Origin of the sequence: Dyadobacter sp. CY312 (assembly GCF_021390535.1) — a bacterium.
GTDB lineage: Bacteria > Bacteroidota > Bacteroidia > Cytophagales > Spirosomataceae > Dyadobacter.
In genome coordinates, this window is record NZ_JAJUXG010000017.1 from 173014 (window position 1) to 230684 (window position 57671).

29 protein-coding genes and 1 pseudogene (2 of these 30 only partly in view) are annotated in these 57671 nt (G+C 43.8%); 18 read left to right on the top strand and 12 right to left on the bottom strand.

The features are described 5' to 3' along the window. The 4 genes from LZG71_RS23030 to LZG71_RS23045 all read left to right on the top strand — a co-directional run. Positions 1–6536: the 3' portion of a hypothetical protein gene (locus tag LZG71_RS23030; protein ID WP_233824378.1), read on the top strand. Its footprint begins 1441 nt before the window's first position; only the last 6536 of its 7977 coding nucleotides appear in the window; its start codon lies beyond the left edge, outside the window; the stop codon is at positions 6534–6536. 74 nt (positions 6537–6610) lie between these two features. Continuing rightward, positions 6611–8608 carry a hypothetical protein gene (locus tag LZG71_RS23035; protein WP_233824380.1) on the top strand — a complete coding sequence of 666 codons (1998 nt, stop codon included), beginning with the start codon at positions 6611–6613 and terminating at the stop codon, positions 8606–8608. A 27-nt stretch (positions 8609–8635) separates the two neighbouring features. After that, on the top strand, positions 8636–12355 hold the full coding sequence (locus LZG71_RS23040; RefSeq protein ID WP_233824382.1) for a fibronectin type III domain-containing protein: 3720 nt from the start codon (positions 8636–8638) through the stop codon (positions 12353–12355). 13 nt (positions 12356–12368) lie between these two features. Further along, a complete protein-coding gene (locus LZG71_RS23045) occupies positions 12369–12806 on the top strand; it encodes a hypothetical protein (RefSeq protein ID WP_233824384.1) in 438 nt (145 codons plus the stop codon). A gap of 27 nt (positions 12807–12833) precedes the next feature. Here the strand turns inward: LZG71_RS23045 and LZG71_RS23050 are convergent, their stop codons facing one another. Both LZG71_RS23050 and gdhA read right to left on the bottom strand, forming a co-directional pair. Further along, positions 12834–15350, bottom strand: coding sequence for a phosphocholine-specific phospholipase C (locus LZG71_RS23050; protein ID WP_233824386.1), 2517 nt, complete (start codon positions 15348–15350; stop codon positions 12834–12836). Between the two features lie 264 nt (positions 15351–15614). Next, a complete protein-coding gene (gdhA, locus tag LZG71_RS23055) occupies positions 15615–16952 on the bottom strand; it encodes an NADP-specific glutamate dehydrogenase (protein WP_409013656.1) in 1338 nt (445 codons plus the stop codon). Positions 16953–17408: 456 nt separating this feature from the next. On the opposite strand from gdhA, the gene LZG71_RS23060 reads away from it, so the two are divergent. Beyond that, positions 17409–22943: a S8 family serine peptidase gene (locus tag LZG71_RS23060; RefSeq protein ID WP_233824388.1), complete on the top strand. Its 5535-nt coding sequence runs from the start codon at positions 17409–17411 to the stop codon at positions 22941–22943. A gap of 474 nt (positions 22944–23417) precedes the next feature. Here LZG71_RS23060 and LZG71_RS23065 read toward each other — a convergent pair whose 3' ends face one another. Further along, on the bottom strand, positions 23418–24524 hold the full coding sequence (locus LZG71_RS23065) for a serine hydrolase (protein WP_233824390.1): 1107 nt from the start codon (positions 24522–24524) through the stop codon (positions 23418–23420). Positions 24525–24830: 306 nt separating this feature from the next. On the opposite strand from LZG71_RS23065, the gene LZG71_RS23070 reads away from it, so the two are divergent. The 9 genes from LZG71_RS23070 to LZG71_RS23110 all read left to right on the top strand — a co-directional run bounded on the left by LZG71_RS23070 (position 24831) and on the right by LZG71_RS23110 (position 38603). Further along, positions 24831–25700, top strand: coding sequence for a M48 family metallopeptidase (locus LZG71_RS23070; RefSeq protein WP_233824392.1), 870 nt, complete (start codon positions 24831–24833; stop codon positions 25698–25700). 453 nt (positions 25701–26153) lie between these two features. Further along, a complete protein-coding gene (locus tag LZG71_RS23075) occupies positions 26154–26342 on the top strand; it encodes a hypothetical protein (RefSeq protein WP_233824394.1) in 189 nt (62 codons plus the stop codon). Then, positions 26323–27417 (top strand): DUF2264 domain-containing protein, encoded by a 1095-nt coding sequence (locus LZG71_RS23080; protein WP_233824396.1) that lies wholly within the window; start codon positions 26323–26325, stop codon positions 27415–27417. Before LZG71_RS23075 ends, LZG71_RS23080 begins: the two co-directional genes overlap by 20 nt. Before the next feature lie 94 nt (positions 27418–27511). Then, entirely contained in the window at positions 27512–28870 is a 1359-nt protein-coding gene (locus LZG71_RS23085) for a hypothetical protein (RefSeq protein ID WP_233824398.1), read from the top strand. Between the two features lie 380 nt (positions 28871–29250). Continuing rightward, entirely contained in the window at positions 29251–31134 is a 1884-nt protein-coding gene (locus tag LZG71_RS23090) for a helix-turn-helix domain-containing protein (protein ID WP_233824400.1), read from the top strand. A 266-nt stretch (positions 31135–31400) separates the two neighbouring features. Beyond that, positions 31401–34370, top strand: a complete 2970-nt coding sequence (locus LZG71_RS23095; RefSeq protein WP_233824402.1) for a TonB-dependent receptor — start codon at positions 31401–31403, stop codon at positions 34368–34370. A gap of 26 nt (positions 34371–34396) precedes the next feature. Further along, positions 34397–35971, top strand: a complete 1575-nt coding sequence (locus LZG71_RS23100; RefSeq protein ID WP_233824404.1) for a RagB/SusD family nutrient uptake outer membrane protein — start codon at positions 34397–34399, stop codon at positions 35969–35971. After that, positions 35971–37014, top strand: a complete 1044-nt coding sequence (locus LZG71_RS23105; protein ID WP_233824406.1) for a SusE domain-containing protein — start codon at positions 35971–35973, stop codon at positions 37012–37014. The genes LZG71_RS23100 and LZG71_RS23105 overlap by 1 nt, the downstream gene beginning before the upstream one ends. 29 nt (positions 37015–37043) lie before the next feature. Then, on the top strand, positions 37044–38603 hold the full coding sequence (locus LZG71_RS23110) for an alpha-amylase family glycosyl hydrolase (RefSeq protein WP_233824408.1): 1560 nt from the start codon (positions 37044–37046) through the stop codon (positions 38601–38603). A gap of 74 nt (positions 38604–38677) precedes the next feature. Here LZG71_RS23110 and LZG71_RS23115 read toward each other — a convergent pair whose 3' ends face one another. The 4 genes from LZG71_RS23115 to LZG71_RS23130 form a co-directional block, all read right to left on the bottom strand. Next, positions 38678–41125, bottom strand: coding sequence for an outer membrane beta-barrel family protein (locus tag LZG71_RS23115; RefSeq protein WP_233824410.1), 2448 nt, complete (start codon positions 41123–41125; stop codon positions 38678–38680). 83 nt (positions 41126–41208) lie between these two features. After that, a complete protein-coding gene (locus LZG71_RS23120; protein WP_233824412.1) occupies positions 41209–42360 on the bottom strand; it encodes a PepSY domain-containing protein in 1152 nt (383 codons plus the stop codon). Between the two features lie 67 nt (positions 42361–42427). Then, positions 42428–43648, bottom strand: a complete 1221-nt coding sequence (locus LZG71_RS23125) for a DUF4374 domain-containing protein (RefSeq protein ID WP_233824414.1) — start codon at positions 43646–43648, stop codon at positions 42428–42430. Positions 43649–43662: 14 nt separating this feature from the next. Then, the gene (locus LZG71_RS23130) at positions 43663–46089 is read right to left on the bottom strand and encodes a TonB-dependent receptor (RefSeq protein ID WP_233824416.1); all 2427 of its coding nucleotides are present in this window, start codon (positions 46087–46089) and stop codon (positions 43663–43665) included. Between the two features lie 224 nt (positions 46090–46313). On the opposite strand from LZG71_RS23130, the pseudogene LZG71_RS30725 reads away from it, so the two are divergent. Beyond that, positions 46314–46418, top strand: a pseudogene (locus LZG71_RS30725) (hypothetical protein); the annotation flags it as partial. A gap of 118 nt (positions 46419–46536) precedes the next feature. On the opposite strand, the gene LZG71_RS23140 reads toward LZG71_RS30725, so the two are convergent. From LZG71_RS23140 to LZG71_RS23150, 3 genes are all read right to left on the bottom strand, one after another. Next, on the bottom strand, positions 46537–47751 hold the full coding sequence (locus tag LZG71_RS23140; RefSeq protein WP_233824418.1) for a DUF4374 domain-containing protein: 1215 nt from the start codon (positions 47749–47751) through the stop codon (positions 46537–46539). A 17-nt stretch (positions 47752–47768) separates the two neighbouring features. Continuing rightward, entirely contained in the window at positions 47769–48434 is a 666-nt protein-coding gene (locus LZG71_RS23145) for a hypothetical protein (RefSeq protein ID WP_233824420.1), read from the bottom strand. A gap of 84 nt (positions 48435–48518) precedes the next feature. Further along, positions 48519–49058, bottom strand: coding sequence for an RNA polymerase sigma-70 factor (locus tag LZG71_RS23150; protein WP_233824422.1), 540 nt, complete (start codon positions 49056–49058; stop codon positions 48519–48521). Between the two features lie 269 nt (positions 49059–49327). On the opposite strand from LZG71_RS23150, the gene LZG71_RS23155 reads away from it, so the two are divergent. After that, positions 49328–49843, top strand: a complete 516-nt coding sequence (locus LZG71_RS23155) for a YcxB family protein (protein ID WP_233824424.1) — start codon at positions 49328–49330, stop codon at positions 49841–49843. 74 nt (positions 49844–49917) lie between these two features. Here the strand turns inward: LZG71_RS23155 and LZG71_RS23160 are convergent, their stop codons facing one another. Together LZG71_RS23160 and LZG71_RS23165 are read right to left on the bottom strand one after the other, a co-directional pair. Then, positions 49918–51381, bottom strand: a complete 1464-nt coding sequence (locus tag LZG71_RS23160) for a Gfo/Idh/MocA family protein (protein ID WP_233824426.1) — start codon at positions 51379–51381, stop codon at positions 49918–49920. Between the two features lie 160 nt (positions 51382–51541). Continuing rightward, entirely contained in the window at positions 51542–53410 is a 1869-nt protein-coding gene (locus LZG71_RS23165) for a gamma-glutamyltransferase family protein (protein WP_233824428.1), read from the bottom strand. Positions 53411–53965: 555 nt separating this feature from the next. On the opposite strand from LZG71_RS23165, the gene LZG71_RS23170 reads away from it, so the two are divergent. Continuing rightward, positions 53966–56335, top strand: coding sequence for a TonB-dependent receptor (locus LZG71_RS23170; RefSeq protein WP_233824430.1), 2370 nt, complete (start codon positions 53966–53968; stop codon positions 56333–56335). A 117-nt stretch (positions 56336–56452) separates the two neighbouring features. Then, positions 56453–57671, top strand: partial view of a DUF4374 domain-containing protein gene (locus tag LZG71_RS23175; RefSeq protein ID WP_233824432.1) — the 5' portion only. Its footprint extends 5 nt past the window's final position; the window shows 1219 of its 1224 coding nt (coding positions 1–1219); the start codon lies at positions 56453–56455; its stop codon lies beyond the right edge, outside the window.

The window sequence follows — 57671 nt, forward strand, 5'->3', positions numbered from 1 at the left end:
CCAAAGTTGTGCTGATGAAGGTTTTTCCTAATAAGTTCCGTGCAACAGTGGCATATGGGCAGTCGGATGCTTCTGGAAATTACAAGATCAAAGTTTCCAAGATGTCCCTTCACGGAATGGATTCATCGGGGATTGTAACCCGCTGTATTGTTGACCCGATCAATCCGTTTATTCAGCCTATTGCAGAGCCAGGTTATTATCAGAACAGCCATGAGAATACATTCCAGATTTCAAGTGCAGAACAGGGCGATTATGATGTTAAGGATATTACGTGGTTGGCATCTGGCTATAATCTGGATGTTACAGCCAGAAAATCCTTCAAAAACTGGCCTGGTGTTCCGGATGTGAATCTGGAAGGGAAACACCTTGTAATTTATCGGAAAAACGGTGTTTCAAAAGAAAACGATAAGTACAGGCTTCCGTTCGAGGGGATGGGAGCCAAGGCTGAAAAATCGGCTCCGAAACCATTCATTGCTTCTGTAAATCAGGGTGTGCAAAATATGGCAGTTTCGGGCATTGCTGCGAACAGCGGACAGCAAAAGAGCGAAAAAACCGCGGTGGACGGCTATGCTGTGTCAAAGAACATTGGGGCAGATTTAAAACCAACAAATCTAAGCAAAGCGGATATCGGAAGTACAGTGGCTAATACCGCAGTGATTGACAACAATAAAACGGGAAAGACAACTTTTTTGGGCTCAACCCTTAGTTCTGGGTTGGAAATCAACACAGGTAAAGGACTTTCCACAGACATGCTTAATGGGGCGGGATTGGGAAATACGAAACCACCAAAGTTGGCATTGGAGGCCGAAATGAGAATGGAAGTGGAATCCAAGGGACACCAATTTATAAGCATGGCTACTCTGGAAGGCAAAGGCGATGGTTACGGCGCTATGTTTGAGAATTTGGTTTATGCCATTGGCTCATCGGATGTTTATCAGATATACTGCCCTGATTGTGGATTGAAGCCTGAGGATGCAGATCCTGTCGTCTTTGTTCAACCCAAAGAAAAGCTGACATCCACGCCGGCACGGGTTGAGAAATATACCTACAATCTTCAAACGACAGAAGCGCCTACAATGACCTTCACCGGCAAGCTGACCTACAAATTTGCTGATGACGGAATAGATGGAGCACAGGTTAAGGCCCTTGGAAAAACGCAGGTTCATTTGCAGGTGGTGTATAAAAATCTGGATCAGAAAGCAAGTAGTTTCACTACTGATAACTACACACAATACGATGAGCTCGCTTCATTTCATGACGGGTACAGCACAACGCTTGATACCAAAGTTACTGATGCGGACGGAAGTTTTTCGTTTACTGTAAAAATGACTAAGGCCATGCTGATGGGGGCACTTCCTACCACCAAACCGAAAGGAAGCGGGGAGTTTTCGGTACCAGCTACAAATCTTTTCCGAGGAATAAGGGTAATTGTAGATAATCCATATTATACCAGTCCCATCGAAACATTTGGAATGTCGCCGGATCAGCAAATGAAAGCGCAGGGAAGTTACGATTTCGGGCCTGTGACAGCCGAGGTGAAAAGTTATACTTTGGTAACCCAGATCAAATCGGATACTACTGGTATTTCTTTGGTAAATGTTCAAAAGGCTGGAATTAGGTCTGATTTGTCGAATATAAATGTATCGGTACTGAGGGCTACAAGTGCTAAAATAGGTGTAGGTCCTAATCGAAGACCACCATCTGACGAGGGCTCAGGAGTAAAGGAAATTATAAAAATCAAGGATCAAAGCTATACAGTAATTTCAACGGTGGAAACGAAGGAGGATGGTATAGCACGTTTCCCTAGGATGGTGATGGCTAATGGACAAGCTGACGCTTATTTTATCGCTACGAAGTCATCTGTGGATGGGTTAAACAATTATAATCTGGTAGCAGTAAAAAGGATTACTGTAAGTGAGGGCTGGGGCGCTGTATTTTCACCTGAGGCGACGCAGGAGGAAAAGGATCGCTCAAACGGAGCGAAAAAGACGGTTAAAAATGGAGCCAAAATCAACTGCCGGAATGTGTATACCCTACTTTATGGAGATCCTAAGAATACTGTGAAATCGGTTCTGAAAACTTATGAAGAGGCGGAATACATGGAGAAGCAAAAAGAAACCTATGGCAATCCCTGGTATAGCTGGAAGCCTGAATTGGCCGGTTGCCAGCCAGCTGATAACTATTGGTTGGGAGAGAAGTTAAGGGATGTGAAAGTGAACGATATGCTGCTTTTGAATACGCCAAATAACGCACGTGCTGCTGCTCAGTTTACGGATCAATATGAAACTTTTAATTCGGATATCGTGCAACGGTATCTGGCGCCAGGTAACCCAACAGTGAATGCCCGGGTAGTGGATCAGTCCAATCCGACACAGGGCATAAAGGGAGCCAGGGTAGAGCTTTCATATGTAAAAGATGGCGCACCGTTGGGCATTCCGACGGTCTTAACACGGTACACTGGTGAAGATGGCTGGATAGCCGCTCCATTTAAACTTTCGCCGGGCAATAAGGCGAAAATGCGAATTCAGGCAGAGGGTTATGTATACTATGATACGCTTGCCCAAAAGGCGTCCGGAAAAAGTGAGGTGTACATTGGCGATGTATTATTAGGACAAAATAGCTACTACGACCGTATCCTGATGATGCCAAACACGGTGATTACCGGCAGAGCTGTTAACGTGGATGAACTTGCCGGAGGTTCTTCCTTTGGTAATATTAATACAACTTTTCCTGAGTCTGTATCTGTGACTGGCGGAGTAAGCAATACCGCTTCTCCAACAACAGTTTCGACTGTTAAAATCAAAGAAAACACCTCATCTAAAACCACAACCGGGAAAGTTGCTGGCAAAACGGCAACAACCAAAATAGCGACAAGCAAAGCAACCACTGCAACTTTGGGAAGCCAGAAACAGACGGGTCAAGTTGCAGCGGTTGATAAAAATGTAGGTAGTGAGCAATTGAAAAATATCGCTGGTCAAAGTCAGACTATCAAAAATATGCTTGATTCTGATCCTTCACTGGAAGCCTATGTGCAGGTAGATGACGGAAATATGGTTAAAACCAACGCAGACGACGGAACCTGGAAATTTACCTTGGATGCGCCTTCGACAGGTAAAAATCTTAAAGTATTCCCTGTTAACATCCGCTATTTTGAAGAAGCAAGAAAAATTAATACGCAACTGCCGAAGCCGGTGCTGGGAAAAGACGGCAGGTATTCGATTGTTGCAGGAGATATCCCAATCTTCGAACGGGATCACCGCATTACGTTCAAGATATTGGATGAGATTTCGGGAAAAGAAATCAGCGGAGCTTATGTAAGACTCTTTGCCAAAAAAGGCACCGACTTTGAATTTGGACCAAGCAAAGTTGATGGACTGGTTGAAACAAGGTTTAAAAATGTTTCCGTCGACAACCTGTATGTGGAAGTTGTTTCTCCCGGCTATGTTACCAGAACTGTATCAATCAAAAACGAAGAAAGCAAGAAACCTGTGCTGGAAACCATTCGCCTCGAACCGGCCAGAACGGTAAAAGGAATTGTGGTGATGAAATCGCTGGCGGGTATTGAAACACCATTGGAAGGTGCTGAGGTATTTGTTGCAGCAGGTGAAAATGCGGGAGTTAAATACAGCACGGTTTCCGGCAAAGACGGGTTGTTTGCGTTGGATGTGTCAAGAACACTGGATGGCAATTCAGTGGTGATAGAAACGATTTTTGATAAAACGACTTCTGCCAATCAATCGGTGAATGCCAATGCGACCTATGTTGGCTCCAATGCCGGGCAGCCTATTCCACAAGGCAAGGGACAGATCTTGAAAATGACGGTTACCACCTTTGATAAATTCAGGATCGCATCCATTTGGGGTTTTCCTGTAACCATTGAAAAGTTGGACCCAAAAACTATGAAGGTGACCGGCGAGGTAGATTTAACTGATGGCGGACTAGGTCCTTTCGCAATGATGAATAAGAAGGTGAAAGTGCGTTTCGAAGACGTTGTTTTTAAAGCGGATCCGCAGAATGCCTCAGAGGGGATACCAGCAAATGAAACCGTGGAACTGAATACCGGTATTCTGGACAATTTGCTTTACCACACATCCCCTAATGTTGATATTAACAAGGTCAAATACAATGTGAAAGTAAGCTCGCCTGATGGCCAGTACGGGAAGTTGAAAATTGTAAGAACTGCCGGTACAGCGATGGGTAAAATTATGGCGCAAGCCCAGGTGATTGATAACTCGTTCAATTTTTCTGAAAGTCTTTTGTCATACGAAAAAGGTCAGTTCTTTCTCTATGATCCGGAAGTTAAAGCGCTGCTTTCCAGTAATCCTGTTGTAACCGCCTTCGATGCTGCCAAGACCAATATCAAGTGGACAAACTTTGGTATATCGCAATCCAACGGTACGCCCATGAAGCTGAAATTGCTCGGCTTTAACGCAGTAAGTAAGCTGGAAGGTTCGCGGTTGACAGGCGATGAAATTCACCTCAATCCTGTAATGTCCTGTACAATAAAAGATGCTAACCCATCAGAATTGAAAGTGAGTATTGGTGATTTGGTATTGAAAAATAATACCGTGGATGCGAAAACCGGGGATACACCACTTACCTTTCCACTAGCAGGGAAATGGAGTGTGGAGATCCGTAACTGGAAGCTGGACTATAAAAAAGGAGGTTTCTATTCAAAATCAGGTGTGATTAAAACGGGCAAAGCTGATATTCCGGTGAAGGAATTCAATCTCCGCAGCGACTTTTACAATTTGCAGGTAGAGCCGACGTCCACACTGGAACTGGCAGGCGTTGCTAAATTAAAAGTGGGAGGCAAAGCGTATTTTGGATATGACAAACAAACGGGTTCCGATATGAAAGGGCACTGGGCTGTGGTTGTTGTGCCGGACGGTGATGCTCCCGCAGCTGTGCTTCCGGCCAAATCGGTACCCGGCCTTACGCAGGATCTGGAATTTGCCACCTTATCGCTTCTTGATAATGGAGAAGATGTGGTTTCGTTTGGTACAGGAAGCAAGTCTTTCAGGTATTTCAATATCATAGATGTGCGCCCTACCACCATCGAAACCGGCTCAGACTATTTTGCTTTTGATGCCGGCATGTCTAATGCCATTCCGAATGCGCCACAGGACGTATCCATGCGTTTTATTTATTCTAAACCTGATGGTGGTTCAGTTAAACTAAAAACCATTATTCCCGGAGGTTATAAACTGCAAACCAAAGGATACCTCAATTTTGAAGCAGGGCAGCACGTTGCCGCCGACAAAAGCCAGAGCACAGCTATTTTCTTTGGAGATGGTGTGATGGCGATTCGCGGGAGTGTGGAAGAGCCTGGTAAATTGCTTCTGGATAATGTTCTTCTTGTTCATAATAATACGGAAACGCATATCAGCCACGGACGTAACCTGGATTTGACTAATCCTGCAAATTTGTCTAATTGGAAAACCAGCCTTTCTGGCATTTCTGATCCTGCAAAAGATGCCGTTAACTATGACGAAAGCGGCGACTTCAAAAGACTGAATGTATCGCTGGGTGGAAATTCCAGTCTGGGCAACGTGTACTGCCATCAAACAGTGACCAACAAGAAGTGGGATTTGTTGAAGTTCTCTGGTCGTCCTCAGGGTTTTTCCGAAATGCTGGGCGATGAGGAGAAAAACCGACTGTCTTTCACAGCTTACGGAGAAATAAAAGCGGAGGGGCAAAAAATTGAACTGGACGGAATTGATACTGGTATGGGCGGGTTGAGCCTGGTTTACGATCATGGAAAAAAACGATTAACAGGGTCTATTCAACTTTCCAATATTCCTATTCCACCAACCATGACCTTCATGAAAGGAATGGCGCAGGTGAGGCTGGACGGAAATGGCTTTTACCTGGTGGCAACCGGTGAGTTGCAAAATGTACCGCTTATTGTACCTGTTACTATGCGGGCCGGACTCATGCTCGGCGTATACACGAGTAACGACCTGGGTGATGCGAAGCAGGTGTTGTTTACCAATAGTCATCGCAAGGAGCTGCCCTGTACGTTTACTTCTGGTTTCAAAGGCGTGTATGCAGTAGGTGAGGTTCCGGTACCTATCATTGGTAGTTTTAAGCATGAACTCTCAGTGCCCGGTGTCGGAGGTTATAAGGTAGGTGTGGATGCCTATGTGGATGGTTATGTGTTCGGTAATTACGACAAAGGCACGTTTGGTGTTGGCGGTGGCATGGGTGTGGGTGTGCATGCGTATGCATACGGAAGCATTTTATCGCTGAGTGCGGGGGGAGAGGTACATGTAAACGGAGGAGTTGAAACAGCCCTGACCGTAAATCCAGGGGTAAAAAAAGTTTCGGTTTCTGTTGCTGCCAAGCTCAGTTCTGGATTTTCAGTTAGCCTGTCGGAAGGGATTACCGGTGTAACAACCGGCGCAAATGCTGGCTTTTGTCTTGGTTTTGATGGTACTGCATCTTATACATTTGGTCAAAGTCCCGATGTTTCCATAACACCTACATGTAGTTTTGAAGAGTGTACGGGCGGATGTAAGGTTGACGGACAGTAAGTGTTTTAAGCCAAATAATAACCGAAATATAGACTTAGAAAAGATACAGATTTTAATTCTTGAATTTTATACCGATGAGACCATTACTGTTTCAAATATTTGCTCTAATCCTCTTTTTATCAGTTTCTGTAAGGGCACAAAAGCCACAGGCTGCCGGAGGACCATACGGTGTTTTTATTCAACTGGACAAGCTGCTGCACGGACCACAATATGTAGTGGAGCGACTGGAAGTGGGTCGGGTTAGCAACAGACCGGACTGGCAGCCTGTGTGCACCACGGATAAAGGGCCAATGAGTGCGAGTGATCTTATCTCCCGCCTTACTTTGCTGAAAAGAAAAAATCCGCTTTACGAGATCCCGAATGACTCACTCGCAACACTGGTATATGCGCAGTACCGCAATGCGGCGCACACCGATTCCTTAGGTACTTACGGTACACACCCACAATATCTGGAAGCTTTTGGTTTGGGATTTCTGGACACAGAAGTATTGCAGGGACGCCGGTACGATTACAGAGTCCGCGCTCTTGGAGCGAAAGAAGGAGTATATCACAATCCAGGTACGGTTTCTGTTCCCGGGTCGGCCCTGGGTACAACCGCAACCCTGCTTCACCACAGTGCTGATGGGAGTGTGATCAATATCAAATATTTACTCAAAAAACCCAATCCTTACATTGCTGGTGCACGTGTACTCAGGTCTACATTTGGACAAACAGAATTTGCCGAATGTGGTGCTGAGTGGGGTTTCCGTAAAGGTGTAAAAGATTCACTTTTTCTGGTAGTGATGGATGTTAACGTTCGCAGAAAAATGCTGTACTCTTATGTGGTTGTGCTGAAAGATTTTCTCGGAAATGAAAGTGCCTCTTCCGATACATTGAGTATTGCAAATCTCCGACCTCAGGAAAACATTCCGGTAATTGAAAGTATACAAACCGTTTCCCAGGAAGAAGAAGGCGCAATTGCGGTATCCTGGAAATTATCGGATGTTAAAGATCTTAGAGCCGTTGAAATATGGAGAAGTGGGGACTACGATTTTGGATACAGAAAAATAGGACTTGCAGTAGCCACTGACACCGTTTATTACGACAATTCGGTTGAGCCAGTTCAGGGATATTATTATCAGATCAGGCTGAACGGGACCTACTATACCTCCATCGAATCTGTAAAAGTTGCGGGTATGCTAAAAGCCAACAGACCTGCGGTGGTAGCTCCTTCCCATTTTCAACTTACTGAAACCAAAGATTCCCTGTATTTCAGATGGCAGCCGGCGGATTTTGATACGCATGGCTATTACATCTATTTTGCTCAGGGACAAACTGATTCACTCAAAAGGTACTCGGATATTATCCCAGCCAAATCCGAATTGAAATACCAGATCCCGGTAAAGAGACTGGCAACGGGCGTAGGATATCGCTGGGCGGTTGTGGCTGTTAATACAAGCTACAACATGGGACCAATGAGTGAGGAATTGTATTCGGAAGTCCGTTACCCTGACCGGCTCGCTACACCACTCAATCCGGAGATGATTTACAAGGATGGTCATGCGCTGCTGGTTTGGGAAAACATGAAACCTATTGATCCATACATTACCGGTTACATCATTGAAAGAAAGGCAGAAGGAGCAAAGGTTTTCTCTGAAATTTATAAGCAAACATTCGAAGATCATGCACGCAACAACTACGAAGATTCAACTGTAAAAAGAGGGGTACGTTACAGTTACCGGTTACGGTCTTTTGATTTGAAAGAAAAACTGAGCGGTTACAGCACGGAGTTTGAATATTACGCTGCATTAAATGCAGTATTACCAGTAAGAGGATTAAATGTTGCGAGTACAGGCAAAGGAGTAATGGTAAGCTGGGATGCGCCGCTTCAAAAACCTGATAAGTTTTTGGTATATCGCTACACAGAGAAAACGGAAAAACCGCGCCTTATTCGGTCGTTGCTGGGAAGTCAGAATAACTTTATTGACATCGAAGCGGCACGGGGTGTGGGCTATTATTATAGTGTAGTGGTAGTTGAAACTGACAAACGTGAGAGTACGCCTACCGATCCGGTAAAAGTGGATTGGAAATAAAATTGTAGACCATCTATTCGTAGAAAAATGAAAAAGCGACTCCTTCTTAATATTTTACTGCCACTGGTAATTGGTCTGGCGCACGTTCTTATGAACACCCACGTTGCTAGCGCCCAAACACTCTCTGCCACTGTTATTTCCTATCGGCAAGTTAATCTGTCGTGGCAGAAGTTTGTCCACGAAGGAAATTCGGTTCAGGTGGAATATAAATGGGTGGGAATACACAGCAATTTCAATGCGCTCGCTACAGTTACAGAGACAGCCTCCGGAACACAGTCTTATCAGGACAAGGCAGCCGGAAGCGGAATCCAGATTGCATATCGGTTGCGGTACACCTATTATGAACCGGGAATGATCGCTGTAATTACCCGCTATTCTCCTGAGGCAGTAGTTACAACACCTGCTGCACCACCTCACGATCCATTGAACCTTGTTTTTGTCGACAGCACCGCTACACAAATGTCGCTAAGGTGGAATGCGAATCAGGGAAAGGATGGAGGAGCAGCATATGTAATCGAGCGCTCCACGGATGGACGTAATTTTTCGCAGGTTCATGAAACGGCTTTTCTGGAGACGTCTCTTCCATCTTACACAGATACTGGGCTAAATCCTGGGACAAAATACTGTTACCGTGTTAAGGCAAGAGGGCGTGGAGGTGATTCTGGCTACTCCAATACGGTTTGTGGTAGCACCAAACAGGGAGCTCCTAATTCACCCTCCGCCCTCATAGCCAAAGCTAACCTGGTTTTTCAAATACAACTGAATTGGATTGACCGCTCTAATAATGAAACCGGTTTTGAAATTGAACGAAGTGCGGACAACAATACTTTTACAAAAATAGCAACTACGGGAGCGAACGTAACGCAGTATATTGATGGTCCGCTCACACCAGGAACGCGCTACTATTACCGCATCAGGGCAATAAACAGTGTAGGTGCTTCCGGTTATACCGAGGTCGCAAACGATGTTACAGCGCAAAGTCCACCTGCTACACCAGCAGGTTTGAGTGCAAGCACGGCGAGTTCCAGTCAGATCAATCTTACATGGAGAGACGTTTCCGACAATGAATCTGGTTTTGAACTGGAACGATCTACCGATGGAACCAACTTCTCAAAAGTGGCTGATATTGGAGCAAATACTACAAGTCATGAAAATGGAGGGCTTAATCCGCTTACCAAATACTGGTATCGGATTCGGGCAAAAAATTCGGGCGGATATTCCGGCTATTCCAATGTAACGGAAGCAACCACACATGATAATACACCAAATACACCTCAAAACCTGAATGCCACGCCAATTTCCAATACGCAGATCAACCTAAGCTGGGGTGACAATTCCGGAAATGAAACGGGCTTTGAACTGGAGCGCTCCACGGATGGAAGCAACTTTGCAAAGCTGACTGATTTGCCAGCCAATGCCACCACCTATCAAAATACAGGTCTATCAACGTTGACCAAATACTGGTACCGTATCCGCGCCAAAAATGCCGTAGGAAACTCTGGTTATTCGAATGTTGCCGAAGCCACCACTTTTGATGTACCACCAGTTGCACCTACTTCCTTAACGGCTACCACCATTTCGGCAAGCCAGATTGATTTGGCTTGGAAAGACAATTCCGGAAATGAATCCGGCTTCGATATTGAACGATCAACCGACGGAACCAACTTCGCGAAAGTGGGGGAGACAGGAGCTAATGCGACGAGTTTTAGTAGCAACGATCTAGCACCTGCTACAAAATACTGGTATCGGGTTCGTTCAAAAAACTCTCAGGGTGGATCAACCTACACCAATGTGGCTGATGCTACCACGCGCGATGTAGCACCAAATACACCTCAAAACCTTTCCGCAACACCCGTTTCAAACACCCAGATTCGTGTGAGCTGGAATGACAATTCTGGAAATGAGTCTGGTTTTGAATTGGAACGTTCCGGCGATGGTACTGCTTTTGCAAAAATCGCTGATTTGCCTGCAAACACCACTTCTTATGAAAATACAGGATTAACTACGTTGACCAAATACTGGTATCGTATTCGTGCCAAAAATGCGATTGGTAACTCAGGCTATTCCAATGTTGCCGAAACCACCACATTTGATGTGCCGCCGGTTGCACCTACTTCATTAACTGCTACCACCATTTCGGCCAGCCAGATTGATTTGGCTTGGAAAGATAATTCCGGGAATGAATCCGGCTTCGATATTGAACGCTCAACCGACGGCACCAACTTTGCAAAAGTGGGGGAGACAGGAGCTAATGCGACGAGTTTTAGCAGCAACGATCTAGCACCTGCTACGAAATACTGGTATCGGGTTCGTTCTAAAAACTCTCAGGGTGGATCAACCTACACCAATGTGGCTGATGCTACCACGCGCGATGTAGCACCAAATACACCTCAGAATCTTTCCGCAGCACCCGTTTCAAACACCCAGATTCGTGTGAGCTGGAACGACAATTCCGGAAATGAGTCGGGTTTTGAACTGGAACGTTCGGGCGATGGCATCACCTTTATGAAGATTACTGATCTTCCCGCAAACACAACTTCTTATGAAAATACAGGATTAACTACGCTTACCAAATACTGGTACCGAATTCGTGCCAAAAACGCGATTGGTAACTCTGGTTATTCCAATGTTGCTGAAACCACCACTTACGATGTGCCCCCCACGGCTCCGGAAGGGCTCACAGCAACGACTGTTTCCAGTAGTCAGATTAACCTGGCTTGGAAGGATATGTCTGCGAATGAAACAGGCTTCCAGCTGGAACGGTCAACCGACGGAACCAACTTTACCAAAATTGCTGATCTGGCATCAAATACAATCTCTTATCAAAACACCGGGCTATCTCCGGCAACCAAATACTGGTATCGGGTGCGGGCTGTTAATACGGCGAATCCGTCGGTGTTTTCTAACGTAGCCAATGCAACTACCATTGATGTCCTTCCTTTGGCTCCGGAAAATCTTGCAGCAACGGTGATTAATTATGGTCAGATTGATCTGGCGTGGGCAGATAAGTCACGCAATGAAGCAGGATTTCAGCTTGAACGGTCTGCTGACGGAACCAACTTTGCGAAAATCGCTGATGTGGCTGCTAATGCAGTTTCTTACCAAGACAAAACAGCCGCTTCCCTTACCAAGTATTATTACAGAGTCAGGGCGATTAATCCGATTGGCCCATCTGCTTACAGCAATATTGCCAGCGCCACCACACCGCAGGCACCTATTCCGGATAAACCACAAAACCTGACGGCAACACCTGTTGACTTTGATCTGATTCAACTGAAATGGTCGGTGTTATCCAGAAACGCGACCAGTGTTGTTATTGAACGTTCCGATAAAGCCGATCAGGGTTTTGTGCAGATTGGAAACCAGGCTGCCGCAATCATCGAGTTTGGCGATCGTGAAATATTGCCGATCAACGATTATTACTACCGGATTAAAGCGGTAAATGTGGCGGGAAGTTCGGTATACAGCGATGTAGTGAAAGTAGATGCATCGGCAATTATCACAGGCGTCGAACCATCAGCTTCTAGTGGCGATTTGATTTATGTATACAACAGGGTTCTGTATGTAAAACGTTATTCACCTGTAAAAGCAACACTGCGCATGTTCAGTTCCAATGGAACCCGGTTGATGCAATATCAGGTCAGTCAGGATTTTAAAACAGAATTGCAAAATCTGTCATCAGGAGTCTATATCGTTGTTGTAGAGTCGGATAGGGAAATTGTAACACAAAAAGTTCTAGTCAATTAACATACACCTGATCATGAAAAATATCATTCTTATTCTCCTTGTCCTGACATATGCATTATCAGGTTGTCAGCCAAAAGCACCGGAACCGGCTCCGATCGGACGGATTTGGAAAGCGATTTCAGTAAAACAAAATGGCGGACTTGTTTATACAGAAGGAGGAACGTCCAATGTAAAACCAAGTTACGCCCAATTCAGGTTAGACCTCACTTCCAAAGATCAGGTAACCTTCGTAGATATTGACGGAAGGAAAATCGTTGGAACCTGGTCATTGTCTCCAGATAACAATCGCCTGATTCTGGAAAATCTCACGCCACCGCCAAGTGAGTCAACCGGCAATATTGAGTTTTATATCACCACACCTGCAACGGAAAGCAGACTGGAATTGAAAAGAACCACGGAAAGCAGAAAAACCGGAAATTCTGTGAATGAATATGTGTTGGTTCCGGAATAAACCTGTTAAATGCTGCGCGAAGCAGTTTTATACTCTTCCCATGTATGGATCTGTGATACTTTCGCGGCCGGTTTCTACATGGCCAGCAAAGCGTTTCAGGCTTTCACTATTTCCAATTTTTATATTGAAATCATACCATCCATGGTTTTTCGTGAGTGGAACGATAGACCGTGCAGATCCGCTTGCTGGTACTTTTATTTCGATTGGCTTTTGTTGGTAAGCGTTGTCAAGGATTTGTATCGTTTGACCCGTTTTTTCTCCATTGTGAATTTCTACTTGCAAATCGCCAGTAGGTTTTCCATTTTTGTCCAAAACATAAATACATACCGACTGAATATTTAAATCCTTTCCGTTGCCCGCAAATTCCCTGAAAAATCCGTTTGGCCCATATACTCTGAGGTGATATTGGCCTCCTTCAAAATCGGCCAGATTCCAGGTGTCAGTCAGTTTATCTCCGGCCCGAACCGCATAATTCCATACTTTCAAAGGATCATTTTGATATGGATTCATGGCGTAAATAAGAAATGGAGAACCAGCCGCTTTTTTGCCAAAAACCCTATTCGCGGCATTCATGCTGATTTCAAAAGTTTTTCCGTCATTCGCCATTTTTCCTTCAACATATAGTTCGTAGGGTAGTGCGCAAGACGAACGGGTTCCTTTCTCCTGTTTGGGTAAATTGGACGAACCGGCAACATTTTTATTGATCTCCGTAATCTCGTTTGCAGTAAGCACTTTGAAATTGGCGGGTATTTCTTTGAACTTCGCCTTGTGAATGGATGTCACAATCTCGTCCCTGTTTACCGGTTTTGGTTTTTTATATGAAGCAGGATCGTAAGTCTGAAAAACGGTACTGATATTACCGCAAATTGTCCTGCGCCATTCGGTAATGTTGGTTTCTTTAATCGCCTTTTTAGCCTTATGGCTTGTAAATTCTTCTAAAAACTGAATGATTGATGTGTGGTCAAAAACCTGAGAATTTACTTTTCCTCCGCGCGACCATGGCGATGCTACAACCAGCGGCACCCGAAAACCCAAACCAATTGCACCTTCACGGGCATTGGCTTTTGGAACCTGCGTTAAATCCTGATCCAAAGTCACATACTCCGCTTTTACATCAATTCCCTGAGATACTTTTCCGGTATTTTCTTTTAATGGATTTGGAATCGAAAATGGCGGAACGTGGTCGTAATAACCATCATTTTCGTCGTAACACAATATAAAAATCGTCTTTTTCCATACCTCAGGATCCTTGGTCAAAATATCCAGAATCTCGGATACAAACCAGGCTCCATACCAGGGAGCCGACGGGTGATCAGAGAAGTTTTGGGGAGCCGTCAGGTAAGAAACGGTTGGTAATTTTCCTTCATTTACATCCTTTCTGAATTGATAGAAAATATCGCTTTTCGGCACATCAACTTTCGTAGCTTCACTTCCATTTTCATACGAAATTGTGCTCAGTTTGAGATAATCAGGATCATTGATGTTGGTTACAAAAGCGCGTTTGTGAATGCTCTGTTCAATCGCAGATAGCTTTTTAAAGTTCTCCTGGCTATATTGAACAAGTTCGGATTCATACTTTTCGAGCATCAGTCGTTTTCCTTCATGGATCTTGGTAAGCTTCTCTTTTTCTGTGCCTGTTGTCGCAGCGAGTTGCTTTTCTGACTCCGGTAACTGCTTTTTTATGGTTTCAATTTCGCGTTGGATAAAGTGAATGTATTGCTTCGAAAATTTCACATTGTATTGCGCATATCGCTCCAAAGGATTACAACCAAAATTTCCCAACCAGGAACCTAAAGGCGAATTGAACTGCATTACAGCACTTACCTCATTCTGGTAAAATGCCCAGGAAACGCCGGCCTCTTCCAGTCTTTCGGGGAAAGTTTTCCATTTAACCGGTTTATTGTAAGAGAAATAGCTATTACGAACCACCGCGAGCGAATCCATAGTCGGTTGTTCTCTGATCGTACCAGACCACAAATAATAGCGATTAGGGTGCGTGGGCGTCATTGAAGAACAGAAATTCTGGTCGCAAACGGTGAAGGCATCTGCGAAGGCATAATAGAACGGAAGATCTTCCCGGTCGTAATGCCCCAGCGTTAGCGGCATGTCCGAATAGTCCTTATGACTGGATCGTTTCGAAGCAAGCCATTTATCATATTTACCACCGTTGTAGGCATCCACCTGCGATTCGCGCGAATGTGGCAGATCGTGCATCCAGGTGGCTTTCGTGTTTTTGATATCCAAACGGAAAGGAGCGTATGTATCTCCTTTATTATCAGTCTGCAACCAGACTTTATTTTTGTTAGGCAATGAAATTGCACGCGGATCATTGAAGCCCCGAACTCCCTGCAATTTTCCATAGGTATGGTCAAAAGAACGATTTTCCTGCATCAAAATCACGACATGCTCGGCGTCCAGATAGGTAGAATTGGAAGCAGGATTAATGGCCAGCGCTTTTTGTATCGACTCAGGCAAAAAGCCAGCTAAAGCAGCCCCGCCAGATAATAATGCAGCCTTTTTAAGAAATTCGCGTCTTGAATCCATGGCAAAAAATGTTGATTCGGAATTATTCTATATATAATTCCAATAAGACGTTTTTTTGCAAAACTTACTAGCAGGAGGTATTACTAAACTGTTAAGACTGATTTTGAAGTGCTATGGGCGGGGATTTATGCTACCAGGGCTATCATTGAATTGGGGATGGACATAAATATTCAGTTTTAGTGGCCCTTTTGATAAATACCCTATAACAGAATGGGTAGTACTGTTGCCAGTACTACCCATTCTTGCTAAAAAATATAAGAAAATCTACACCAACCCCTGCGCAAGCATGGCATCGGCAACGCGAACAAAACCGCCGATATTGGCTCCCTGAACGTAGCTCAGGCGGCCATCCGCTTTACGTCCGTACCGGGTGCAGGTTGCATGAATGTTGAACATGATTTCCTGTAACTTATTATCCACTTCCTCACGCGTCCACGAAAGTCTGAGTGAATTTTGAGACATTTCCAGACCGGATACAGCCACGCCGCCTGCGTTCGCCGCTTTTCCGGGAGCATACAGAATATCGTCATTTTCAAAAACTGAAATGGCTTCCGGCGTGCAAGGCATATTAGCACCTTCGGCTACACACATACAGCCGTTTTGGATCAGCAACCGCGCGTCGTTTTCGTCAAGTTCGTTTTGCGTAGCGTTTGGCAGAGCAATGTCACAAGGCACTTCCCATGGTTTTTTGCCTTCAACATAAGTGCAGCCAAACTTGTCCGCATAGGATTTGATCCGTCCTCTGGCTTCATTTTTCAGGTGCATGATGTAGGCGAATTTCTCAGAATCTATTCCCTTTTCATCATAAATGTATCCGGCGGAGTCGGAAAGCGTAACCACTTTTGCACCCAGTTCGATACACTTTTCGAGGGTATACTGCGCTACATTTCCGGAGCCAGATATTACAACCGTTTTTCCTTTGATGCTATCGTTACGTAATTTCAGCATTTGCTCAACAAAGTACACGACTCCATAGCCAGTCGCTTCGGGACGGATCAGACTACCACCGTAGCTGGCACCTTTTCCGGTCAAAACGCCTGTAAACTCATTTTTCAATCTTTTATATTGGCCAAACAAGAAACCGATTTCTCTTGCGCCAACACCGATATCTCCCGCAGGTACATCATTGTCTGAGCTGATGTGTCTGAACAATTCGGTCATAAAACTCTGGCAGAACATCATCACTTCGCGGTCTGACTTTCCTTTCGGATCAAAATCAGCGCCACCTTTTCCGCCACCCATTGGAAGTTGCGTTAGGCTGTTTTTGAATATTTGCTCAAATGCAAGAAATTTCAGTGTCCCGAGATTAACTGACGGATGGAAACGCAAACCACCTTTGTAAGGTCCGATGGCGCTGTTCATCTGAACACGGTAGCCACGGTTTACCTCAATTTCACCCTGATCGTTCATCCACGGAACGCGAAAAATAATCACCCTTTCCGGTTCAATGATACGTTCCAGAATTTTTCCTTTTTGGTAAACCGGCTTGGTTTCTACGAAAGGAATGATGGTTTCAGCAACTTCGTGAACTGCCTGGTGAAATTCGTTCTCTCCGGGATTGCGACTAATAACCCGGGACATAAATGCTTGTATTGTATCCACTGCTTAATTGTTTAATAACGGGAGTGTAAAAATGAACAGATAGAGGGTTTCCGGCGAAGATAATATAGAAGGTCAAGAATACACAGGGATTTTGCAGAGGCTAGCTGCCTGCATTATTTACTATAATTTAATAGTGCGTGTAGAATTTAGCTCTGTTTTGGAATAAAATATATTAATGTGTTCGATGTAGCATTTTTTCGTATGCAATTTTCCAGATTTACCGTATAATAAATGGCTTAATTGTTCACTTTCAATCTGAATAATTATCGAAAAAAAAATTAGCAGTCAAAACGTTGCTCAAACCACAGTTTTTTTTGGTTTTGTTGTAAGTAAGTATTTGATATTCATATTGTTTTAACATAATGCCGTTAAATAAGAACGAATCGCACCGAGTATTTCTCCAATCGTATTCTTGTTAGATTTAAATAAGAAAATGAATATGCTAAACACTGAGCCATGCACTTTTTTTACAATGGTCAGAATGGTGAAGAGCACACGCTTAGGGAATCAATAGACAAGCTGATTATAAGAACCTGCGATGGTTTTGACCCTAAGTCCTTACTCGACCATAAGCTGATCAAACCTTTCAGTCACAGATTAAAGTTGCTGGACTACTATCCGGAGGCTTCCGTATATGTGTATGCGTTAGGTTGTGCCAGCGCTGATGAACGGGACGTGATAAAGGAAATTTTCAAATCCATGGAACATCCGCTGATTCAGTTTGTGGGTACGGTCATGGAGCGAACTGATTCCGGCGTTTATCAGATTTATACCGGCAATTTATTTGTCAAATTTAAAGACGAAATCGACGGATTTGAGCAAAACGATGTATTGACCAGGCATAACCTAAGAATTAAAAAATACCTAAAATTTACCACTGATGGTTATTGGTTGGAGCCTGTTGTGGATGCTCATAGAAATATTTTTGACCTGTGTCTTAGGATTCTGGAAGAGCCCACAGTAGAATTATGCCATCCTGAGCTGGTGGTGAGCCGGAAAACAATATTGCCAACCACCATTCCGGGAGCGGTTGCGGACCTGGACGACTGGGCTGCAAGAATGATTGGCTTACGGGAAAGCTGGAAAACGACAAAGGGAAAAGGAGCCAGAATATGCATTATAGACGACGGTATTGATCTGTCTCACCCGGCATTTAACAACAGAAATCGGTTCGTACGTAGCAAAGACATGACCTGCTCTGAGGAGGTAGATGCATCTCATAAAGACGATTCCGAGATGCACGGAACGGCTTGTGCCAGTATTGCCTGTGGTGATGATGACGAAATTTTGGGTGTTGCTCCTGAGGCGGATCTTCTTGTGGTACGATCCAAAGGGTTGGGTTCGGTGCTCGAATCGGAGGCGATATTTTGGGCCGTTGAACATGGTGCTGATATCATTTCATGTAGCTGGGGCCCACCTGACGGCAGCCTGATTTTACCGCCCGAAACATATTATCACCATCCATTGCCCGACCATACCAGACTCGCGTTTGAGTATGCAACCACCAAAGGACGAAATGGAAAAGGCTGCCTCATATTTTTTGCGGCAGGGAATGGAAATGAGCCGGTAGAATATGACGGGTACGCCTGTAATGATTATGTGATGGCGATTGGTGCAGTGAACAAAGAAGGTAGTCTTACCACATATTCGGATTACGGAGAAAAACTGTTTTGCTGTTTTCCCAGCAGCGAGATTTCCATTGAAAACCAGCAGCAATTGCTTACATACGGCTTGTCCGTTGCCGACAGGCTTGGTATTAAAGGATATTCAGAAACTGATTATAATTCTGGTTTTGGCGGTACGTCGGCATCGTGCCCCGGTATGGCCGGAGTTGCTGCGCTAATGATCTCTGCAAATCCTCACTTGACTCTGAACCAATATAAGCAGTTGATGCAGGCAGCCTGTTATTTACCTAAGGCTATTGCGATTCCGGAATTGAGAAAAAGGCCGGGATACGGGATTATAAACGCAACCAAACTTTTAGAACTGACTAAAAATTTCAACATAACCAACACCCTTACACCTATGAATGCGAATAACAAACCCAAAAAAATTGCCGTTCATGTAGCGGTGGATGAGCTGGATAGGACCATTTACCAGGGCGATTATCAGGACTTGCAAGGATGCAAAAATGATCTCAACTTATTTCGGAAACTTACTAATGGAATATACGAGCAAAAAATATTTGAAGACAAAAATGCGACGAGAAAGGCGATTTTGGATGTACTGGAAGATCTTGTTACGCATACCAGTGCGGGTGATGAAATTGTGTTTACCTATTCAGGGCACGGTGGGTCTATTGATGTAAGAGTGGACAGCACTGAGGATGATGGAAAAGATGAAACGCTGGTGCTGCACGACGGCATGCTGATCGACGATGAAATACGGGACGTTTTTTTACGCTTTAAAAAAGGCGTGAAGGTTTTTTGGTATACCGATTGCTGCCACAGCGGGACTAATACAAGGAATGCTGCAACCGTAGCTACTACAAGAAATCTTCAGGTTACGAGCCGAAATGCAGGTGCACGAAAACTGTATAGATTGATGCCGAAGGAGGTATTGAACAAAGTATATCTGGATAATCGGGAAACATATCGTACCAATCGCTTGTCTCTTCAAAACAGAGGGAGTTCAAAAAGCGTAGCAAATGATGATTATGCAGCTACAATCATCCATTTTGCAGCTTGTCAGGATTCACAATATGCAGCGGAAATTAATGGTTTTGGGGATTTTACTAAGAAACTGACTGACGCGTTTGATGCTAACAAAAGTCTGAGTTACAAAGGGCTTTTTGATCAGGTAAAAAAACTGATGTCAGTGGATCAAACACCAATGTATAACAAATTTGGTCCGGATGTGGAGGCATTTGGTGAAATTCCATTTTTGAATCTGGTCACGGCTTCCACCGAAAATGTGCCGACATCCACCTCGAAACCTAAGGCTGATACAGTGCCCGATACAAGTGCGTTTTCCGATCTGGATACCTGTACCAATTTGCTGATTCAGGGTGCCAATTCTATGGTAGAGTTTAATGTGAAGCCAACCGGAAGAGGTGCACAATTTACAGTAAGAGGAAAAAGTGAAATCCGTGCCGTGGATTTTAGAGGCTCAAAAATCTGGGATAAGGCGTACGATGCTTACAACAGTAGGAAAGCTAACGGTGATCATGTTTTTATTGAACCCGATATGGCCAGTGCTATTTTTGGTGATCCCAAATTGGAGACAAATCGAAGCGGAGATGGCTACCTGGATACGTATCCTGCTCCTGAAAGCGGGAATGAACTCTGGCATTTGAGTGACAACCACAGTCAGCTTACCAAGGCATTAAAACATGCCTGTCCACAGGAAACGGTTTTGGGCAGGAATACGCAGGATTTACATCAATACCCGCTCATCGCTCACATAGATACCGGTGTGCTGACAGGTGGGCCGGTATCACCCATGAATCTGGATCTGAACGCAAGTTTTCGCTTTGATGATCCGATTGATAAAGACAAATGGTATTTGCCAGACTTTGCCGAACAACAAGGCCATGGAAATGCAACAGCGGCTATTTTGGCGGGAGGCAAACTGGCCATTCCCGGTGAAACCGTTCTTGACGCCAACGCCTTTTATGGTGGTTTTCCTTTTGCAAGAGTAGTCACGCTGAAAATCAGCGAGTCGGTAGCTATTCTGCGTGGAAAGAGTTTTGCAAAAGCATTGAATTATGCGGTAGACGTTTTGAAGGCCGATGTGGTAACGATGTCTATGGCCGGAGCTCCTTCCAAAGTCATGCTTGAAGCAGTGAACAATGCTTACGAAAAAGGCGTGATTATGGTTTGTGCAGGTGGGAATTGCTGGTCTCAAGGTGCAAAAAAGTTGTTGCCGTCGACCTTGATGTATCCCGCTATTCTCAATCGGGTGATTGCCGCCACAGGTGTAACTTTGAATAAAACGCCTTATCTCAATGAATTCAATCCGGTAACGAACCGGGATTCCGGAGGACGGTTTATGCAATCCTGTCACGGTCCGGCCAATGCCATGAGAACTGCTTTGGCGGCTTATACGCCCAATTTATTATGGTTTTCGGAGGAAGGCAATCCCTATTATCTGAAATCGGGTGGGGGAACTTCGAGCGCAACGCCACAGATCGCTGCGGCGGCTGCATTGTATTGCTTTAAATATAGAACCATTCTTTCTGCTGTTGATGAACCCTGGAAGAAAGTGGAAGCAGTGCGTCAGGCACTTTTCAGAAGTGCGGATGTTTCACAAAATGAAATGTTTGGAGAGATATACACTGTAAACGGCAGGGAGTATAACCAATATTTTGGCAACGGGATGCTCAAAGCTTACGACGCTTTACAACTTGATGCCGGTGATATTTTAAGCGAGATTGGTCAAAATCCGAATAAGTTTAAAGAAGAAAAGGAAACCCTGGGGCGCACCGGAATCGACGATCTTTTTAAGATGTGGTTCCGTTCCGCTGTGCAACCCGAGGCAGATAATACATTGAAGGAAATGGTCGCGCTGGAAATAGAGCAGCTCATTTTTACCGATCCGGAACTGTTCAAGTTTAGCAGTGAAAAACGCCTGACTTACGAATTGAAGTTGAAACTTTATGAATCGGACAGGACTTCGGCTACGCTCAAAAAACTGCTGGGTAAAGACATCGGATTAAACAACCGCTCAAATTTGACACGGTCTGCTAACATCATGTTGCAAACAGAAATAGTTGATCTTGATGAACAGAGAAGCATTTATGTTTCGCTGCAAAACATCCGCGGGACCGTAACTAAAACCAACGATGCGATAACCGAAGTGCATTTGGGAGGATTCGCTGTGGAAGTGGACAATTCCACGACAAGAGGAGGAGCTGATCCTGCGATTGAAATTAGCTATTCGTCCGACGACGGGGAAACGATGTATCTGGTTACCAAGGAATATGAAGACGGAACCAAAAGTTACAGTTGGGCAGAAACCAAAGACGGGTCATCAAGAGGGGGAGGTGATCAGTTGGACATTTATCTGGATGACCAGAACGTGCTCTACATTGACATACCAACCACAAGGGGTTTTTTCAAAAAGATAAAACGCTTCTTTGTCAATGTCTTTCGCACGATCAACGACAAGGCCGCATCCGACATGCAGGGACTTTTGTTTGGTGAGGTAGTTAATGGTGCTTTGCAATGGAGTGAGATCAAAAACGCAGGCAATGATGTTAAAAAAGAGATCCAGGATCAACCCAAAACGCTTTTCCTGAGCCATGGCGCGTTCAGTTCGGTTGAAGTTTCATTCAGGCAGTTGGGTGCTGATGCAGCATTTTTACAAGAATTGCAGGATAAAAACTACGGGAAATATGTGCTGGGTTATAATATGTCTTCCGTGAAATCGGGCATTGAAGAAAACGCCAGCGATATATTAGCGGCTCTGAGAAAGTTGGGTGTAGATAACAAAAAACTTACCATTATTGCGTCCAGCAGAGGTTGTCTGGTAGCACGGCAGGCTTTCAGAGATGGGCAAAGGATGATACTGAGTGCGGGTCCGCATCTGGGAACTCCTATGGCTTCGGAGGAAAACATAAGCAAGCTGATCAATCGGTTCACAGGTTTGGTGATCACGGTTTCAGGGGTGTCGTCTCCCGTGGTGGGTGTGTTGGCATTTGCTGCCAAAATGGTAATTAAGTTTTTCTGGAAAATGCAGGGTGTGGCTGATATGGCGCCGGGCAGTGATTTTGTGAATCAGCTTAATGCAAATGTTCCGCTTGGAGTTAATAACTTTCTGATTGGCATGAATTATCGTGGACAAGGACTCAAATCTGCACTCGATTTCGCGAATGACAATTTGATTTTTGGAGGTGTATCCAATGACATGGTGGTCCCGTTCGACAGCGCCATCAATAATTACAGCAATCCCGATAACACCTTCTTCTGCGCCGAACACGAGGACGTGCATCACCTGATCTATTTTGGAGACAAAGAGATTATTGAAACGGTTAATAAATGGCTGCCTTAGTTATGAGAATACTGGAAAAAAATGAGTCATTTATTTCGGTGCGCTGCACCTCCTAGGAAATCTTGTTTAGGATTTTTCAACAAATATTCCGGTGCTCTGTACCTTATTCCAGAACAGGTGCAGGGCACCGTAATATTTGTAGGAAGAAACAATGAATAGGTTTTCCAAGGTGCAGCGCACCGAAATATGAAGCAACAGACATTTATACAAGGTGCATTTTAAAGACCCTTTTGTTAACTTTTGCTCCTTTTGTGGTTCAAAAATGACCTATGATTAAAACCGAATAGGTGCAGCGCACCGAAATGAAAACCAGCGGACCTGTGTCCAACGAGCATTAAAAGCAACTTCTGTTAACTCCTGTTCCTTTTATGGTTCAAAATTTATTTTTGTCGTAAATCAGGTTGTAAACGCCACATCGCCATAATCCCAGTTGTGCACTGGTTTTGACTTGGAAATTATTCCAAGTCAAACTCATTATTTTGAACTAAAAAAACAATTGGCAATAGCATCCATTTCACCCAGATTGATACGTGCTCCGCTGATGTTGGCGGTGACCGCAATCACCAGATCATTTTCAGGATACACAATAAGGAAAGTTCGTCCCCCGTCGATCAGCCCTCCATGATGGATTATTTTTCTCCCTTTGTCATCATGACCAATTCGCCAGCCAGCAGCATAATTGGTATTTTCTCCCGAGTTTAACACTTGAGTCGTAAGAAGTATATCAATGGTTTCCTTTTTCAGTATAGAATGTTTAATGAGCTCCGTTCCCAGCTTGACTAAATCCGTAGGCGTGGATAGAAAACCGCCACCTGCCCATTTGTAACTATTGTCCACCATTCCCGCATGAACGTGCTTCCCATTTTTTAACTCGTAAAATCTAACACGGTTATTGATCAGACTGTCGCTGTAATCAGGACTTGTTTCAGTCATACCGAGAGGAGAAAAAACGGATGTTTTCATCAAAGACAAATAATCCTGCCCACTTGCACCTTCGAGAGCAGCACTCAAAAGCGTGTAGCCGTAAGTGGAATAATTGTATTTGCTTCCCGGCTGAAACAGCAGACTGTCCTGATTGAAAATGGAAAGAGCCTCCGTTACAGAGATATATCTTTTGGGACAAGTAATTGGATCGTCGTTTCTGTAATGTCTGATGCCGGAAGTGTGTGTAACAAGTTGCCTGGCTGTGATCGTATATTTTTTTAATGGAAACTGAGGCACATAGGCTTGAATAGCAGTATCCATATTAAATTTGCCGTTTTCCAGTAATCGCCCTAAGGCCACAGAGGTCAGGGATTTTGATACCGAGCCGATTCGGAACCGGGAATGTATGGATACTGGTATCCTGGATTCTAAATCGGCAAAACCCAAGCCTTGTGCCCAGATAATCCCCCTGGCGTTACCTACTGCGACAGATAATCCGGGTATATTTTGAGCAGTCTGCAATGAATCCAGATACTTTTGCGCTTTGTTTATTGCAGGTAGAAAAGCCTTGTCTTTTATCGATTCGCTTTTACTGTTTATCTGGGCATAACAGATGTTTAAACTCAATAGAAAGACAATGAGGAATTTGTTTTTCATGGCTTTGGGACGTTTTAATTGTATGTATCCGGTTTAATATCAAAAGTTAAAAAATTAAAGGTTTACTTGAGTAGAAAATGGATGAATGGTAAACCAGCAACAGACATATATTCAAGGAGCATTTTGAAAGCTCCTTTTGCCAACTTCATTCCCTTTTGTGATCCAAAAATGAACTAGGAGTAGTTCATCGCCCTAAAGGAACACGCAAATATTAAAGCTCCAATCAGGAATTTTTTGCGTTTTTTTGCATTGAAAAATACTGGAAATCTTCCTTTAAAATCACGTCACTGGTTTATCAACAGCCTTATGCTTGAACTTCTTGCAGTAATTACCTTTTTTGGATACATCTATTATTTACGCAACTACGCCGACCTGAGAAGCAAATCGGAGAAAGAGTTAGCTGAATTCTCCCCGGGCGTTGAGTTATACGAAACGGGGCGTATCGATGAAGCTTTGTTGTATTTTGATCAGAAAGTAAAACAGCGTCCCGGGTCCTGTATTGCACATTTGTACAGAGGGTTATGTCAAAAAGCGAAGGGTGAATCCGCTCAGGCATTTGCCGATATTCAAAAAGCGGTAAGTCTGGATGACGAGGTGTTTCAGGCTCATTTACAATTGGGTATTTTACATCTGGAAGCAAACAACGCTGAGGCTGCATTGGTGGCTTTCAACAAGGCTGTGATGAAAGCGCAGGACACTTCGGCAGAGCCATACAAATGGCGGGCAGCGGCATATTTAACCCTCAATAGAACAGAGGAAGCAACGGCTGATTTAGCTACCGAAAAACTTATAATACAAAAAATGGAAAATGGATCAGCCGTTTTGCCAAAGAATGAAACACCGTTTCTTGATAAAAAACTGATGGTGAGTATGGTGATGGTTGTTTTTACCAGTGCGCTTGTTGTAGCCGTAGTCAAAAGATCAGAAGGCGTCCATTTTCCTTATCTGGTAGCTGTTTTGTGCGCCATTGCCATCGGTTTTGCTGAGCCTCGTAAGGGTTGGTTTCTGGCCCTGATGCAATGCGTGCTGGTACTAGCAGGTTACTTTTTATTTACTTCACAAATTGATCCAAGAGGTGGACAGGAACTCGAAAATTTCCGTTTGTACGGATCCGTTGTACTGACTTTTGTGGCTAGCTTTTTGGGTGGATTTATGAAAAGGGCTTTTAGCATGTAACAAAATAGTTTTTTTATATAAACTGTAAGTTACTTATTGATAAGGAAGTAAGTCTACCCATGGTATTCTGGTTTCAGGAAAATACTGTTCATTTCAGGCTTAAAATCCAATGCAGGCTTATCTTTGGCAGAAGTTACTTTGCAGTCTGATGGCGCAGGGGCGTTCTTACTTGCAGGTTGCGAAATGTATCGCTTCTTGGTGCCAAAGAAAAAGAAGCAGCGGTGATTCTTAATGGTTAACATATATGAATTGCCCACAAAAGGAACAATAGAAAACAAAGTTAGCTTTTGTGAACTTGTGTGGTTCAATCAAAAAAACTTACCACAAAGGGCAAAATATAAGAGACAATTAGCCTTTGTTAACTATTGTTTCTTTTGCGGTTTAATTAAAACCCTTTCCGCAGTTTTGCGATGGAAATTTTAACTTCTACTACGGGCATTGAAAAACGGAATTATGAAAAGTAAAATGCGATTTGCTTACAGGTTGCCAATATTAATTTTTGCTGCCTTTCTGGTAATACCTCCCGGTTATGGGCAAAAGAAAACTGTGGCAAAAAAAGTCGCTCCTGTAAGCGACCGGCAGTTCTGGCTTGCCGAAATGGATAAAAATGTGCAGGCCGGTTATGTCTGCCCTGGCGCATGACAGTCTGCGTATTCTGATGCCGCAAGTTACCTCGGTACGTGCCGATAATAAAGCGCAACGCATTCAGGTTCAGTATCTGGAAGTTTTGGGACGTGTGCTGAGCGGCATTGCACCGTGGCTGCAAACCGAAGGCGGATCGGCAGAGGAAATCGCTTTACGTGATCAATATCGCCAATGGGCCATTGCCGGGCTCTCCAATGCACTGGATTCTACCAAAAAGGATTACATGCGTTTTGATCTTGGAGGTCAGCAGTTGGTGGATGCTTCTTTTTTGGCTGCGGCTTTTATCCGTGCACCATGGCTTTGGGAAAACCTTAATCCCGCCGACAAAGATCGTATGGTGGCTGCTCTTAAAAGTACTCGCCGCTACAAACCTGTTTTCTCCAACTGGCTGCTTTTTTCAGCGATGACGGAGGCATTTTTTAGCAAATACGGATATGAATGGGATCCGATGCGGGTGGATTACGCTTTACAACAGCTCGAACAATGGTATGTAGGCGACGGGATGTACAAAGACGGCACTTCTTATGCTTTTGATTACTACAACAGCTACGTGATTCATCCATATCTGGCTGCGATTGTAGACGTGATCGGGAAGAAAACAAATGCTTACAATGGTATGTTTGGGAAAATAAACAAACGTAATGAACGCTACGCGGTGATTCAGGAACGGTTGATTAATGGAGATGGAACATTCCCGGCTACGGGCCGCTCCATCATTTATCGCGGTGCCGCTTTTCATCACCTTGCCGACGTTGCTTTGCGTCAGAAATTACCTGCGCAATTGAAGCCGGCTCAGGTTCGTAGTGCGTTAACAGCTGTGATCCGGAAAACACTGGAAAGCCCCACAACATATGAAAATGGCTGGCTGACACTGGGACTATACGGTTCGCAGCCAGACCTGGCCGATGTCTACAATAATCAGGGTAGCCCATATCTGTGTACAAGTATATTTCTTCCGCTTGGCCTGCCGGCTTCCGATCCGTTCTGGGCAAATGCGCCTGAAAAATGGAGTGCTCAGAAAATTTGGGGCGGCGAGGATTTTCACAACGATCACGCAGAAGATTTAAAGTAATTTGTAACATCAGAAAATTTCAGAGCATATTACCATCGGGAAAGACAATACACACTTACCTTTGCATCCTCCAATTAGCCATTGATTATAAAAATTGAACTCAGTATTTCTGTCAGGTAAAACGCGGTCTTTTCAAAAATGGCCATTTATTTTTGTTGTCATCAGCCTCCTGGTACTGTTATCCAGATGGTATTACGTTGAAAATTTTGTGGTGGCGATGCCCTTCTGGGATCAATGGGATGCGGAAGGCGACTGGCTGCTCAGACCGTGGGTGGAGGGACATTTCAAAATGTCGGATCTATGGTTTCCGCAAAATGAGCATCGTCTGGTGCCGAGCCATATTTTAACCTTGCTATTATTCGAAGTAACGGGAACATGGAGTAATCTTACGGAAGCCAGAGTTAATATTGTACTTGGTGCTCTGACACCGCTGTTGCTGATCTGGCTGCTTCACCGATGGGGGGAAATTTATAAGTGGAGATGGCTGGTTGTTGCTGTAATTATTTGCGGAGCCATACTTCCATTCGCCTGGGAAAATATCCTGTTTGGTTTTCAGAGCCAGTTTTATTTCCTATGCATTTTTACACTTTCAGCACTTTTCCTCGCATCAACAAGGCCGTATCATGCGGCGTCTGTTTCAGCTATTGTTGTGATTTCCATTTTGAGTGTTTTGACCATGGCATCTGGCTTGCTTACACCCGTTGCGGTTGCCGCGGTATACAGTCTGCACTGGCTTATGGCGAAGAAAAAGCATTTACAGACAATTATTATAATAGTTGTCCTTGCGGGAATTACAGTAACGGCTTATCTCACTATGCCTTACAACCCGGGTCATGATTTTTTACATGCTCAAAATTTTGCCGAATTTTCCAAGGCTTTAATCCGCGTACTCGGATGGCCGTTAACTGCCCGGAAACTAATAACGATTGTATTTTGGTTACCCTCGGCAGCAATATTAATTACGTTTCTGATTAAGAAAAAACTAAGCCGGACAGACGTTCTGATGTCCGGTTGCTTTATCTGGTCGGCGTTGCAGGCAGTTGCAATCGCTTACGGCCGCGGGCACGAACCCGGAGATGTACTATCACGATATACCGACTTGCTAAGCCTTGGACTGGCAGGCAGTGCCTGGTTTATCGTGCGGGCCACGGAGGTATTTAATCCGGTTGGCAGGTTCAGGTATACCTTTAAAATTATTGCAATACTGTTTTTTGCTGCATTTTTTGTCAGCCACAAAAAGCGGTTCAGACCTGGTATTAACTCGATGAAAAAATCGAAGGAACTGCGTACGATCCAGGAAACCAACGTTTACGGTTACCTGAGGACAGGAGATGCACATTACCTGCAGCAGGGAAATATTCCTTATCCCGATGCAAACCGCTTGCAAATGCTGCTTGACAATCGGGGAATCCGAAGAACACTTCCTCCAAATGGGAAAGCTCCGGTGAAATAATATAGATACTTAGTACCGGTAATTTATCAATATCCGGAAGATCGTCTATAATAGTTTGCTTTCGTTTGTTGCCAGGATATCAGAAATAGTGTCCGGTTATAGCACTTGTCGCTCAGCACTTTCATCGACCTGATTGGGCAAATAATCAGAATAACATAAAGCGCTTCACCATTTGATCGTTATAAATATTTGGTTTTTTTATACTTTTAAGCCGAATATTTATATCACGTGCGATTCCATATATACAACTTAATGTCACTGAAAAGTCGTTTTCCTCTAATCTCTGTGCAACGCTGTGTTCCTAAAAATCCCTAAATTTGGAATCGGGCACGCAGGAAGTAAAGGCGTAAGACTCAAACGTTGACAATTATAAGTATTAAATGAACAAAGTATCCGCAGTTTTATTTTTTGTCTTACTGACTTGCACTGCGTTTGCTCAGTTGCGTATTGAAGTGGTGGCTACGCCTCCGCTCGCAACACCTTCGTCTTCACTTTATCTGGCTTCGGATCTGAACAATTGGAGCCCCGGAGATCCCAATTACCGGTTTAGAAAAGATACGTCGGGCGTTTACTTCATTGATATACCAAAAAATCCTACCCGTTTTGAATTTAAAATTACCCAAGGGAACTGGACCATGGTTGAGGGTGACTCGGCGGGTGCTCCGCTTCGTAACCGGTTGTATGATGCCTCGTCATTGCCGGATAAAAATCTTCTGCAAGTACGTATCAATGGATGGGAACAGAAGATCGTCTACACTTTTATCATTAAAAAATTACCCGAAAATACGCCTCACGATGCGCAGCTTTATATAACGGGAAATTTCAATGACTGGGAAGCTGCCAATCCACTTTACAAGGTTTACAAAAATGTAGACGGCACTTACAGGACAACGATTTACACAGAAAAGGATCCGGTCGAGTATAAATTTACCAGAGGTGAATGGAATTCAATAGAAGGGCGGGCGAGTGGTAAGGCGCGCCCGAATCGCTTAATTTATCGGGACTCTAAGATCAATCACATGTCGGTGGACGTGGAGATTGATGGGTGGGAAGATCTTACGGCCTCATTTCATTTTTATTCCATTTACGATCTTTTGTTGCTTTTTGCAGTGTTTCAGGGCATATTGCTCATCATCGCCATTCCCACAATACAGAACTACAACCGCTCGGCAAACCGTTGGCTGGTGATTACGATTGGCGTTGCGTCACTTATGATTTTGCTGCGTACCATTGGAAGTTACCGGGAAGCGGCTCAGGCCTTTACCAAGGTGCTGCTCATGCCGGATTTTATCTTGTTTTTATACGTTCCGCTGTTTTATTTTTATCTACAAAAGCTGCTCTTCAACCAATCTGCAAAACCGGTGAGGCAATTGCTTTTCTTTCTCCCTGCCATTTTACAGTGTTTCGTATACCTGCCATTTTTCCTGATGGGTGAAAGAACCCTACAGCTCAGTTTCATGATGCAGGACTGGAAACTGATGGGTGTTTTCCTGGGGACGGGACTTCTTGCATTGGCCTGGAATACCTATTTCTGGTTTCTGTTTCGGAAAACATTCCGGTTTTATCGGGAACAATATCAAAGCCATTTTTCCTATGAGCAAAATCTCAATTACCTCAATACAGTTCTTTTCATTCAGGCGATATGCCTGGGTCTCTGGTATTTTCTATTCATCATGCTTGGGCTGGGGCACTGGTTCGAGTTTGATGTTACGCAAATTGTTGAGCGTAGCGTGGATGCGATTTGGCTTGCTTTTTCAACCATCACGTATTTCGTAGGATACTTTGCCATTCATCAACCTGAAATTTTTAAAATTTCACCTCAGGCCTTGTCTATTTTTGGAGAGATCAAATCATCACCTGTGGTTATGGGAAGTGAGGAAGAGGTGATTGATAAAAAAGTAGAACAAGCGGAAGATTTGCATGAGGCACGGGCTCAGGTGGAAGATTACATGATTAAACATAAACCATATACCAATCCGAAACTGAGTTTAAACGAGCTTGCCGGGAAGATAAAACTTCCTCCTCATACCTTGTCGAAAGTAATCAATGATGGCTTCGATAAAAACTTTTTTGACTTCATTAATTCCTACCGTGTCGACGAGTTTAAGAAACGTGTCGATAATCCTAAGTTTAAGAATTACACGTTGCTGAGCATTGCCTACGAGGTAGGTTTCAATTCTAAAACGGCTTTCAACAGGTCCTTCAAAAAGATGACCGGACAAACGCCTCGCGACTACTACAACGAGAGCCGTTTGGAAGAGTAATTGACTTTTTCCTGTTAAAACTTTCAAATAAATAAGTGCCATTTTATAAAGTGGTCATTTGTTTTGGTGTGTATATACTTCATTTTTAAATAGTTATCAACATTTCATTTTGATTCTGAAAAATATGGGCTGAATCGTGAAGTGGAGCGACAGAGGACTTTTATAGGGATACTTTTGCTGAGTAATATTTCGATAATTAATAGGATTTAAACCTGTGTTATTATTGAGGCTTACAAAACCAATCATCCAAAATTTATTCCTCTAAGATGAATCAGCATTACAAACAATTATTCTGTTTTGCCCTGTTACTCCTTCTCGGGAGTTCGTCGGCAAGAGCACAAATTACCGTTGGAGGTAAAGTTACAGATGCCAAAGATGGCTCGGAGCTACCGGGTGTAACGGTACTCGTAAAAGGCAGCTCAATGGGGACGCAATCGGATGCGTCGGGTCGTTATTCACTTTCAAATGTGCCGGCTCAGGCAGTCCTTGTTTTTAGTTTCGTTGGTAAGCTTGCGAAGGAAGTACCGACCGAGAATCAGACAACCATTAATGTGACACTTGAAGACGACAGCCAGGATTTGACGGAGGTGGTTGTGATTGGTTATGGCTCTCAAAAGAAACAGGAACTTACCGGTTCTATCACTTCCATTTCTTCAAAAGACTTTCAGCAGGGAAACATTCAAAGTCCTGAGCAGCTCATTGTCGGAAAAGTAGCAGGGGTTTCGATCACTTCCAATAGCGGTCAGCCTGGTGTGGGAAGTACGATCCGTATCCGTGGTGGTGCTTCACTCAATGCAAGTAATGATCCGTTAATCGTGATCGATGGAGTACCATTAAGTGGAAATAAGATTGACGGGGCACCTAGTCCACTGAGCCTGATCAACCCAAATGATATTGAAACTTTTACCGTATTAAAAGATGCGTCGGCAACTGCGATTTATGGCTCACGTGCTTCAAACGGTGTCATTTTGATTACGACCAAAAAAGGTAAAAGCGGCAGGCCGACTATTAATTTCAATACACAACTTGCGGTATCGAAAATTGGGAAAATGGTGGATGCGCTGGATGCCAATGAGTTCAGAACGTATGTTGAAACAAACGGAACGGATGCGCAAAAGGCAATATTGGGCACTGCTAATACCAACTGGCAGGAGGAAATATACCGTACCGGTATCAGTACAGACAATAACCTGAGCATTTCGGGAGCGTTGAAAAACATGCCATATCGGGTTTCTGCGGGTTATTTGCTACAAAACGGGATTCTGCTCACAGACAAACTACAACGTCCTTCGGCTTCGGTTAATATCAGTCCGAGATTGTTTAACAAGCATTTGAAAATAGACCTCAATCTTAAAGGAGCGATTACAAAATCGAATTATGCGAATCAGGGCGCAATTATCAACGCCGTTCAATTTGATCCTACGCAACCTGTAATGGACGAAACCAGTCCGTTTGGCGGATATTTTGAGTGGGTGACCAGAGATGAAGCTGGCGTAGCAACGCTTAATCCCAATGCCCCACGCAACCCTGTTTCATTGATCAAATTGCAGGACAATCAAAATACAGTTCAGCGTAGTTTTGGTAATGTACAGTTCGATTACATGTTCCACTTCCTGCCAGATTTACATGCAAACCTGAACCTGGGTTATGACGTATCAAAAGGTAGGGGGACGATTTTTGTGCCTGAATATGCGGGACAGAGTTTCAGCACGCAGGGGCAAAACAACAGATCTCGCAATAGCGGGAATAACAAAGTTGCTGAGTTCTATTTAAACTATGTAAAGGATATTCCGGGAATTAAAAGTACCATTAATGCAACCGCAGGATATGGATACTACAACAACTCAACCACGAATTATTCTTTTGCCAATTTCAGCGCAAACGGTGATACAATCGCAGGTTCTCAGCCAAAATTTGCCTTTGACATTCCTGAAAATACGCTTATTTCATACTACGGCCGATTAATTTATACCCTGGATGACAAGTACATTCTCGCAGGTTCGGTTCGTACTGACGGGTCGTCTCGTTTCTCTCCTGAAAATCGCTGGGGTGTTTTCCCTTCAGTTGCCCTTACATGGAGAATTAACAAGGAGAAATTCCTGAGTACTTCAAGCAAGCTGTCGGACCTGAAACTGAGATTGAGCTATGGAATCACCGGTAATCAGGATGGTATCGCAAATTATTCTTATCTGGGGATTTACTCAATCAGCTCCAATGCTTCTCAATATCAGTTCGGGAATCAGTTTTACAACATGACTGCGCCCGCTGCATACGATGCCAACATCAAATGGGAGCAAACTGCAACGGCCAATGCCGGTCTTGACTATGGTTTTTTTGACAATCGTTTGACAGGTAGTTTGGATGTTTATTTCAAAAAAACCAAAAATCTGTTAAACACCGTTCCTATTCCTATTGGGTCGAATTTCAGTAACCAGATCCTGACCAATGTAGGTAACATTGAAAACAAAGGAGTTGAATTTGCGATCAATGGAAATCCGGTGAGAACGAAGAATTTTAACTGGGATTTAGGATTCAATTTTACTTATAACAATAATAAGATCACGAATCTTACTGCGGTTAGCGATCCTGAATTTGCTGGAAATTTGACAGGCGGAATTACAGGTGGAACAGGCCAGAGCATTCAAATTCATTCGGTGAATTACAACACTTTCTCTTACTACGTTTTCAAACAGGTGTATGATCAGGCAGGCAAACCGCTCGAAGGTGTATATGTGGATTTGAACGGAGATGGTGAGGTGAATCAGAAAGATCAGTATCGTTACAAATCGCCTTTCCCGAAAGTAATGCTCGGCTTCAATACGCAGTTGACGTACCAGAAATGGACCCTGAGTACGATTCTGAGAGCAAATTTGGGCAACTACATGTACAACAACGTATCATCCAATTTTGGAGTTGAAAGAAACATCCTGAATCCGAACAACATCCTGGGTAACAGCACAACGGATATTTATAAAACCGGATTCTTCAACAATCAGTATCAGTCGGATTATTATATTCAGAATGCATCTTTCCTGCGTATGGACAACATTGGAATTGGCTACAATGCAGGACGTGTGTTAGGCAACAAAATGAATCTTCGCCTAAATGCAACCTGCCAGAACGTATTTGTAATGACAAAATATACGGGCCTGGATCCAGAGGTGAATGGTGGTATCGATTACAACCTTTACCCACGCCCAAGAACCTTCGTGTTGGGATTGAATCTTGACTTTTAATTTATCGATTTCTAATTAATTGGAATATGAAAATTTTCTTAAAAACACTAGCTGTTTCGGCATTGCTGTTCGGGTCAGTTTCCTGCCACAACGACCTCGACCTTGCGCCAACTAACTCTATAACAGCGGATATTGCTTACAAATCACTTGCGGATTATAAACTGGTTCTTGCCAAGGTATATGGAAGTTATGCATTGGCAGGAAATACCGGAATAACCACCTCTGATCTTGCTGGCATTGATCCGGGACAAGCCGATTTTCTCCGGCTTTTCTGGAACGCGCAGGAACTTTCTACCGATGAAGCAGCCTGCGTATGGAATGATCCGGGTATCCCGGATTTTCACAATCTGAACTGGACAGCCGGAAACGTTTTGCTGAGCGCGTTGTATAACCGCAGTCTGTTTCATGTAACGGTTTGTAATGAGTTCATACGTGAATCTTCAGACGAAAAGCTGAGTGCGCGGGGAATTACCGGGGCTGATGCAGAGGAGATTCGCCTGTACCGGTCTGAGGCAAGGTTTCTAAGGGCATTTCAATATTGGGTGCTGATCGATTTGTTTGGAAACCCTCCGTTTGTTACCGAAAATGATCCGATTGGGAAATACATTCCGCCGCAGATCAAACGTGCCGATCTTTTTGCATACATCGAATCGGAACTTAAAGCAGTGGAAACGTCCCTGGCTGATCCTAAAAAGAATGAATACGGCCGTGTGGACAAAGCTGCATCCTGGGCTCTTTTGGCAAGATTGTATCTCAATGCAGAGGTATATTTGGGTAAAGGTCAGGGCAAATATTCGGAGGCAATTACATATTCTGATAAGGTGATCAAGTCGGGATATTCGCTTATGCCGGAATACAAGCATCTTTTCCTTGCGGATAACGACGTGAATAATCCCGAAGTGCTCTTATCAATCAACTACGATGGGGTAAGAACACAGAACAATGGTGGTACAACTTTCATTATTAATGCAGCAATTAATGCAGCCATGAACCCGTCGTCATTTGGTGTTCCAAACGGTGGATGGGGCGGTAACCGTACGACGAAAAATCTGCCATTACTATTTGGCGATTACAGCGGCGCCAAAGACAAACGTGCCATGTTTTTTGGTACTAAAATAGAAATGGAAGATCCGGCAGTATTCACTGATGGTCTTGCTATTACCAAGTTTCGGAATGTAAGCAGAACTGGTATTACAGCGCCTTCTGCTGGTGGATCGTTTTCTTCCGTAGATTTTCCGTTGTTCAGGCTCGCTGAGATGTATCTCACCTATGCCGAAGCAGTAAAACGTGGTGGTACGGGAGGGAGTGAAGCAACTGCTGTCAGCTACATCAACAAACTGCGTGAGCGTGCTTATGGAAATACAACGGGCAATGTTACGGCGGTAAGTCTGAATGATATTCTGGATGAAAGAGGCCGTGAGTTTTATTGGGAAGCGCATCGACGCACCGACCTTGTTCGCTATGGATTGCTTACTTCCGGAAGTTACCTGTGGCCATGGAAAGGTGGAGTGAAAGAAGGAAGAGGTGTGGCGGAAAGCTTCAACCTGTTCCCGATACCAGCAACTGATCTGATCGCTAACCCTAATCTTGTACAGAACTAATGATAAAAGATATAAAAATTTCTTTGCTAGGACTGGCTGCCCTCATGGCTCTCGCATCCTGCGAAAAAGATGAAGTGCAAACCATTGCATCTATCAGCAATGCGCCGGTAATAACGGTAAGCAAACAGACACTGGTACTTACCAACCAGGATGCAGAAAAGGAAGCTGTACAATTCTCCTGGACTCCGGTGGACTATGGTTACCAGAGCGTGGTCAACTACACCATTCAGTTGGATAAAAAAGGCAATAACTTCGCAAAGCCGGCGGAAATTGCGGGTGGAAGTTTGTTGAAAAAATCTCTGACAACAGCGGAAATCAATAGTCTGTTGATCAATAAACTAAAACTGAATGCAGGGCAATTGGCCGAAATTGAAGCGCGTGTGGTGTCGTCGCTGGGTGCTTTGGCGCCAGGTGTGAACGCCACCTCAGCCGTAACGGGTTTGTCGGTAACACCTTATTTTGTTGTGATCGTTTATCCATCCATTTACGTACCGGGCAGTCATCAGGGTTGGGCTCCTGATAAAGCGCCAAAGCTGGTTTCGATTAAGGATGATAAATTATACGAAGGATATGTTTATTTTCCGGACGCAAGTAATGAATTCAAATTTACCAATGGACCAAACTGGGATGAGGGCGACTATGGTTCGGCTGGTCCTGGAAAACTGGGGAAAGGTGATAACCTGAAACAAGTTGGAGCCGGGTATTATTTAGTTAAAGCCAACTTAAATACATTAACCTGGTCGTCGTTGAAAACGATTTGGGGGGTGATAGGTTCGGCAACCAAAGGTGGTTGGGATGCAGATCAGGATTTAATGTTCGATCCGAAAGACGGCCTTTGGAAAGCAGAACTTGTATTGAAAGAAGGAGAAATTAAGTTCAGAGCCAATGACGACTGGGCACTTGCTTATGGTGATGGAAATGCAGATGGCGTACCAGATATGCTGGATAATAACAACATTAAAGTTGAAGCGGCGGGTACATACATTTTGAGCCTGAACCTGAGCAATGCTGGTAATTTCACTTATACGCTTACCAAAAAATAATTATAATTAACCTAGAATAAGCCGTCGGTATGACAATTCAACAGATTAGAAAAACCGGCCTGCTACTGTTGTGGTTCCTCATTGGGGGAGCCACAACTCAGGCTCAGGTGACAAAACCTCCGGGAGTTTGTTACGAAATATTTGTCCGGTCTTTTGCAGATTCCAACGGTGACGGTATTGGCGATATCAACGGCATCACATCCAAGCTCGACTATTTAAAGGATCTGGGAATAGATGCGATCTGGCTCACGCCAATTGGTAAATCTCCCACGTACCACAAATACGATGTGGTCGATTACAAACAGATTGATCCGGAATATGGTACGTTGGCAGACATGAAAAATCTGATTGCTGAGGCTCATAAAAGAAACATCAGAATTGTGAAAGATCTGGTTGTGAATCACACCAGCAATCAGCATCCCTGGTTTTTGGAAGCTCAAAAAGGCAAGGACAATCCTTATCGTGATTATTACGTATGGCTTTCACAAAAGGCAATTGACTCACTAGGGATTGCTACGCGTGAAAAATCCGGTGATTCCTGGGAAGTGAATCCGTGGCATGCCGTAAAAGATGGGGGAGCGGAGAAATATTATGGGTTGTTTTGGAGCGGGATGCCCGATCTTAATTTTGATAATCCTAAGGTGCGGGAAGAAATATATTCCGTTGCCAAATTCTGGCTGCAGGAAGTGGGTATTGATGGTTTCAGGTTAGATGCTGCCAAACACATTTATCCGGATTGGGAAGCTGAAAAAAGTCAGGCGTTTTGGGTTGAGTTCCGTGAAAAAGTGACAAGCTACAAGCCTGATGTGTATCTGGTGGGGGAGATTTGGACTACGCCTGATAAAGTGGCTCCTTACTTCAAAGGTTTACCTGCCAATTTCAATATTGATGCATCTCTTGCTATTCAGAAAATACTGGGAAAAGGAGAGCAGTCTGATCTGATTATTCAGCTACTGAATACTTATGCTGAATACAAAAAAGTGAATCCTGATTTTGTGGATGCGACTATTACCGGAAATCATGATCAGCTCAGGATCGGGACAGCTGTGAATGGGAATATTGACAAAATGAAAATGGCGGCAGCTTTGCTACTAACACTTCCCGGCGAACCTTATCTGTATTATGGTGAAGAAATTGGCATGTTGGGAAACAAACCAGATGAAAATATTCGCGAACCTTTTTTGTGGAAGGCAAAGAATGAGGATAAGAATCGTACATCATGGATGAAACCTGAGTATTCAACAGATGAGAAAGTTCGGAATTTGGAATTGCAAAAAGCCGATCCGAATTCAATTTACAATTATTACAAAAAGCTGTTGAAGTTTCGAAGAAGCCAGCCAGCCATGTATCAGGTGACTCCTGCCAATCTTGCTGAAAGTGGAATTAAAGAAGTTTATATTCTTTCATTTATTCGTCCTGCTGCTGGCAGTGATTTACTGGTGATTCACAATACCAGTGATCAGGTGAAAACAGTGAAACTTCCTGAGAAATACAAGTCGGGCAAGGCAGTTTTTCAGTCTTCCGGTCTGGTTGCCGTTAAAGCGGGGAGTGTGAAAATTCCCGCTTATGGATCGGTTGTTTTGAAATAAATATTGTTCTAAAATCAAAAAAGCAGATCGCACCTTATCGGTATGATCTGCTTTTTTTGTTGAATTCGTTTTTATCAACCCCCGGATTTTACATTCTTCTGATCGTCGTTACTAATTTTACGACTGTTAGAACTCTTGATCAATCCGCCAAATTCCCAGTTGAGTGAGAGCCTTACTGATCGCATCAAACGTCTGTTGCGGAAAGTAGAGTCAAAATCAGTTGATCTTACAATTTCGTTTCTCGACAAATAACTGCCGAATGGACTTACGGTTGTGAGGCTTATAGTTAGTTTTTTAGACGGTATTTCCTTTTTTGCTGAGAAACTGTAATAGAACCACGAAGATTCATAGCCTTGCAAGGTGATGCTTTTTGCATCGTAATCACCATACAATTGAACACTGTAATTGTTCCGTAGTTTCCAGCTGCTGTTCACATTGATTCCCCAAGCCATGCCTTCGTTGCTGATATTGAGTGCCCCACTGCGGAATTGTGCATGACGTACATTGGCATTGCTATTCACTTTCCAGTTGGGCAACATTGCGAATGAAGTTGAGAAATTCACACCGTATTGCGCATTGGAAGCCAGGTTTTGCATGGTCGAAATGACCGCACCGTTTTCAACTATTCTGGCAATGTTTTCAATGGAGTTGTTCGTTTTTCTGCCAAATAAGGAAAAATTCAGAAACAGGTCTTTATCCGTTTGCAAAGCATATGTAAACTCTGCCTGGTTTACTTCTTCTGGCCTCAGGTCAGGATTTCCAACTGAGATATTATTGGGGTCCTGGCTGTTGGTATTCGGGTTCAAGTCCCACAATGAAGGCCGGGAAATGCGTTTTGTGTAACTTAATGTGAGGTTGTTATTCGCATTGAGCTTTTTGAATAAAGTAGCACTCGGAACAAAATTCCAGAAATCATTCTTGAAGGTAGTGCCCGCAATACGCTGTTTCCCTTCCAGAAAAGTCCCTTCTACACGTGCTCCTGCATGCACAGCCCAGCCACTGTTCCATTTCAATTTGATCTGGGTATATGCAGCCAGTACATCCTGGCTGAAATCGAAAATGTCTGAGCGGGCAGGAACAGGAACTACAACATCGGGCTGGTTGCTGCTACTTTCCCTTACATCGTAACTGGTACCGCCACTTCTCAGGATAGCTTTTAAACCACTTTCAAGTGCATGTCTGCCTGACTCCGCCAGGGGTAATATGTAGTCGGCCTGAAAAGTCCATTCATTATTTTCTGTACGATTGTCATTCAATTCCCTGTAAACCGGAATCTGCTCGCGGTTGGTTTGAAGCGAATTATAATTAAAATCGTCGGTGGAACGGTTGTGCTGCGCCATCAGGTAAAGCTCTTCTCCCGGTTTTTTGAATTTTCTGGTATAGCCAAGATTCAGATCAAATCCTTTACTCGGGGCGGTGGTTGTTGCACTTTGGCGGTATTCGTCCAGTAATGCACCGGAAGGTGAGTAAAGCCGGTTGAGCTGCTCGCTGTTTTCTGGCCACCTGCCAAGCCATCCATTCACGGAGAAGTTGAAAAGATTAAGTGAATCAGGAGTGAATTCAATCTGAACGTCTCCTGAGCTATGCGGATTGGTATTGTCGCTGGTAGTTTCCTGCAAAAGCCGCCCTGTCGGCATCCCATTTCCGAAAGATGTCCTTTCCAGGCTTGTCAGTTCTTTGTCCCTGAATCGGTGAATGTGCAACGTGGAATTGATATTCCATTTGTCACGATTTATCGAAAGTCGTGGATTTATGGCTTGTTCAAGATTTCCTCCCACAAGTTCCAGTGTGCCGCTTACGCTTTTCTGTCCTTTTTTTGTAATGATGTTAATAACCCCTGCCGCGCCTTCTGCATCGTAGCGTGCTGACGGACTGGTGATTACTTCCACTGATTTGATAGAGCCAGCCGGCATCATGTTCAGGGCGTCGCCCGGGCTCCTTGCCATTTGTCCCGAATATTTTCCGTTAATGAGAATACGCAGGTTAGAGTTTCCACGCATGGTTACGTTTCCCGCTGCGTCTACATTCAGAATCGGTGCCTTCCGTAATACATCGGCAGCAGTCCCTCCGTTGTTGCTAATGTCTTTTTCTGCATTATAAATGAGCATGCCGGGTTGTTGTTCCACCAGTTGGCGGCTGCCCGTGATGGTTACTGTTTTTAATTCATTTACATCCGGATTTAGGAATATTTTACCAAAATCAAAAATAGCTTTTTCCTGACTCACATTGAACGGCAGGTTCTTTTGTCCGTAACCTACGAACGATAAATTCAGGAAATAGGAACCTTCCGAAATATCCGCTGACTTGAACAGTCCGTTTTCATCGGAATAGGTGAGGGCTACTACTTTTTTCTCATTATCAAGAATACTGATGGTTGCAAACTCGATATTCTTTCTGGTAGCAGAATCGGCGATTATACCTTTTACCAGGAAGGGATTGACCTGCTGTGCTCTTAATTTTGAGAAAGTACAAAGGCATAAAAATGCTGTGCAGAAAAATAAAATTCTGTAATAATAACGCATGGCTAATAGTTAGATGCTGGGTTTGGATGTACCCGACTTGTTATGAGCAGGCAATTACGGAAAAATAATTGCTTGTTGAGATTTTAGGTAGGGTTGACAACCAGATTTTTCGAAGCCAGTACTTTCCCTTTTTTCGATTTATCTTTTTTTCGTTTATTCCACCAAACATAAAAACCAGTAATAGGTAATGTGCCGCAAATAAGACTTGCCAGAAAATAAAGTATCTTGGTTGTAGTCCCGTAAATGAGGCCTGTATGAATGCCATAATTGGCTCGCATGATCCAGTCTGCTGCTTTTTCTTCGTTTAAAGCTGTCTGTGTGCCCTTTGTGGGAAGCATCGTTTGCAGGTCAAAATAGATGTAACGCCACGATCCATAGATCATATCGGTACAGGTGTAAAGGGCTTCGCTGGCATCCGGATATCCGATAATGATCGCCTCTTTGTTATAAATGGCATATTCTTTGCGCACTTTATTCCAAATCTCATCCGTTTTTGAAAGTAACAGTGCTTCTTCCATAGTGATTACGGGCTTTTCCTCTTTCGGTTCGTTTCTGCGTTCTTTCCGGACTTTGTCACCCCCGCTTAGCCAGTAAACGGTTTTCCTGGCCCAGGGAAAACTCATTACCAATCCGGATATGGCCATGATCAAGGCAAGCAGCATAGCATAAAAACCCAGGACGTTATGCAGATCGTAATTAATCCGTTTAAGACTCGCTTTCCACTTAATTTTAAAGCTTTTATTTACATTGCTTTTGCTCCATTTTTTAGGATACCAAAGCACCAGTCCGCTGAGTAGCAGGAGGAAAAAGATGAACGTTCCCCAGCCAACAATCGGATCGCCATATTCCTTAGGCAACCACAAGTGGCGGTGCCCTTCATCAATCTCATGGAAAAAATCTTCATGATCAACAAAAGCAAGCATTTCGGCGGTATAGGGATTCACATACAGGATCGAGTCCGATTCAAGATTAACCTTGATGGATCTGTCAAGGCCGTGATACCATATACTTTGAATTTCCTTGCCCGGAACATAGGCTTTGATCGCTTTAAATATTTCTGACGGAGGGAGTTGTTCTTCGGCCGTGCGGGCCTCGACAGTTCTCCATGGGTAAAAAATATTTGAAAGTTCTTCCTGAAAAACCAGAAGACAACCCGTAATGCTCAGTATGACCACTACAATTCCGGAAAAAAGTCCTAGCCACAAATGCAGCCATGCGTTGATTTTGCTAAACATAATTTCTTAACGTAAGAGTCAGAACACCGCCCGAATAAATCCGGGCGATGCTGGATTTAGATTGGTTTTAGTTCAGTTTGAAAAGGGTAGGCGTGTTGTTACTTCCACCTTCTACTTTCAAGCCTTTTTTAAACGTGTCTTTTTCACCATCATATTCCCACACATAAATGGCATCGGCATTAGGGTCATTAACAGCTATGTAAGCTTTTCCTTCGTGGATTACAGCAGAGCGGGAGTTAAGTACGGGCGGCAGATCCAGTTTTCTAACCACTTTTTGAGTGCTTACATCCACCACAAGATATTCCCACATGGCAGCGTACCACCAGTCGTTCCATTCTTTTACGTTTGTTTCGGCATCATGCGCACTGATCAGCAGCGCCTTGTTGTTGCCCAGGTAACCTACGCCCAATTGTTTGTCGCCGTTGCGGATGCCCGAAATGTTAAAGAAATAGTCAGGATCGATTTCGTTGCTTCCCTCTTTCACACGGTAAAATCCGGTTGGCATTTCAGGTTTGTTGGCACCAAGTGCGATCGGATGGGTTAAAACGTAAGTATTTCCACCCTCAGTAAACTGGCTGAAATAGCCGTTGCGAAGTGCGCCAATTGGGGCAGAACGACCGTCCTTACTCGTTACTTTAAAGTTGGTAAGGCTAGGGAAATCCATCACTGCCATATAGGATGAATCGTAATGTACCTTGGTTGCTTCGTTGTAAAGACCGTAACCAACAAGCAGTTTGTTGCCTTTTGGAATTGCCGAGAAAATTCTTCTGCTATGGTTTGCAGGAATACCGGTTGTTTCAAATTCACCACTTTTAACGATGGTCATGGTGCTTGTGTTTACAATCGCATACAAGTTGGAGCTTCTTGGCCCGAACATCACCTGGTTGTCATCCAACCACACGTGCCATCCCAGGTAAGGGCTTGGAAATGCTGTAAATACGATCTCCGAAACAGTTTTTAGCGCGTCGTTTTCAAAACGGTATTTGCCGAATTTTCCGCCATTGGGATCCAGGTGGTAAAAATCACGGCCTTTTTGAATGATGTTTTCTTCCCAGGTAAAAATATTAGTCACATCTGTTCCTTTTCCAACCGGAGAAATAGTGCCCTCTGTTAGAGAGGCGGCATTTAGCAAATAGTTATTTCCGTTATCGGCAGTGAATATGATTGCGTATTCGCCAGGTACTTCCGGTGCCGGCGTTGAGGAACCTTCGTCATCCTTGCAGGAAAGAAGTAGTAAAACTGAGCATACGCTCAGTATTGAAAACCATTGTTTAAGTGAATTGTACATATTATTGGAATTGATTAATAATTAAACAGATTGTAAGAAGACAGGACGTAACGCAGTTTTAGAAAAAAGGAACGACCAGGTTTTTGAAGTTTAAAATTGTCGTAGGCAATTTGATCGGTGAGGTTTCTGCTTTCGATGGTGATGTTGTAACGGCCCGATTTCATCGAATAGGTGAGTGCTACGTTTTGTATCAACTGCTGCGGTATGTAATCCTTGGTGGATTTGTTGCCCAATTTCGACCAGCTCAGCGAATAGCTATTGATAAATTGGGTATACCAGTTCAATTGAAGACGGGTGCCTTTGCCAAGCAAATCGCTTTTTCCTATATTGAAATCGGTACTTCCGTACAGCCAGGGTTGATTCGGGATCCGGCTGAGGTAAGTGATTTTTTCACGGTTGGTGCCTTGTACATAGCGTTCGCGGTCCACGGCATTCTGGTAACTCAAATTCACCGAGAAGCTCAGTAAACGATAGTATTCATAGCGGATATCCGCTTCAAAACCATTGATTTTTATACCACCGGCATTGTAAAAGATGGAGAAATCTCCGCCCGTTGACGAGTTAACCGCAGGCATTGAGTAGATGTAATTTTTGGCATTGCGATAAAAACCGGATGCTTCTGCCGAAATGGAGTGGTTGTTGAAACGCGCGGTATAAAAAACACCCAGATTGTAGTTGTTGCTGTTTTCTGGTTTTAGGTTTGGATTTCCTAGTACCTCTTCTGCATTTCCATACAACTCAATGAGACCTGGCAAACGGAGCGCATATTCGTACGAAGCTTTCACACCAATGTTCTCGGTGAATTTATAACGTGAAGCGCCTCCATAACCCCAGAAGCTGGAATTTTGGCGAGAAGTACTGCTGTCGGCTGCCAATACTTTGCCGGAGAAACCAAAATGTTTAACAAAAAAGCTGTTGGTTAATCTTGCATCCCAGAACTCCTGCTGATAAGTGAAGCCAAGGATTTTTTTATTAAGCCGGTTTGACCGGTCGTAAGAATGATTGTATGGATCAATCTCATTGTAGCTTTCTCTAAACGAACTATTGAAATTGTAGTTGACGTTGAGCATGTGATTTTTTGCCAGTTGGTAATTCAGGTTCAACTGAGCGAGCGCGTTTCCTCCTGTAAGATGTGTAATGGATTTGTTGACACTTAGCTCACCGCTGGTTTGGTTCACGCGGTCGGGGATGCCGTTCCATTGGTACCAGGTTCGGGAGCTGGTATCGGTGATCACCGACTTGTCGTTGGAGAAATTGGCAAATGCTCTTAAAGCAAGTCCTTTGATGATCAGGTCATCTTTCCGGTAGCGAAGGGAAGGGACCGTATTGTGACTTTTATTGGTCATTTCTCCTATCACCTTATCCTGCGTAGCACCCGTTTGTCTTTCTTTAAAGGTGTTGGTGTGAGTAAGTCCGAGGACAAAAACATCTGCCCATTTTTTGTTTGAAATACCAACTTCAACCTGTCCCATGTAGGATTCAAATCCATCGTGAAAACGTCTCAGTCTATCTTTCACAACAAATTTTCCGTCTTCAATCACCTGTAGTTTTACATTCGCTTCCGGGTTGTTACGCATGTAATAATTGTTGTCCGAGAAGTTGTAGTATGAGCTCACATTCACGGTAATTCCTGATTTTGGTGCAGTGTAAGTTCCAGCCAATGCAGCTCTGTGCGTGTTGAAAGAACCAATGGAGTAACTGGCGTCAAGTTTGTTGCCTCCACCTTTGCCTTTGGTTACAATGTTGACTGCACCACCCAAAGCATCGGAGCCAAGGTATGCCGGAACCACTCCTTTGTAAACTTCAATTCTTTCAGCCAGGTTGACCGGAATGTTGTTGAGCGAAAGTCCTCCGCCGAAAGATTCCATAGGAATGCCGTCAATAAAAAATTTGATGTGATTTCCTGAGAGACCATTTAGTGAAAATCGGAAGTCGGAGCCAAGTCCACCGCTTTCCTGGATTCGTACACCACTCATCCGGTTCAGGATCTGATTGATGTCGGAGGATGTGTTGGCAAATGCTCTTGTGTCAATAGCGCTTACATTGTATGCGCCTTCTTTTAATTTCCTGGACTCTGTTTTTCCTACAACCTGTACTTCATTCAGGTTTTGAGAGTTTTCTTCCAGTGTTATGTTCAGCTCAACGCTTTTTGAATTTTTGATTGTTGCTGAAAGCTGCTGGTTTTTAAATCCCACGGCACTAAATACGACCTCGTGCGTGCCATCCTTAATACCTTTCAGAATGAATTTTCCCTCAACGTCTGAGTGCTCGCCATGTGCAGATTTTTTGATTTGGACGGACACCCCCGGAATTCCTTCACCGTTTGTTCCCTTCACGGTTCCGTAAATAGTCGATTGGGACATTGCCTGCAGGACGGAAAGCAGAACCAGTATTGTAGTGAAAATGTATGGGGTAACCTTCTTGTAAAATATTGAATCCATCGAGTTTTATATTGCTTACTCAATGGTAGTAGCGCATTAAGGTTGGCGCCCGAAGGTTGGAAGTAGAAAAAAGTTAAAAAAGTAACCGATGTGATTGTTAAGGCCTAATGAGAGAGAAAGTTATCGCACAAAAATTAACGTGATAGATTTTGGAAAATTCAAAATTGGCCTTTTTATTAATCTGATGACTGATTTCGGACGGACCCCAGCCCCAGTTTAAGCGGATTTTCGGATCTGAGCCTCATAAAGATCAGCTGATTGATTTTTTGAACCAGTTGTTTTTAGGTGAAAGACATATCGTCGACCTGATGTATAGTAAGAACGAACATCCGGGGCAGGCGGGAGGAGAAGCTTGGAATTGCCAGAGCAATGAAAAAAAGAGGAATGAAGCAACGGATTATAGCGGAATTTTTGAATCTAAGTCCGGAGGAGTAAAAAGGTGTAAGATCAATTCAATCGCTCCAATCGGAGAATGTAGTCGACCTTGTCGTCAAATTTTAGACCCTTCTTTAAATCACCGGATTCTGAGTTATACATCCAGACATAACTGCCTTCGGTGTCCGAATTCACACCAATGTAAACCATGCCATTCTCCACCATTACGCATTGTTTGGCAGTTCCTTTGTCCAGAGGCAACGGTAATCGGGAAGTGGTTTTTGATTGAAGGTCAATTACATAATAGTCGAAGTGCGGCACTTTCCAATGATCTTTCATTCCTGAGAAAATGCCTTTTCGTTCAGTTCGGATAATGGCTTTTCCTTTACCAATATACCACAAGCCGTAACCGTGGTTTTGAATAGGAGAAGCCGAAATATTGAAAAAATACTCCTGATCCAGCGTCGTTTGAGACTGCTGAATACGATAGATACCTGTAGGTTTATTTGGGTTATTTCCTCCGGCGATTCCTGGTGCCGAAATGAAATAAAAATCACCTTTTTCGTCAGTAAACGAATGTGCTTGTCTGGTGTTTTCATCACCAGGGTAAGTGGAACGCGTGTCTTTAAGTTTCTGCAAAGACTTCATTTGCGGGTAGCCAAGCACGTTCACGTAAACCGTATCACCAGTAGTGTAATTGTATGCACCATTGATTGTGTGATACGAATAACCCACGATAAGTTTTCCATCCGAAAACTTAGAAAAACCAATGGAAATAGAATTGTAGATACCCGATGGCGCGTCAATATCCACAATATCCTGGACCGCCGTCATATTCCTTACATTGACCCTGGCGGACCTGATCTTTTTTGTACCCTCATCGTAACCGATAAGCAACAGCGAATCAGTACTGATCCAGTTGTAATTCTGACAGGTGGTGAATCCATCAACTTGCAGGGACTGCTCCTCGGTCAATACATCGTTTTTTACAGTCGATCTGCTGAATTTACCAGTCCGCATATCCAGCCGGTAGTAATAGCCATCACGGACAATCAGGTCATGAAATATCCTTGGCGGGACCACTTTTGCTCCTGTTTTTTCTGGCGAAATGATCCCGGAATTTAATGAGTCAATCTGCAACAGATATTCGTTTCCATCCTTTAACATGGCATAAATACTGTACTTTTTTTTAACGGAGCTCTCAGTTGCATGATCAGTGCAGCCGGTAAAAGCCAATGAAGCTACGGTAAGAAGTGTCAAATACAGATGTCTCAGGTGTGCGGTCATTAAAACGGTAAATGCGGTCAGATGTTGAACTGGCTCATGAGTTGCCTTTGAACCAATGGCGGAAGGCCCATCAGCGAACCTTCTTCAAGAATAATCATTTCACTGTCATTCTCGTGGCTGCTGTAATTAAGCGCAATGTAGTTTAAACCTTTTCTCAAAGTCATTGTTTCTTTCTGTTCATTCGGATTTGAGCATGTTCCCTGAATAGTAAATTCAATATCTTCTTTAGGGTTGATCATCACCGCGCCACAAAAATCAATACTGCCTGTGTTGTTATTTATTTCAATATTACTTTTAGGTCCAAGTGAAATTGTATACCTGCTCTCGTTGACGTCCTTGTTAATGGTTTCCGATGCATTTTTCAGCACAATCACTTCGTTATTAAAAGCCGGATATTTGATGTTAAACAGCGTAGTTCCGAGAACGAGCACAGCAGCAGCAGCAACGGCTGGTCGCCAAAAGTGAGGGGAGTTAAAAAAGGTATAATTGCTGCGGCTTACAGGTGTAGCAGGGTTAATTTCATTCCAGATCTCATCCTGAATTTTCCCTTTAATTTCTCCGTCGGGTAGCATAAATTGTTCTTCGGCCTCGTCGCTAAAAAGCCAGTCTTCAACAGCTTTTATTTCGTCAGGCGTGCAATTTCCTGCATGATATTTTTCTATAAGTTCCCTGGTGATGTGCATTGAGCGTTGATGATCAACTATTATAAACCACTTTTAAGTAAAAGTAGCATAAAAATCATTTTCCCGAAGGTTGGGGAAATAAAACTATGGAAGGTATTCGGTAAGATTGGCCTTTAAAGTTGTGAGGGCACGTGAAATATGATATTCGACGGCTCTTTCAGAGATTAATAAAGAGGAGGCAATTTCTTTGTTTGTCAGACCCTGTTCCCTGCTCATTTTGTACACGTTACGGCACTGGCAGGGAAGTGTGTCAACCAGTCCGTCCACTTTATTTTTCAGACTGTTATACATGATCTCGTTTTCAGTACAATGCGTGTGGTTGCAATAGCCCGAAAGCGCGTTTTCGGTATGCTCCTTCTGGCTTTTATTATTTCGCAGATATTCGAAAACCTTGAATTTGGCGGACCTAAGAAGATAACGTTCCACAGATGTAGTGATTTCCAGGTCATCCTTCCGCTCCCAAAGAGATTTGAATATCTCCTGAACCATTCCTTTCGCAACTTCGGTTTCTTTCAAATTATTATAACAGACAGCAAATACTTTATCCCAATGCAGCAGATATATCTGTCTGAAGGTTTGTTCGTCAATGCGAAAGGGATTTGTATGGCTAATCTGGTCGGTCATTTGCAGCCTGTCGGTTAAACAGTGCACAAATATAAGGCCTTGTTTAAATTAAGTCCAAATAAGATGCAGTACTTATTCTTATTTTATTCTAACAACCTGATTTTGGTAACATGGATACTTCACACTTTTGTGTGGGTTATTCCGAATTATAATTTACGAAAGCCAGATATACAGATAAAAAATTGCTTGTTTACTCAGATTCGCAGTAATAAACTTTGACGCTGACCACATCCGCTATATCTTGCAACTTCATTCCAAAACACGTTTAAATGGTACAAATTGAATACAAGCTCACTGAGAAGGAGCTTTATAAGGGACTGGTAGAAAATTCCAATTCCAGATTTATTACAAAATTGTTCAGAGGTTTTGGAAGTGTAGTGCTTGTGGTGATGGTCTATATGACAGCTGTAAACATCACAAGCGGAATTAATAATTTTAGCCTGGCATTCTTGTTCCCGTTGGTTATGGGTGTCTATATGGTTTTTCTGCCTGAAATTACTGCCAAAATTCAAGTCCCTAATCTGATTAAATCGAAAAATCCTTTTACAGAATTGATCAAAGTACGAATGGACGGAAACGGTTTCAGGATGAAAGGGGAGACGTTTTCAAATCATTTGCCGTGGGAGCAGTTTCATTCAATCGTTGAAACTAAGGATTTCTTTCTGGTCAAAGCTGCGGAAGCAACTGCGAATGTATTGCCCAAGCGGGTATTTACTGCGGAGGACATGATCGAGTTCAAAAGTATGGCTGCCTCGCTGACAGGTCCTAAGGTGATTTTGAAGTAGTTGGATAAAATAATAAGGTGGCTCAAAACATGATTGAGCCACCTTATTTACGTCAAAGAATTTCAATTCAGATTTTACACACCCAGGCTCCATCCCTCGCGGTAGGTGCGTTTTACGTATTGGTTTACATCGTCGAAGTTGGTCACCTTCATGTTTTTGTAATCCCAAAGCATTTTCATGTTACTTCCCGGGTAATCAAATCCTTTACCATTGGCACGTGGTTTAGGCATATCCGCACCTCTGATCGCCAGGTTTGCCATCAAGATTGCTTCTGTCAACGGACCAGCCAGCTCAAACGGAGAGCTTAGCTCAGCTTTTCCGAATCCTGCAATCGCTCCTTCGACCCACTGCGCATAGTGACCATCGGCACTGCCTGGTACACGCGCAAATTTCTGTTTCACTTTCACTTCTTCCATGCGTGATAGAGGAAGTAAACGAGGATTTGCAGCATACTCACTCGCCATCATTTTGCCTTTTGTTCCGATGAATAGAATTCCACTATTGCCATCTCCGAAGAGTTCGTTTGCTCCCAGTTCCTCAGGGCGTTCAGGTTTGATACCGCCATCCATCCAATGCATGGTTACAGGGCCTTTCGTTTTTGGTGTTTTTGGGAAAGTAAGTGTTGCATGGCTCGACGGCGGACAGCTGTCGGGGAATATCCCTCTTTTACCAAAATCTGTAAATACGCTGCTCACACTGGCCTGCATATCTACCGCATATTTAAGACCAAGAACTCGGAAAGGTGCTTCCATCAGGTGACATCCAAGGTCTCCCAGTGCTCCTGTACCATAATCCCACCAGCCTCTCCAACTTCCTGGAATGAGTTTGTCTACATAGTCTTTGTATGGAGCGGTACCAAGCCATAAGTTCCAGTCGAGTTCTTTGGGAACCGGTGGTTTTTCTGTTGACCAGGGAATCCCCTGTGGCCAGATAGGGCGGTTTGTCCATATCTGAACGGTATGCACATCTCCGATAATTCCGGCATCATACCATTCGTGAAGTTGCCGAACTCCATCTCCTGATGATCCCTGGTTTCCCATTTGCGTTACCACTTTGTACTTGGCAGCTGCTTCTGTCAGCATTCTCGCTTCGTATATGTCGTGGGTCATAGGCTTTTGCACGTACACATGTTTGCCGAGTTGCATAGCGCCCATTGCTACAACCGCATGCGTGTGGTCGGGAGTAGAAACGGAAACTGCATCGAAATTTTTGGATTCCTTTTCGAACATTTCACGCCAGTCCTTGTAATATTTGGCCTTGGGAAAATTAGCAACCGTGGTTGCAGCCCGCCGGTCGTCCACATCGCAGAGGTAGGCAATTTCTGCTTTTCCGCTTTTATAAAAACTCGCAAGATCGGACTGTCCCTTTCCGCCAACTCCAACACCCGCAACGAGCAGTTTGTCGCTGGGGGCCAAAAAGCCTTTGCCTAAAACATGGCGGGGCACAATCATAAATCCTGCTGCGGCAGTTGCCGAAGCCTTGATAAATCCTCTTCTCGAAGATGCGGTTTGGTTGCTAGTTGAATTTTCTTCTTTCATACTCGGTTTGAGCTGGTTTATAAGGTTAGGAAACAATAAGCCCTCGTTTTAAAACTCCGATGCGCTTATGCATTGTTAAGGAGTTTGTTATCCTTATTTACTCTGAAAACTCAAACAAGGACTACTGTTTATCAAAAGATCACCAACCAGTACTTTTGGTTTACCAGCCAATCCCATAATCTTCGCCATGGTTGCTGGATCCTCCCCACATACTTCCGTGAATCCAGTCAAAATAAATTGCGTTGATAGGTCCGCTGGTACGTGGCTGGTAACTATTTATATACCCCATTCTTGAAAGCTCCTTTCTTGTCCAGTCGGGCATGGACTCATTGAGGATCAATCCGCCGGGCGCTTTTTCGTGTGCACCAAAACTGGCATACATCTGCAAGGTTTTAAAACTGGGTGCTTCTGTCGCTTCCTGCACGGTCATTCCAAATTCAACTACGTTCAGGAAAAATTGCAGAAGTAGCTGGTCCTGCTCATCACCTGCCTGCTTGGCAAATGAAAGGAACGGTTTGCCGTCTTTCAATGCCATACTTGGCGTAAGTGTAACACGGGGGCGTTTGCCTGGTTCTACCACATTAAATGGATTTTCGCGGGCATCGAGCACAAATGACTGCATGCGTTGGCTCAGCCCGACACCTGTGTTTCCTGCAATGCAAGCCGGTACCCAGCCACCACTTGGCGTGATAGAAACCACCCATCCTTCTTCGTCTGCCGCTTCAACCGAAGTGGTTCCGGCGGTGAATTCCTCCATGAATTTCTCATTCACATCAGTCGCATTACGTGTTGCCGATGCCTGGAAATTTCCCCACGATTTGATCTGCTGGGTATATGGATTTGTTTTTCCTTCAAATGGGTAGGGATCTCCCGGCAGCACTTTCGGGTCATTCTTCTCCCAGTCAATGAGTTTGATTCTTTCCTTCGCATATTCTTTTGACAAAAGTCCTTTCATTGGTTCTTCAGGAGCAAAAGCAGGATCTCCATAATAAAAGTCGCGGTCAGCAAAGGCCAGATTCATGGTTTGGTATAGCGTATGGACATACCGGGCCGAATTGTATCCCATGCTTTTCAGGTCAAAGTTTTCGAGCATATTCAGTGCCTGAAGCATCACCGGTCCCTGTGTCCAGGGTTGCATTTTGTATACATCGATACCTTTGTAAGTAGTCATAAGCGGCTCTTCGATCTTCACTTTCCAGTTCGCCATATCCTGTTCTGTGATCAGCCCACCTTGTTCCTGCGTGCTTCTTGCTATTTCTTTTGCAATATCTCCTTTGTAAAAACGGTCATAAGCAGCGTAAATGGCCTCTTTTCTGTTCTTTCCTTTTTTCAGTGCTGCTGCCTCCGTGTCCACGAGCTTTTGTAACGTAGCCAATAAATCCTTTTGCACGAATATTTCTCCGGCATCCGGCGCCTCCCGTTTTTCTCCGGGGTGTGTCAGGAACACCTTTTTCGAATAAGGCCACTGTTTTATTTTATCCTTTCCTTTTTCAATGGAATTAGCCGTTTGAGCTTCGATTGGATAACCTTCTGCAAGCTGCATCGCTGGTGCGAGCACTTCTTTCAGGCTCATGGTTCCGTATTCTGCAAGCATGGTCATTAATCCGCCTGCCGTACCCGGTGTAGTTGCTGCCAATGGACCATATTCCGGCGGATATTTCATTCCCTTATTTTTAAAAAAGTCGGCCGTTGCACCTGTCGGCGCTACACCCATGGCATTAATGGCAATTACTTTTTTCGTTTTGGGATTGTAGATCAAAGCCTGCGTTTCGCCTCCCCAGCTCAGTACATCCCACATGGTGCAGGTGGAAGCAAGCATGGCACAAGAAGCATCAATGGCATTACCGCCTTTACTGAAAATCATCGCCCCTGAAGTTGCAGCTAACGGTTTACCTGTAATTGCCATCCAGTGTTTGGCATGAAGTGGCGGTTTTTGGGTTGTTACAGGGAAATTGTTGAAAGACTGGGCAATGGAAAAATGTTGGAAGCCGTATGCCGCCAGCATCCATAACAATAGCTTTTTCTTCATTCTGGTAGTTGTTTGGTAATATTTTGCGAAAATATTTAAATGCGAAATGATATTCCGTATCTGTGATTTTTGTGTGTATAAATATAGTTAAAAACTGGTAACCGTTTATCCATACGTCTTGTATAGAGGCACCTGTTTCAATTCGCTCAATCAATTTTTACGGTGGCTTTTTTCAATAAAGAGTACTTCGCCAAACACTGGGCTACTCTATTTTTAAAAGCTAATTATATATTTATTTGGACTTATTACAAATAGATATATCTTTGCGCTCTCTTACATTTATCCCCGATGACTCAAATTTCATACGTTGTGTCACTGTAAGAATTCGGTGATCCCGGATAACGAAACTAACGATTTGACAAGTTTTTTCGAACCATTTGTGCTATTAGAAACATCCTGAAAGGAATAACATGAAGTAACATTTATTATACGAATAAGTGGAATGTGGATTGCCGGGCAATACCATTTTCCAAAAAAAGAACCGCACGGCGCCAACCGTACGGTTCGTCCGCGCCAGAGGCGTGGAACTTTTAAAGTCGTCAAAAATTAAAAGTAATGCAAGTTAGAAAAATCTTCATTACAGGCATATTTTGTGCCTGTTCATTGCTATCGTTCGCCCAAAAAACTACTGTTCGCGGTACGGTCAGATCTTCCGAGGGTGAAATGCTACCTGGTGCTACCGTATCGCTGAAAGATAATACCCTCGGTACATTTACGGATGCCAAAGGGAGTTTCCGGCTCGAAAACCTTCAAGGTGGAAAACATTCCATCGTTGCGTCTTTTCTGGGTTACGAAACGCAGGTTCGCGAAATTATACTTAAAGATGGCGATGACCGGCGTATTGATTTTACGCTGGCTGCCGGTGCGAGAGAACTGGAAGAGGCATCGGTTATTGGTCTTACGGAGGCCAGGGAAGCCAGCAAACTTGCCTTCAATATCACTGCGATTGATGCAAAGCAACTCCACAATACCACGCTGGATTTATCGAATGTGCTTGACCGGGTTTCAGGTGTGCGCGTGCGGGAAACGGGTGGGGTAGGTTCCAGTTTCAATTTTTCTCTGAATGGATTTACCGGAAAACAGGTGAAGTTCTTTATGGACGGAATACCTATGGACAACTTCGGTTCATCCTTTCAGCTCAACAACATTCCTGTAAATCTTGCTGACCGCATTGAAGTGTACAAAGGCGTTGTTCCCATATGGCTTGGTGCCGATGCACTCGGTGGCGCGGTTAACATTGTTACAAATCCGAACCGTCGTAATTACCTGGATGCGTCTTATTCTTATGGATCGTTTAATACGCACCGCACAGCGATTAACACCGGTATCACGACAGAAAAAGGTTTCACTTTTCAGCTCAATGCTTTTCAAAATTACTCCGATAATAATTATTGGGTGAATGTGGATGTAGTACCAGACTTGAACACCGGGCTCTATGTTCCCATGCGCGTACGTCGTTTCAACGACACTTATCGTAACGAGACTGTGATTGCCAACATTGGCGTGGTCAACAAGAAGTTCGCAGACAGGCTGATCGTCGGCGTGACACTGGGACAGAACAAGGCGGATATTCAGACAGGTAACAGGATGTACGATGTGTATGGTGAGCGCCGGCGAAAAGGAAACATCCTGATGCCATCGGTGAAGTATTCCAAAAGTGATTTGTTTGTTAAAGGTTTGAATCTGAGTGTTAACGGAAATTTCAATTTTGGACAGGAGCAAGCTATTGATACTGCCAATAAGCAATACAATTGGCTGGGCGGATTTATTTACAAAGGAAATCCAGGTACACCCGGTGGGGAATCAGCCAGAACACTCTATAAATTCAGAAACAACAATGGCTTGTTCAATGCAAATCTGAGCTATCAGATCAGCGCGAAACATTCGATTGTGATCAACAATACATTCAATACTTTTGACCGGCAAGGTGAAGATGAGCTAAAACCCCATGACAAGGGAAATAAGATGCCTCAGAAAACCACCAAAAATGTGATCGGTGTTGGCTATCGATTTGATCTCGGCAGTAAATGGAACACGTCTCTGTTCTTCAAAGAATACATCCAGAACAGTAGTTCGTACAACATTCTCAACGACGAATATTATACTCAGAAAAACAAGTTTACACAGGAAGGATATGGTGTAGCTTCAACGTATTTCCTGCTTCCAAATTTGCAGATCAAGGCTTCTTTTGAGAAGAGCTATCGTTTGCCCGAAAACGATGAAATGTTTGGTGACGTAATTAATCTTGCTTCCAACTTTTCACTTCGTCCCGAAAGCAGCAATAACTTTAACCTCGGGGTTAATTATACTACATCTTTAAACAAAGTACACCACTTCTATTTGGATGGAAATGTGATTTACCGCTCTGCAACGGACTTTATCCGTCCTAGTGTTTACACTTCTTTCAACCGGGCAATTCAGCAGATGGTGAATTTACGCGATGTGACCAACAATGGCGCTGATGCTGAAATAAGGTATTCATTTAAAAGATTGTTCACGGCGGGAATCAATGTTACTTACCAGAATATTCGTAACAATACGAAATACGAAGGACAGACTTCCGACGTAAGTCCGGTATACAAAGACCGCATTCCTAACATGCCGTACCTGTTTGGAAATGGTAATGCTTCGCTGTTTTTTCAGAATGTGGGCAAACAGGGAAATTCACTTACTGTCGGCTACAACATGCTTTATGTGCATGAATATTACCTGCGCTGGCCAAGCCAGGGTGCTGCGAGCAGTAAACTGACCATTCCGCAACAGATCGCCCATGACGCCAATGTAACTTATTCCATTGCTAATGGGAAATACAACATTGCTGTGGAATGCCGAAACATCGCCGACGCACTCCTATACGACAATTTCAGCCTGCAAAAGCCGAGCCGTTCATTCAATGTGAAGCTTCGATACTTCATAGTAAAGTAGGATAGACGCAGCTGTCAGCCATCAGCACTTGGCTGCGCCATGGTCTGATTAGATCAGGATTATTCAAATTTTTTCGCTATTACTTACAATCAACTATTTATTATTAATTTTTTAAAAATGAAAACAAACAGGTTTATACTGGGCATGTTCACACTGGGAATGCTGAGTTTCGCGTCGTGTAGTTCCGACAAGGAGGACACAGACGGCAATGTTGAACCTATTGGCAAATCCAAATATGTATTCGTAGCCTATTCTGTCGGATCCACGGGTTCTGAATCAGCGCCGTATATCATCACAGCTGATTCCCTGACAGGAGGTAAAGTGAATCTGGTAAATGGAGTTGAGACTGATGCTTATTCTTTCGTTCCTCAAAACAACAAACTTTTTGCAGCCGTATGGGGAGATCAGGGGCCCGTAACGCCATACGGACTCGATAGCAAGGGCAACGTGGTGAAGATCGGGAATACGGTTAACGCTCCCACGGCAGCTGTTTACAATGCCATCGGAACGGATGCATGGGTAGGTGGAAGCTGGTCTGGTACACCTGAAAGTCCCAGTGCAACCATATTCAGATTTGATGCCAACAACCTTGTACTATCGGGACGTAACTCAATTGATATGACGAAGATGGCGATCGGTACTGAATGGCCAACCTGGTATGGCGTTTTTGAAGCAGGAAACAATACGCTTTTCCTTCCTTACGATCTGGGCCCTACTGAAACCGGAGTTACAGAAACGAAGTTTCGTGACAGTACATGGGTTCTTGCGGTAACTTATCCCGGTCTAGAATTCAAAAAAATCATTCGTGACGGTCGTACAGGTCCTATTGGAAGCTGGTTCGGGATGCATGGTATGAAGCAAATAGAGGATGGTGATGTGTATGCATATTCAACAGCTTTGAAATCCAAAAATCCCTCCGCAATGATCCGGATCAAAAAAGATGCAGATGTTTTCGATCAAAGCTATTTTTTCAATCTGGAAGCAAAATCAGGCGGACTTAAAGTTTCCCGCGGTGATTACATCAGCAACGGTAAATTCCTGATGTCATTTTTTATAAATACAAAAGAAGTTGAGGAGTGGACCGGTCGTACCAAGCTGGCGATCGTGGATGTGAAAGCAAAGACCATTACCTGGGTTACTGGAGTACCTGAGCATGCTCAAATGGGCTACAAGCAAAAAACCTTTGTTGAAAGCGACGGAAATACCATCCGATATGTATTGAAAGACGATGCCGGAAAACACTTTGTATACAACATCAACGCCAGTACCGCGACGGGGAGCAAAGGTCTGGAATTCGAAAACATCAGTGATGTAACAACGATTTCAAAGATTAGCT

Coding starts and splice junctions, on each gene's coding strand:
- LZG71_RS23130 (WP_233824416.1), bottom strand. CDS start 46,089: ATGGATTCAATATTTTACAAGAAGGTTACCCCATACATTTTCACTACA.
- LZG71_RS23040 (WP_233824382.1), top strand. CDS start 8,636: ATGAAAAAGCGACTCCTTCTTAATATTTTACTGCCACTGGTAATTGGT.
- LZG71_RS23115 (WP_233824410.1), bottom strand. CDS start 41,125: ATGCGTTATTATTACAGAATTTTATTTTTCTGCACAGCATTTTTATGC.
- LZG71_RS23140 (WP_233824418.1), bottom strand. CDS start 47,751: ATGACCGCACACCTGAGACATCTGTATTTGACACTTCTTACCGTAGCT.
- LZG71_RS23125 (WP_233824414.1), bottom strand. CDS start 43,648: ATGTACAATTCACTTAAACAATGGTTTTCAATACTGAGCGTATGCTCA.
- LZG71_RS23120 (WP_233824412.1), bottom strand. CDS start 42,360: ATGTTTAGCAAAATCAACGCATGGCTGCATTTGTGGCTAGGACTTTTT.
- LZG71_RS23035 (WP_233824380.1), top strand. CDS start 6,611: ATGAGACCATTACTGTTTCAAATATTTGCTCTAATCCTCTTTTTATCA.
- LZG71_RS23150 (WP_233824422.1), bottom strand. CDS start 49,058: ATGACCGACCAGATTAGCCATACAAATCCCTTTCGCATTGACGAACAA.
- LZG71_RS23145 (WP_233824420.1), bottom strand. CDS start 48,434: ATGCACATCACCAGGGAACTTATAGAAAAATATCATGCAGGAAATTGC.
- LZG71_RS23100 (WP_233824404.1), top strand. CDS start 34,397: ATGAAAATTTTCTTAAAAACACTAGCTGTTTCGGCATTGCTGTTCGGG.
- LZG71_RS23105 (WP_233824406.1), top strand. CDS start 35,971: ATGATAAAAGATATAAAAATTTCTTTGCTAGGACTGGCTGCCCTCATG.
- LZG71_RS23155 (WP_233824424.1), top strand. CDS start 49,328: ATGGTACAAATTGAATACAAGCTCACTGAGAAGGAGCTTTATAAGGGA.
- LZG71_RS23050 (WP_233824386.1), bottom strand. CDS start 15,350: ATGGATTCAAGACGCGAATTTCTTAAAAAGGCTGCATTATTATCTGGC.
- LZG71_RS23165 (WP_233824428.1), bottom strand. CDS start 53,410: ATGAAGAAAAAGCTATTGTTATGGATGCTGGCGGCATACGGCTTCCAA.
- LZG71_RS23065 (WP_233824390.1), bottom strand. CDS start 24,524: ATGAAAAACAAATTCCTCATTGTCTTTCTATTGAGTTTAAACATCTGT.
- LZG71_RS23070 (WP_233824392.1), top strand. CDS start 24,831: ATGCTTGAACTTCTTGCAGTAATTACCTTTTTTGGATACATCTATTAT.
- LZG71_RS23170 (WP_233824430.1), top strand. CDS start 53,966: ATGCAAGTTAGAAAAATCTTCATTACAGGCATATTTTGTGCCTGTTCA.
- LZG71_RS23045 (WP_233824384.1), top strand. CDS start 12,369: ATGAAAAATATCATTCTTATTCTCCTTGTCCTGACATATGCATTATCA.
- LZG71_RS23095 (WP_233824402.1), top strand. CDS start 31,401: ATGAATCAGCATTACAAACAATTATTCTGTTTTGCCCTGTTACTCCTT.
- LZG71_RS23160 (WP_233824426.1), bottom strand. CDS start 51,381: ATGAAAGAAGAAAATTCAACTAGCAACCAAACCGCATCTTCGAGAAGA.
- LZG71_RS23080 (WP_233824396.1), top strand. CDS start 26,323: ATGTCTGCCCTGGCGCATGACAGTCTGCGTATTCTGATGCCGCAAGTT.
- LZG71_RS23110 (WP_233824408.1), top strand. CDS start 37,044: ATGACAATTCAACAGATTAGAAAAACCGGCCTGCTACTGTTGTGGTTC.
- LZG71_RS23090 (WP_233824400.1), top strand. CDS start 29,251: ATGAACAAAGTATCCGCAGTTTTATTTTTTGTCTTACTGACTTGCACT.
- LZG71_RS23060 (WP_233824388.1), top strand. CDS start 17,409: ATGCACTTTTTTTACAATGGTCAGAATGGTGAAGAGCACACGCTTAGG.
- LZG71_RS23075 (WP_233824394.1), top strand. CDS start 26,154: ATGAAAAGTAAAATGCGATTTGCTTACAGGTTGCCAATATTAATTTTT.